Here is a 56,728-nt window from a genome sequence, read left to right as displayed (position 1 = left end):
CCTCGACGTCACCATCAACGGCGTCCAGGTGTGCCGGGCCGGGGGCGTGGGGGAGGACCGCTCCCTCGTCGACCTCGCCGCCAACCGGGAGGTCCACGTCGAGATCGCCCTCCACGCCGGGGACGCCCCGCCCGTCACCGTGTGGACCAACGACCTCACCCACGACTACGTCCACGAGAACAGCGCCTACTCGACATGACCGAGCTCCCCGACAGCCTGCGCCCGGACCAGAAGGCCGAGGTCCTCCTCCAGGCCCTGCCCTGGCTGCGCCGCTTCGCCGGCACCCGCGTCGTCATCAAGTACGGCGGCAACGCGATGGTCGACGAGAACCTCCAGCGCGCCTTCGCCGCGGACGTCCTCTTCCTCCACCAGGTCGGCATGCAGCCGGTCGTCGTCCACGGTGGCGGGCCGCAGATCTCCGCGATGCTCGACCGCCTCGAGATCGCCTCGGAGTTCCGCGGCGGCCTGCGCGTCACCACGCCCGAGGCGATGGCCGTCGTGCGGATGGTCCTCACCGGCCAGGTGCAGCGCGACCTCGTCTCCCTCCTCAACGTGGACACCGCCCACGCCGTCGGCATCTCCGGCGAGGACGGCGGCCTGCTGCGCGCCGAGCGCCGCACCGCCGTCGTCGACGGCGAGCCGGTCGACGTCGGGCTCGTCGGTGACGTCGTCGAGGTCCACCCCTCCGCCGTCGAGGACCTCCTCGCCGCCGGCCGCATCCCGGTGATCTCGACGATCGCCCCCGACGTCACCGACCCCTCCCAGGTCCTCAACGTCAACGCCGACACCGCCGCCGCGGCGCTCGCCGTCGCGCTCGGCGCCCGCAAGCTCGTCGTCCTCACCGACGTCGAGGGCCTGTACCGCTCGTGGCCCGACCGCGGCTCGATCGTGCGGCGCATCGCCGCCAGCGAGCTCGCGCTCATGCTCCCGGACCTCGAGTCCGGCATGGTCCCCAAGATGGAGGCCTGCCTGCGCGCCGTCCAGGGCGGCGTCCCGCAGGCGCACATCGTCGACGGCCGCCAGCCGCACTCGATGCTCCTGGAGATCTTCACCGACGAGGGCGTGGGCACCCTCGTCCTGCCCGACTGGGCCGTCCACTCCACCCACCCGGAGGCACCGTGAGCGAGATCGTCCCCGAGACCCAGCAGCCGGCCGCCGTGTGGGCCGAGCGCTACACCGGCGCGCTCATGAACACCTTCGGCCCCCCCCAGCGCGTCCTCGTGCGCGGGGAGGGCGCGTGGGTGTGGGACGCCGACGGCGGCCGCTACCTCGACCTCCTCGCCGGCATCGCGGTCAACTCCCTGGGCCACGCCCACCCCACCCTCGTCTCCGCCGTCTCCGCGCAGCTGGGGACCCTGGGCCACGTGTCGAACTTCTTCGCCACCCCCACCCAGGTGCACCTCGCCGAGCGGCTGCTGGAGGTCGTCTCGCCCGGCGGCGCCCCGGCCGGCTCGCGCGTATTCCTCGCCAACTCCGGCACCGAGGCGATGGAGGCCGCCTTCAAGCTGGCCCGCCGCCACGGCGAGGGCGCCCGCCCGCGCATCCTCGCCCTCGAGGGCGCCTTCCACGGCCGGACCATGGGCGCGCTCTCGCTCACCCACAAGGCCGCCTACCGCGAGCCGTTCATGCCGCTTCCCGGCGGCGTCGAGCACGTCCCCTTCGGTGACGTCGACGCCCTCGCCGCCGCCATGGACGACGACGTCGCCGCCCTCGTCCTCGAGCCGCTCCAGGGGGAGGCGGGCGTGCGTCCCCTGCCTCCCGGCTACCTCGCCGCGGCCCGCGAGCTCACCTCCCGGCACGGCGCGCTCCTCATCCTCGACGAGGTGCAGACCGGCATGGGCCGCACCGGGCGGTGGATGGCCCACCACCACGACCACGTCGGCGGCGGGGTCGTGCCCGACGTCGTCGTTCTCGCCAAGGGGCTCGCGGGCGGCCTGCCGATCGGCGCCGTCGTCGCCCTCGGGGAGCACGCCGCCACCCTGCTCGGCCCCGGCCAGCACGGCAGCACCTTCGGCGGCAACCCGGTCGCCTCGGCCGCCGCGCTCGCGACGATGCACGTCATCGAGCGCGACGGGCTGCTCACCGCGGTCACCGAGCGCGGCCGCCAGCTGAGCGAGGGCGTCGAGGCGCTCGGCCACCCGCTCGTCGCCGGCGTCCGCGGCGAGGGCCTGCTCCTCGCGGTCATGCTCACCGAGGCCGTCGCGCCGCAGGTGGCCCAGGCCGCGCTGGCGGCCGGCTACATCGTCAACCCGGTCGCCCCCGACGCGATCCGCCTCGCCCCGCCGTTCATCCTCAGCCACGAGCAGGCCGCCGGCTTCCTCGCCGACCTGCCCGCCGTCCTCGACGCCGCCGGAGGTGCCGCATGACCGCCCATTTCCTGCGTGACGACGACCTCTCGGTCGACGCCCAGCGCTCCGTCCTCCAGCTCGCGCTGGACCTCAAGGCCGGCACGGTGGCGCCGCGCCCGTTCGAGGGCCGCTCCGTCGCCGTCCTCTTCGACAAGGCCTCCACCCGCACCCGGGTCTCCTTCTCCGTCGGCATCACCGAGCTCGGCGGGTTCCCGCTCGTCCTCGACTCCGCGTCCACCCAGGTGGGCCGCGGGGAGTCGGTCGAGGACACCGTGCGCGTGCTCGACCGGCACGTCGCCGCCATCGTGTGGCGCACCTTCGGCCAGTCGGCGCTCGACCGCGCCGCCTCCGTCAGCGCCGTGCCCGTCGTCAACGCGCTGACCGACGAGTTCCACCCCTGCCAGATCCTCGCCGACCTCCAGACGGTCGCCGAGCACCGCGGCGGCCTCGCCACCGACGGCCCCGCCCTGGCCGGCCGCTCCCTCGCCTACCTCGGCGACGGCGCGAACAACATGGCCCACTCCTACCTCCTCGGCGGCGTCACCGCCGGCATGGACGTACGGGTCGCGGCACCGGCCGACTACGCGCCCGACCCCGCCGTCGTCGAGCGCGCACGCGCCATCGCGGCCGAGACCGGCGGCAGCGTGCTCGTCACCACCGACGCCGACGAGGCCGTCGACGGCGTCACCGCCGTCGCCACCGACACGTGGGTCTCCATGGGCCAGGAGGGCGAGGCGGGGGAGCGAGAGTCGCCCTTCGTCCCCTACCGGGTCGACGAGCGCCTCATGACACGCGGCGACGACGCGATCTTCCTCCACTGCCTGCCCGTCTACCGGGGCATGGAGGCGACGGCCGACGTCGTCGACGGGCCCCGCTCGGTCATCTGGGACGAGGCGGAGAACCGCCGGCACGCGCAGAAGGCCGTCCTCGTCCACCTCCTCGGGGCGACGCCGTGAGCATCCCCGTCACCCGCCCGGCACGCCACGCGCTCATCGCGCGGCTGCTCACCCACGAGCGCATCTCCTCCCAGAGCGAGCTCAGCGCCCAGCTCGCCTCCCACGGCGTGCAGGTGACCCAGGCGACGCTCTCGCGCGACCTCGTCGAGCTGCGCGCCGGGAAGATCACCCTGCCCGACGGCCGCCAGGTCTACGCCCTCCCGCAGGAGGGCGCGGCCGGGGCGATGGCCCCGCCGGTCGCCCCCGAGCAGGGGCACGGCGCCGCCCGGCTGGCCCGCTGGTGCAGCGAGCTCCTCGTCTCGGCGGACCGCTCCGGCGCCCTCGTTGTGCTGCGCACCCCAGCCGGCGCCGCACAGCTGCTCGCCTCCGCCGTCGACACCGCGGTCCTGCCCGGCGTCATTGGCACCATCGCCGGGGACGACACCGTCCTCGTCATCGCCCGCGACGAGGAGGTCGGCGCCGAGCTCGCCGACCGGCTCCTCGCCCTCGCGGCCTCGACCACCCCCGCACCGGCCCGCACGGCGGCCGACCGTACTCCCGCACCATCCATGGAAAGAGACCACGCATGAGTGACAGCACCACCTCCGCGCCCACCCCGACCTCCGGCAAGGAGCGGGTGGTACTCGCCTACTCCGGCGGGCTGGACACCTCGGTGGCCATCGGCTGGATCGGCGAGCAGACGGGCGCCGAGGTCATCGCCGTCGCCGTCGACGTCGGCCAGGGCGGGGAGGACCTCGACGTCATCCGTCAGCGAGCCCTCGACTGCGGCGCGGTGGAGGCCTACGTGGCCGACGCCCGCGACGAGTTCGCCGAGGAGTACTGCATGCCGGCGCTCAAGGCCAACGCGCTCTACCAGGACCGCTACCCGGTGGTCTCGGCGCTGTCCCGCCCGGTCATCGTCAAGCACCTCGCCCGCGCCGCCCGCCAGTTCGGCGCCACGACCGTGGCCCACGGCTGCACCGGCAAGGGCAACGACCAGGTCCGCTTCGAGGTCGGCATCACCTCCCTGGCCCCGGACCTCAAGTGCCTGGCTCCCGTCCGCGACCTCGCCCTCACCCGCGACGTCGCCATCGCGTACGCCGAGAACCACAACCTGCCGATCGAGACGACGAAGAACAACCCGTTCTCCATCGACCAGAACGTGTGGGGCCGGGCGATCGAGACCGGCTTCCTCGAGGACATCTGGAACGCGCCCACCAAGGACGTCTACAGCTACACCGACGACCCGGCCTTCCCGCCGGTGCCCGACGAGGTCGTCATCACCTTCAAGGAGGGCGTGCCCGTCGCCATCGACGGCGTCCCCGTCACCCCGCTCCAGGCGATCCAGGAGCTCAACCGCCGCGCCGGCGCCCAGGGCGTGGGCCGCATCGACATCGTCGAGGACCGCCTCGTCGGCATCAAGTCCCGCGAGGTCTACGAGGCGCCCGGCGCGATCGCGCTCATCACCGCTCACCAGGAGCTCGAGAACGTCACCGTCGAGCGCGAGCAGGCCCGCTTCAAGAAGGGCGTGGACCAGCGCTGGACCGAGCTCGTCTACGACGGCCAGTGGTTCTCCCCGCTCAAGCGCTCCCTCGACAGCTTCATCGACGACACGCAGCGCTACGTCACCGGTGAGATCCGCCTGCTCCTCCACGGGGGCCGCGCCGTCGTCACCGGCCGCCGCAGCGACACGAGCCTGTACGACTTCAACCTCGCCACCTACGACTCGGGCGACACCTTCGACCAGTCCAACGCCAAGGGCTTCATCGAGATCTACGGCCTCACCGCCAAGCTCGCCGCCGCCCGCGACGCCGCCTTCGGCAACGCCGTGGACCTCGGCACCGGATCTCTGGAGGCAGCCGATGACTGACGCACCGCTGAGCCTGTGGGGCGGGCGCTTCGCCGGCGGCCCCGCCGACGCGCTCACCGAGCTGTCCCGCTCAACCCAGTTCGACTGGCGCCTGGCCCGCCACGACATCGCCGGCTCCCGGGCCCACGCCCGGGCGCTGGCGACGGCGGGCCTGCTCGACGACGCCGAGCTCGCCGGGATGATCCAGGCACTGGACCAGCTCGAGGCCGACGTCGTCTCCGGGGCCTTCGCACCCCAGCCCGACGACGAGGACGTCCACACCGCCCTCGAGCGCGGTCTCATCGAGCGCGCCGGCCCCGCCCTGGGCGGCAAGCTGCGTGCCGGGCGCTCGCGCAACGACCAGATCGCCACGCTCGTGCGCTCCTACCTGCGCGAGCAGGCGCGGCTCCTGGCCGAGGGAGTGCTCGACGTCGTCGGCGCCCTCGTCGACCAGGCCGCCGCCCACCCCGGCGCCGTCATGCCCGGTCGCACCCACCTCCAGCACGCCCAGCCGGTGCTGCTGGCCCACCACCTCCTCGCCCACGCCTGGCCGCTGCTGCGCGACGTCCAGCGCTGGGTCGACTGGGACCGCCGGGCGGGCATCTCGCCCTACGGCTCGGGTGCGCTGGCCGGCTCGTCGCTCGGGCTGGACCCGCGCGCGGTCGCGGCCGACCTCGGCTTCACCGACTCGGTGGAGAACTCGATCGACGGCACCGCCTCGCGCGACGTCGTCGCGGAGTTCGCCTTCGTCGTCGCCATGGTGGGCGTGAACCTCTCGCGGATCAGCGAGGACGTCATCGTGTGGGCGACCAAGGAGTTCGGCTTCGTCCGTCTCGACGACGCCTTCTCCACCGGCTCCTCGATCATGCCGCAGAAGAAGAACCCCGACGTCGCCGAGCTCGCGCGCGGCAAGGCCGGGCGCCTCATCGGCGACCTCACCGGGCTGCTCGCCACCCTCAAGGGGCTGCCGCTCGCCTACAACCGGGACCTCCAGGAGGACAAGGAGCCGGTCTTCGACGGCGTCGACACCCTCTCGGTGCTCCTCCCGGCGGTCTCCGGCATGGTCGCCACGCTCACCTTCGACACCGCGCGGATGGCCGAGCTTGCCCCCCAGGGCTTCTCGCTGGCCACCGACATCGCCGAGTGGCTCGTGCGCCAGGGCGTCGCCTTCCGGGACGCCCACGAGATCGCCGGCGCCTGCGTGCAGGCCTGCGAGAGCGCGGGCACCGAGCTGTGGGACCTCACCGACGACGAGCTCGCCGCGATCTCCCCGCACCTCACCCCCGAGGTGCGCACGGTGCTCAGCGTCGAGGGCTCCGTCGCCTCGCGCAACGGGCGCGGCGGCACCGCCCCCGACCGGGTCGCCGAGCAGCTCGAGTCGGCACGGGCGGCGCTCGCCCAGCTGCGCGAGTGGACGGGCGGCACGAGCGCCTGATGCTCGACCTCGGTCTCCGGTCGCTGGAGCTGGCACCGCTCCTGCTCGGCGCGCACCTCACGGTGCGTGACGACGCGGGAGCGGTGACCGTCCGGCTCACCGAGGTCGAGGCCTACGACGGCGGCAACGACCCGGGCTCCCACGCCTACCGGGGGCTCACCCCGCGCACCGAGGTGATGTTCGGCCCGCCCGGGCGGCTGTACGTGTACTTCACCTACGGCATGCACTGGTGCGCCAACGTCGTGTGCGGCGAGGACGGCCGGGCGAGCGCCGTGCTCCTGCGCGCGGGGGAGGTGGTCGACGGCGTCGAGCTCGCCCGCTCGCGCCGCCCGGCGGCCAAGAAGGACGTCGACCTCGCCCGCGGCCCGGCCCGCATGGCCCAGGCCCTGGGCCTGGCCGGCGCGGACAACGGGGTGGTCATCGAGCCCGGCGGTCGCGCTGAGCTCACCCCCGCCGCGGTGACGGCGAGCGAGGTGGCGACCGGCCCCCGCGTCGGGGTCTCCGGCCCGGGCGGCGACGGCGAGGTGTTCCCGTGGCGCTTCTGGCTGCCCGGCGAACCGACCGTCTCCACCTACCGGCCCGGCGTGCGCCGTCGTCGTCGACCCGCCGCGGACGACGGCGCGGGCGGCTGAGCCGACGGGGCACACTAGTCCCCGGGACCGGAGCGGTCCCGACCGACCAGGAAGGTACGCAGACGTGAGTGACATCCTCGACGAGCTGGAGTGGCGCGGGCTCATCGCCCAGACCACCGACCGCGACGCCATCGGCGCCGCCCTCGCCGCGGGACCGGTCACCTACTACTGCGGCTTCGATCCGACGGCGCCGAGCCTCCACCACGGCCACCTCGTCCAGCTCATCCTCCTGCGCCACCTTCAGCGCGCCGGCCACCGGCCGATCGCGCTCGTCGGCGGGGCGACCGGCCTCATCGGTGACCCGCGGATGTCGGGGGAGCGCACGCTCAACGACCGGGAGGTCGTCGGCGAGTGGACCGAGCGGCTGCGCCGGCAGATCGAGCCCTTCCTCGACTTCGAGGGCGAGAACGCCGCCCGGATGGTCAACAACCTCGACTGGACGAGCGGGCTGAGCGCGATCGACTTCCTCCGGGAGATCGGCAAGCACTACCGGCTGGGCACGATGCTCGCCAAGGACACCGTCGCGCGGCGACTGGCCAGCGACGAGGGAATCTCCTTCACCGAGTTCAGCTACCAGATCCTCCAGGGCATGGACTTCCGCGAGCTGCACCGGCGCTACGGCTGCACGCTGCAGACCGGCGGCAACGACCAGTGGGGCAACCTGCTCTCCGGCGTCGAGCTCATCCGCAAGGCCGACGGCACCGGCGTCCAGGCGATGACGACACCGCTCATCACCAAGGCCGACGGCACGAAGTTCGGCAAGAGCGAGGGCGGGGCGGTGTGGCTGGCCCCGGACATGATGAGCCCGTACGCCTTCTACCAGTTCTGGCTCAACACCGACGACGGCGACGTCGAGCGCTTCCTCAAGATCTTCACCTTCCGCAGCCGCGAGGAGATCGCCGAGCTCGCCACCGCGGTCGCCGAGCGGCCGCAGGCCCGCGAGGGGCAGCGGGTGCTCGCGCAGGACGTGACCACACTGGTGCACGGTGCCGAGGCGACCGAACGGGTCGAGAAGGCCTCCCGCGCGCTGTTCGGCCGCGGTGAGCTGCAGGACCTCGACCCCGAGACCCTCGGGCACGCCGTGGCCGAGCTGCCGCGTGGTGAGGCGGTGGTGGGGGAGTCCAACCTCGTCGACCTGCTCGTCGCGACCGGGCTCGCCAACGGTCGGTCGGCGGCCCGTCGCACCATCGCCGAGGGCGGGGCCTACCTCAACAACGTCAAGCTCACCGACGAGGACCACGTCCTCGCGCCCGAGGACCTGCTCGCGGGGCGGTGGGTGCTCCTGCGCCGGGGGCGCCGCAACCTCGCTGTCGCCGAGGTGGCCGGGGCCTGACCCCGCCCCTCCCACACGACGCCCGTCGGCCACCTCGGCCGGCGGGCGTCCGGCGTCTCCGGTCGCGCGCCTTTAGCCGATGTCGGCGCACGCAGGGCGACGCCGCGCCGTGTGAACGACCGCACAGGCCGACTTTTCCGGCTCGAGGTCCCGCATCGAGGCGCTCTGCGACTCCATCGTCGCAGGTCAGAAGCCGTTTTCGACGGTCCGCTACGGCCCGGACGAAGCCGTTTGACGCTCGGGCGCGGGCGCCGTAGTGTTTCACCTCGTTGCCCCCCAGGGAGGCACGGACGCTAGGCCGGAAGGCTGGGCGGCCGGTCCCGGGGATGGCGAGTCCACACCGAAGCGAGTGACTGTGTCACGCCCACGGGTTGTGGAGGTCGAGCGGTTCGGATCACGTCGGCGGAAGTTGACGGGGTGGGATCGGTCGGGTAAGTTGAAGAGGTTGCCCCGGTCCGGGGTTCGGGTCTGATGGCTCGGGTTCTGGCGGTGTGTGTCTGTTTCTTGAGAACTCAACAGTGTGCCAAGTTTTTGATGCCAAATATGGTCCTGGCGTCGGCTGTGTCCCCTCCGTCTGGTGGGGGCTGGTTGGTGTCTGGGGTCGTTAGTTTGTTTGGTTGATGCCCGTCCCGTGGTTCCTCGTTTCTGCGGGTGGGTGTTTGCCTGGATCGCTCGCCACTGTTTGGTGGTGGGTGTTTCTTCGTATGGTTGTTACCCCTTTTGGGGTGGCGATAGACATTTACGGAGAGTTTGATCCTGGCTCAGGACGAACGCTGGCGGCGTGCTTAACACATGCAAGTCGAACGATGAAGCCCAGCTTGCTGGGTGGATTAGTGGCGAACGGGTGAGTAACACGTGAGTAACCTGCCCCTGACTTCGGGATAACCTCGAGAAATCGTGGCTAATACCGGATATGACACGCATTCGCATGGGTGTGTGTGGAAAGATTTATCGGTTGGGGATGGGCTCGCGGCCTATCAGCTTGTTGGTGGGGTGATGGCCTACCAAGGCGACGACGGGTAGCCGGCCTGAGAGGGTGACCGGCCACACTGGGACTGAGACACGGCCCAGACTCCTACGGGAGGCAGCAGTGGGGAATATTGCACAATGGGCGCAAGCCTGATGCAGCGACGCCGCGTGAGGGATGACGGCCTTCGGGTTGTAAACCTCTTTCAGTAGGGAAGAAGCTCCTCGGAGTGACGGTACCTGCAGAAGAAGCGCCGGCTAACTACGTGCCAGCAGCCGCGGTAATACGTAGGGCGCAAGCGTTGTCCGGAATTATTGGGCGTAAAGAGCTCGTAGGCGGTTTGTCGCGTCTGCTGTGAAAACGCAAGGCTTAACCTTGCGCCTGCAGTGGGTACGGGCAGACTAGAGTGCGGTAGGGGAGACTGGAATTCCTGGTGTAGCGGTGGAATGCGCAGATATCAGGAGGAACACCGATGGCGAAGGCAGGTCTCTGGGCCGTTACTGACGCTGAGGAGCGAAAGCATGGGGAGCGAACAGGATTAGATACCCTGGTAGTCCATGCCGTAAACGTTGGGCACTAGGTGTGGGATCCATTCCACGGGTTCCGTGCCGCAGCTAACGCATTAAGTGCCCCGCCTGGGGAGTACGGCCGCAAGGCTAAAACTCAAAGGAATTGACGGGGGCCCGCACAAGCGGCGGAGCATGCGGATTAATTCGATGCAACGCGAAGAACCTTACCAAGGCTTGACATACACCGGAAAAGTGCAGAGATGTGCTCCCCGTAAGGTCGGTGTACAGGTGGTGCATGGTTGTCGTCAGCTCGTGTCGTGAGATGTTGGGTTAAGTCCCGCAACGAGCGCAACCCTTGTCCTGTGTTGCCAGCACGTAATGGTGGGGACTCATAGGAGACTGCCGGGGTCAACTCGGAGGAAGGTGGGGATGACGTCAAATCATCATGCCCCTTATGTCTTGGGCTTCACGCATGCTACAATGGCCGGTACAAAGGGCTGCGATACCGCGAGGTGGAGCGAATCCCAAAAAGCCGGTCTCAGTTCGGATTGGGGTCTGCAACTCGACCCCATGAAGTCGGAGTCGCTAGTAATCGCAGATCAGCAACGCTGCGGTGAATACGTTCTCGGGCCTTGTACACACCGCCCGTCACGTCATGAAAGTCGGTAACACCCGAAGCCGGTGGCCCAACCCCTTGTGGGAGGGAGCTGTCGAAGGTGGGACTGGCGATTAGGACGAAGTCGTAACAAGGTAGCCGTACCGGAAGGTGCGGCTGGATCACCTCCTTTCTAAGGAGCTCACCACATCATCGCCCGCTTCGTCGGGGTTCATCGGTGGTGTCAGGTGGCCACGCAGGCGCCGCACGTGTGCCTGGTGGTTGCTCATGGGTGGAACATCGATGCTTGGCATGCTGTTGGGTCCTGAGGACACAGGCACCCGGCCACGGTTGTGGCTGGTGGGCGTGTTTCTTCTGGTGGCCGCCTTCTGCCGGCTCTCGCACTGTGTGTGCTGGGGAGACGGGGTTGGTCGGTGGGTTGCTTGAGAACTGTACAGTGGACGCGAGCATCTTTGATCTTTTGTGGTCAAGTTTTTAAGAGCATTCGGTGGATGCCTTGGCACTAGGAGCCGAAGAAGGACGTGGTGGCCTGCGATAAGCCTCGGGGAGTTGGCTAACGAACCGTGATCCGAGGATGTCCGAATGGGGAAACCCAGCTGGGGTCATGCCCAGTTACCCGCGCCTGAATATATAGGGCGTGTGGAGGGAACGTGGGGAAGTGAAACATCTCAGTACCCACAGGAAGAGATATTCCGTGAGTAGTGGCGAGCGAAAGCGGATGAGGCTAAACCGGGGGTGTGTGATAGACGGCAGTCGTTGCACCTCCGGGGTTGTGGGACCCGCCAGCCCGGTCTGCCGACCGGGTAGGGAGTGACAAAGTGCTGTCATAGTCGAACGGTCTGGGAAGGCCGGGCACAGAAGGTGAGACCCCTGTAGACGAAATGGCAGTGCCTCCCGGTGGGGATCCCGAGTAGCACGGGGCCCGTGAAATCCCGTGTGAATCTGGCAAGACCACTTGCTAAGCCTAAATACTACCTAGTGACCGATAGCGGACAAGTACCGTGAGGGAAAGGTGAAAAGTACCCCGGGAGGGGAGTGAAATAGTACCTGAAACCGGATGCTTACAACCCGTCGGAGCCTCCCTAGTTGGGGTGACGGCGTGCCTTTTGAAGAATGAGCCTGCGAGTTAGTGGTACGTGGCGAGGTTAACCCGTGTGGGGAAGCCGTAGCGAAAGCGAGTCCGAACAGGGCGACACAGTCGCGTGCTCTAGACCCGAAGCGAAGTGATCTACCCATGGGCAGGTTGAAGCGCGGGTAAGACCGCGTGGAGGACCGAACCCACTTAGGTTGAAAACTGAGGGGATGACCTGTGGGTAGGGGTGAAAGGCCAATCAAACTTCGTGATAGCTGGTTCTCCCCGAAATGCATTTAGGTGCAGCGTTGCGTGTTTCTTGCCGGAGGTAGAGCTACTGGATGGCCGATGGGCCCCAACAGGTTACTGACGTCAGCCAAACTCCGAATGCCGGTAAGTGTAAGCGCAGCAGTGAGACTGCGGGGGATAAGCTTCGTAGTCGAGAGGGAAACAGCCCAGACCACCGGCTAAGGCCCCTAAGCGTGTGCTAAGTGGGAAAGGATGTGGAGTTGCACAGACAACCAGGAGGTTGGCTTAGAAGCAGCCACCCTTGAAAGAGTGCGTAATAGCTCACTGGTCAAGTGATTCTGCGCCGACAATTCAGCGGGGCTCAAGCACACCGCCGAAGCCGTGGCATCAGCACATGTCCCCAGCACCCACCTTCGGGTTGGTGTTCAGGGGTGTTGATGGGTAGGGGAGCGTCGTGTGGGAGGTGAAGCTGCGGGGTGACCCAGTGGTGGATCCCACACGAGTGAGAATGCAGGCATGAGTAGCGAAAGACGGGTGAGAAACCCGTCCGCCGAATGACCAAGGGTTCCAGGGCCAGGTTAATCCGCCCTGGGTAAGTCGGGACCTAAGGCGAGGCCGACAGGCGTAGTCGATGGACAACGGGTTGATATTCCCGTACCGGCGAAACACCGCCCATACCGAGCCCGGTGATGCTAACCGCCCAACGCCCACATGACACCCTTCGGGGTGCGCGTGGGCCGCGCGCGGGACCCGAACCGGTAGTAGGTAAGCGTATTAACAGGGGTGACGCAGACAGGTAGCCTCCGCGTGCTTTATGGCTATGCACGTCTAAGGAAGCAGGGCGAGGTCCAGGCAAATCCGGGCCTCATACAAGCCTCAGAGCCGATAGTGACCGCATTCGCGGGAAGCAGGGTGATCCTATGCTGCCAAGAAAAGCCTCGACGCGAGGTGTTAGCCGCCCGTACCCTAAACCGACTCAGGTGGTCAGGTAGAGTATACCAAGGCGATCGAGATAATCACGGTTAAGGAACTCGGCAAAATGCCCCCGTAACTTCGGGAGAAGGGGGGCCTGAGGGGTGAAGCCACTTGCTGGCTAGCCTTTGAAGGCCGCAGAGACCAGGGAGAAGCGACTGTTTACTAAAAACACAGGTCCGTGCGAAGTCGCAAGACGATGTATACGGACTGACGCCTGCCCGGTGCTGGAAGGTTAAGAGGACGGGTCAGCTCAACTTCGGTTGGGCGAAGCTCAGAATTTAAGCCCCAGTAAACGGCGGTGGTAACTATAACCATCCTAAGGTAGCGAAATTCCTTGTCGGGTAAGTTCCGACCTGCACGAATGGCGTAACGACTTCTCCGCTGTCTCAACCGTGAACTCGGCGAAATTGCACTACGAGTAAAGATGCTCGTTACGCGCAGCAGGACGGAAAGACCCCGGGACCTTTACTATAGCTTGGTATTGGTGTTCGGGACGGCTTGTGTAGGATAGGTGGGAGACTGTGAAGCAGCCACGCCAGTGGTTGTGGAGTCATCGTTGAAATACCACTCTGGTCGTTCTGAACATCTAACTTCGGTCCGTAATCCGGACCAGGGACAGTGCCTGGTGGGTAGTTTAACTGGGGCGGTTGCCTCCCAAAATGTAACGGAGGCGCTCAAAGGTTCCCTCAGCCTGGTTGGCAATCAGGTGGCGAGTGTAAGTGCACAAGGGAGCTTGACTGTGAGACTGACAGGTCGAGCAGGGACGAAAGTCGGAACTAGTGATCCGGCGGTGGCTTGTGGAAGCGCCGTCGCTCAACGGATAAAAGGTACCCCGGGGATAACAGGCTGATCTTGCCCAAGAGTCCATATCGACGGCATGGTTTGGCACCTCGATGTCGGCTCGTCGCATCCTGGGGCTGGAGTAGGTCCCAAGGGTTGGGCTGTTCGCCCATTAAAGCGGTACGCGAGCTGGGTTTAGAACGTCGTGAGACAGTTCGGTCCCTATCCGCTGCGCGCGCAGGAAACTTGAGAAGGCCTGTCCCTAGTACGAGAGGACCGGGACGGACGAACCTCTGGTGTGCCAGTTGTTCCGCCAGGAGCACGGCTGGTTGGCTACGTTCGGAAGGGATAACCGCTGAAAGCATCTAAGCGGGAAGCCTGCTTCAAGATGAGGTTTCCACCACCCTCGAGGTGGGAAGGCCCCCAGCAGAACACTGGGTTGATAGGCCGGACGTGGAAGCGGGGACTAAAGACCCGTGGAGCTGACCGGTACTAATTGGCCAACAACTTCACCACACTCATGAAGATCAATGACTGACGCGTCCACTGTACGGTTCTGGAGCCACCCACCCCACACACACCCGTGTGTGAGGAAGCGGTCGGACAACTCCACAGAGTTACGGCGGTCATAGCGAGGGGGAAACGCCCGGTCCCATTCCGAACCCGGAAGCTAAGCCCCTCAGCGCCGATGGTACTGCGTGGGAGACTACGTGGGAGAGTAGGACACCGCCGAACACCCGTTCCGTAAGGGCCGCAACGATGCGTTGCGGCCCTTACGTGTTTCTGCACCCGGTGCAGCCCAGACGAGGAGAGAGACCGATGGACGACCACACGAACAGCTCATCACGTGGCGAGGGTCGCTCCGGGCGGCCCGAGCGCGGGTCGGCCGGCTCCGGCCGCGGCGCAGGTCAGGGAGGACCGCGCCGTGACGGCGGGAGCCAGCGCCCCTACCGCAAGAACGACGGCCCGCGGAGCTCGGCTCCCCGACGCGAGGGCGACAACCGCGGCGAGTGGAGCTCCCGCGACCGCCGTGACGGCGGCCGCGGTGGAGACCGCGAGCGTCCGTACCAGCCGCGACGCGAGGGCGACGGGCCCCGACGTGACGGTCGCACACCCGACAACCGCGAGGGTGGTCCTCGTCGCGAGGGGCGTCCGTCCTACAACCGTGAGGGTGGCCCCCGCCGCGACTTCGGTGACCGCCGTGACGGTCCGCGTGACGACCGCCGCCCCCGCGGCGAGTGGGGTTCGCGTTCCACCGGTGATCGTGGTCCGCGCCGTGAGGGCGACGACCGTCGTCCCCGCGGTGACTGGGGCTCCCGTCCTGGCGGTGACCGTGACGGCGCGCGCCGTACGGGGGACCGTGACTTCGCTCCGCGCCGTGATGGTGGCGGTCGTGACTTCGGCCCGCGTCGCGACTCCGACAACCGTGGTGGCCGTGACTTCGGTGGCCGTGGTGGGGACGAGCGCCGCGGTGGTCGTGACTTCGGTCCGCGCCGTGACGGTGACAGCCGTGGTGGTCGTGACTTCGGTCCGCGCCGTGACGGTGACAGCCGTGGTGGTCGTGACTTCGGTCCGCGCCGGGACTCCGACAACCGTGGTGGCCGTGACTTCGGTGGCCGCGGCGGGGACGAGCGTCGTGGGGGCCGTGACTTCGGCCCGCGTCGCGACTCCGACAACCGTCGCGACGGCGGCCGCAGCGGTGGTGAGCGCCGTGACTTCGGTCCGCGCCGTGACGGCGACGACCGCCGTCCGCGCGGTGGCTCCGACGACCGCCGGGATAACCGTCGGGACGGGTGGAGCTCTCGCCCGCCCCGTACGGGTGAGCAGTCGTCCGGTGGCCGGGAGGAGCGCAGCTTCCGGCCGCGCGGCGAGGACGACCGTCGTGGTGGCTCGCGCCGGGACGCGCGACGCGACGACCCCCGCGCCCCCCGGCGCTTCAGCCGGGATCAGGGCGACGGCCCGGTCACCGCGCGCAGCGGCCGCCCCAGCCGTCCGGGTGAGCTCGACCCGCGGCGTGTGGAGCGGACCCCCGACCCGCTCGTCGACGAGGACGTCACGCCCGACATGCTCGACCGCGCGGCACGCGCCCGCCTGCGGACGCTGAGCAAGTCCAACGCCGACCACGTCGCCTCCCACCTCGTCATGGCAGGCCGCCTCGTCGACGTCGACCCCGAGCGTGCCTACGAGCACGCCAGCACTGCCGTGCGCAGCGCCGGCCGTGTCGACGTCGTCCGGGAGGCGCTGGCGCTCACCGCCTACGCCACCGGTCGCTACGCCGAGGCGCTGCGCGAGGTGCGCACCGTGCGCCGGCTGAGCGGAATTGACGCCCACCCGGCGATCGAGGCCGACTGCGAGCGTGGCCTGGGCCGCCCCGAGCGGGCGCTCAGCGTCATCGCCGAGGCCAAGGGGCGCAAGCTCCCGGTCGCGGAGGCCGTCGAGCTCACGCTCGTCGAGAGCGGCGCCCGCGCCGATCTTGGCGAGCACGAGGCCGCCCTGCTTGTCGTGGAGCGTCTGCTGCCCGCCATCAAGGAGGCCGAGCCGAAGCGCCGTCTGCAGCTCGTGCGGGCCGACCGTCTCGAGACCCTCGGTCGTCACGAGGAGGCCGCCGCTGTCCGCGAGGCAGCCGGTGAGTTCCCGGTCGAGGACGAGGACCTCGTGGTCGTCGACCTGCTCGGTGACGAGGACGAGGACGCGGCACCGACTCACTCGCCGAGTGCTGTCGACACCGGCGCCGAGACGGAGGAGGAGGCTGAGCCCGCGCAGGCGCAGTCCGAGACCGTGCCCGACGTGGCCGACGAGCCGCAGATCGAGGCGGAGGCCGAGCCGCAGATCGAGGCGGAGCCCGAGCCCCAGCCGGAGCCTGAGGCCGAGGCGGAGCCCGAGCCCCAGCCGGAGCCTGAGGCCGAGGTGGAGCCGGAGCCTGAGGCCGAGGTGGAGCCGGAGCCTGAGGCTGAGGTGGAGCCGGAGCCTGAGGCTGAGGTGGAGCCGGAGCCTGAGGCCGAGGTGGAGCCGGAGCCTGAGGCCGAGGTGGAGCCGGAGCCCGAACCCGAGTCGGCGCCCGAGTCCCCGGCCGCGGCCGACGAGGAGGAGCCCGCGCAGGTCCAGCTCGACCTGTTCGCCGACACCGAGGAGGAGCGTCCGTGACCTCGACCCTCACCGGGTCCGCGGTGCCTGCCGAGACCTACGACGTCGCCCTCTACGACCTCGACGGTGTCGTGTACCTGGGTGACGAGCCCGTCGCCCACGCGCCGGCCGCCATCCAGGCAGCCGCCGAGCGCGGCCTGCGTCCGCTGTACGTCACGAACAACTCCTCGCGCGAGCCGGAGGACATCGCCGCGCAGATCGCCGGCTTCGGCATCCCGTGCGAGCCGCAGGAGATCGTCACCTCGGCGCAGTCGGTGGCCCTGCTCCTCCAGGAGGAGCTCGAGCCCGGCGCCCGAGTGCTCCCGGTCGGCGGCAAGGGGCTGCGGACGGCGCTGAGCGCGGCGGGCTTCGAGCTCGTCGGCAGCGCGGCGGACGCACCGGCGGCCGTCGTCCAGGGTTTCGCCCCGGACCTCGGCTGGCGCGACCTCGCCGAGGCCGCCTATGCCGTCGGGGCCGGCGCGCGTCACGTCGCCACCAACCTCGACGGCTCCATCCCCAAGGAGCGCGGGGTCGCACCGGGCAACGGTGCGCTCGTTCGCGCCGTCGTCGAGGCGACGGGCGTCGAGCCCCTCGCCTCGGGCAAGCCGCTGCCGGCGATCTACCACCAGGCCGCGGAGCGGCTCGGGGCCTCGTCCCCGATCGCCGTCGGCGACCGGCTCGACACCGACCTCGAGGGCGCCCGCGCCGCCGGCATGCCCGGCCTGCTCGTCCTCACCGGTGTGACGACGGCGCGCGACACCGTCCTCGCACCCGCGCACCAGCGCCCCTCGCTCCTCGCCCTCGACCTCCGTGGGCTCTTCGTCCAGCACCCCACGCCGCTCGCGGTCGAGGACGGCTGGTGGGGCTGCGGCGCCGCCGTCGCGCGCGTGCACGACGGCGCGCTCGAGCTCGTCGACGACCCCACCGGTCCGCTCGGTCCGTCGAACCCGCAGCGGCTCGACGGCGGCCGCGCGCGCGTCAGCCTCGACGGCTGGCGGGCGCTGTGCGTCGCAGCGTGGGACGCCGCCGACCGCGGCGCCCCGCTCGCCCCGGAGACCGTGCCCGCACTGCTCGTCGGCTGACCGGATCCCATGACCCGAAGCGCAACCCAGGAGAGGACCGGACGCCGCGCCGAGATCGGTGCCGGCGTCCGGGCCTCCCTGGCCGCCGGCCTCGGCCTGTTCCCGCTCGGGCTCGCCTTCGGCCTCCTCGTCATCCAGGCGGGGCTGCCGTGGTGGCTCGCCCCTGCCCTGTCCGTCGCGGCCTTCGCCGGGTCGCTCGAGCTCCTGCTCGTCGGCATGATCAGCGGGGGAGCGTCGCTCGCGGCGATCGCGATCACCACCCTCGTCGTCAACTTCCGGCACGTCTTCTACGCCTTCTCCTTCCCGCTGCGCGTCGTCCGCAACCCGCTGGCGCGCGCGTACTCGGTCTACGCGCTCATCGACGAGGCCTACGCGATGACGGCCGTGCGGCCCCAGGGCTGGACGTCGTGGCGGCTCATCTCGATGCAGGTGTGCTTCCAGGCCTACTGGGTCGGTGGCGGCCTCACGGGGGTCGCCGTCGCCTCCCTCCTGCCCGGGCCGATCGCCGGGCTGGAGTTCGCGTTGTGCGCCCTGTTCATCACCCTCACCCTCGACGCCGCACGTAGCCGCCGCGAGATCCCCTCCCTGCTCCTCGCCGGGCTGGCCTTCACCGTGGCCGTCGTCGTGGCGCCCGGCTCGGTGCTCCTCGTCGGGCTCGTCGTCCTCGTGGCGCTGCTGCTCCTGCGGTACGCCCTGACGAGGAGGGGCGCCCGTGCCTGAGCCCGGCTACGTCGTCGCCGTCCTCGTCGTCGTCTTCGCCATCAACCTCGCGCTGCGGGCGGTGCCCTTCGCGATCCTCGAACCGCTGCGCGAGTCGCGGCTCGTGGCGACGATGGCGGCCTGGATGCCCGCGGGGATCCTCGCGGTGCTCGCGGCCTCGACCTTCCGCTCCTCGGCCGCCGGGGGGCACCTGGTCCACGCCGCACTCGCCGCGGCCGTCACCGTCGCCGTCCACCTCACCGCGGGGCGCCGCACGCTGCTCAGCGTGGGCGCCGGCACCCTCACCTACGTCCTGCTCGTCAACCTCACCTGAGGAGCGTGCCGCCCCGGCGGTAAGTGTGCTGTCGGCGGTAAGTGTGCTGTCGGCGGCAACTGTGCTGTCGGCGGTAAGTGTGCTCTCGGCGCGGGGTGGGGGCGGTCCGCCGGGACGTCCCGGCGGTACATTGGCGGGAGTCGGAAACCGCGGACGTGAGAAGGAGACCCATGCCGGACGTGACGCCAGCGCCAGCCCCTCGGCCCGCGCCGCCGCGACCCGGTCCTCCCGCCGCCCCGCAACCGGTCCCCGAGCTCGCGGAGCTCGAGACCCTCGCCGAGCGTCCCCTCAGCGAGCACGTCACCGTCCTCGACGCCGTCCACCGCGCCCTGGCAGCCCAGCTGTCGGCGGCCGAGTCCTGACGTGGCGCGCCTCGTCCGGGTCGACGCCGAGCTGGTCCGCCGCGGGCTCGCCCGCTCGCGCCAGCACGCCGCCGAGCTCATCGCCGAGGGCCACGTCCTGCTCGACGGCGTCGCCGTCACCAAGCCCGCCCGTCAGGTCAACCCCGCACAGGCGCTGCGCGTCGTCGCCCCGCCCACCGACGAGTACGCCTCCCGCGGTGCCTACAAGCTCGCCGGCGCGCTCGACGCCCTCGGCGAGCAGGCCCCCACGGTCGCCGGCCGGCGCGCCCTGGACGCCGGTGCCTCCACCGGCGGTTTCACCGACGTGCTCCTGCGCCGCGGGGCCGAGCACGTCGTCGCCGTCGACGTCGGCTACGGGCAGCTCGTCTGGTCCCTCCAGCAGGACCCGCGCGTCACCGTGCTGGACCGCACGAACGTCCGCACCCTCGACCCCGCCACCGTCGCGCCCGCCCCCGGGCTCGTCGTCGGCGACATGTCCTTCATCTCCCTCACCCTCGTCCTGCCCGCCCTCGCGGCGGCCGCCGCGCCGGACGCCGACTTCCTCCTCATGGTCAAGCCGCAGTTCGAGGTCGGCAAGGAGCGCCTGGGCAAGGGCGGCGTCGTCCGCGACCCGGCCCTGCACGCCGAGTCGGTGCGGACCGTCGCCGACGCCGCCGCGGCGCTGGGCCTGGGGACCTTCGCCGTCGTACCCAGCCCGCTGCCGGGTCCCAGCGGGAACGTCGAGTACTTCATAGGCTTGCGCCGTGACCCGAGCCGCGTCTACCCGCCCGAGGAGCTCGACTCCGTGATCGCCGCCGCCATCGACCAGCGCCCGGCGGTGTCCTCGTGAGCCGCCGCGTGCTCCTCGTCAGCCACGACTGGCGCGAGCAGGCCGTCACCGCCGCCCAGCAGGCCGAGGCCGGGCTGCGCGAGCTCGGCATCGAACCGGTCCGCGAGCTCACCGACGACCCGGCCGAGGACCCCGAGCTCGTCCTCGTGCTCGGCGGGGACGGCACCCTGCTGCGCGCCGCCGAGCTCGTCCGCGGCCGCGACATCCCGCTCATCGGCGTCAACCTCGGCCACGTCGGCTTCCTCGCCGAGGCCGACCCGGACAGCCTCGGCAAGGTCGTGCGGCGCATCGCCGACCGCGACTACACCGTCGAGGAGCGGATGACGATCGACGTCGAGGTCCAGACACCCACCGGCGAGTCCCACTCCGGCTGGGCGATCAACGAGGCGACGATCGAGAAGGTGGACCGCTCCGGCGTCATCGAGCTGGCCCTGGGCGTCGACGGACGCGGCCTGTCCTCCTTCGGCTGCGACGGCATCGTCATCGCCACCCCCACCGGCTCCACCGCCTACGCCTTCTCCGGCGGCGGCCCGGTGGTGTGGCCCGACGTCGAGGCGCTGCTCGTCGTCCCGATCGCCGCGCACGCCCTCTTCGCCCGCCCGCTCGTCGCCGGGCCCTCCTCGGTGCTCGCCGTCGAGGTCCTCGACCGCAACCTCTCCGCCGGTGACGTGTGGTGCGACGGGCGCCGTCAGCTGCCCGCCCCCGTCGGCTCCCACATCGACGTGCGCCGCGGCCGCGAGCCCGTGCGCCTCGCGCGCATCGAGCCCACGCCCTTCTCCGGGCGCCTCGTGGCGAAGTTCAACCTGCCCGTCAGCGGCTGGCGCGGAGGGAGGAAGGACCCGTGATCGAGGAGATCCGCATCGAGAACCTCGGTGTCATCGCCTCCGCGACCCTCGGCCTGGGGCCGGGCTTCACCGTCATCACCGGTGAGACCGGTGCCGGCAAGACGATGGTGCTCACCGGCCTCGACCTCCTCCTCGGTGGGCGCGGCGACCCCGCCATGGTGCGCAGCGGTGCGGACCGCGCCGTCGTCGAGGGCACCTTCGTCGTGGACGACGACGTCGCCACCCGGGTCACCGACGCCGGCGGCTCGCTCGACGACGACGCGCTCCTCCTCGCCCGGTCCCTGCCCGCCCAGGGCCGCTCCCGCTCCTTCGCCGGCGGGCGCAGCGTGCCGCTGGCCTTCCTCGGCGAGCTCGCCGGTGAGCTCGTCACCGTCCACGGCCAGTCCGACCAGCTGCGGCTGCGCTCACCCGCCCGGCAGCGGGCCCTGCTCGACGCCTTCGCCGGCACCACCGAGCTCCTCGCCTCCTACCGCGCCACCTGGCAGCGGCTGACCGAGACCCAGGCGCGCCTGGAGGAGTGGCAGGCCCGCGCCGACGAGCGCGCCGGCGAGGCGGTGCGGCTGCGCACCAACCTCGAGCTGCTCGAGACGCTCGACCCCCAGCCGGGGGAGGACGACGCGCTGCGCGCCGAGGCCGAGCGGCTGGGCAACGTCGAGGAGCTGCGAGTGGCCGCCGCCCGCGCGCACGCCGCCCTGCTCGGGGCGGGGGAGGGCGCCGAGCAGGACGCCACCGTGCTCGTCGACGACGCCCGCCGCGCCCTGGACGTCTCCGACCCCGAGCTCGCCGGCCTGTCGACGCGGCTCGCCGAGGTCTCCTACCTCCTGTCCGACGTCGGTACCGAGCTGGCCGGCTTCCTCGCCTCCCTCGAGGCGGATCCCGACCGGCTGCAGACCGTCCACGAGCGCCGCGCGGCGCTGCGGGACGCCGCGCTGCGCCTCGGCCTGGAGAGCTCCGACGAGCTGGGGGAGTGGTCCCGGACCGCCGCGGCGCGCCTGGCCGAGATCGACGGCCCCCAGGACGGTGGCGCCGCGCTGCGCGAGGAGCTGAGCACCCTCGGCGCCGAGCTCACCACCCTCGCCGAGCAGCTGACCGCCGCCCGCACCGCGGCCGCCGCGCGGCTGTCGGAGGCGGTGGACGCCGAGCTCGCCGGCCTGGCCATGCCCGGGGCACACCTCGAGGTGGGCCTCGACCCGCTGCCCGAGCCCGGGCCCTGGGGCGCGGAGACGGTGAGCCTGCTCCTGCAGCCCCGGCCCGACTCCCCGCCCCGCCCGCTCAGCGAGGGCGCCTCCGGCGGTGAGCTCTCCCGGGTCATGCTCGCCCTCGAGGTCGCCGTCGCCGCGCCCGCCGCGGACAGCGCCGTGCGCCCCACCTTCGTCTTCGACGAGGTCGACGCCGGCGTGGGCGGCAAGGCCGCCATCGAGGTCGGGCGGCGGCTCGCCGGCCTGGCCCGGGTGGCGCAGGTCGTCGTCGTCACCCACCTGCCGCAGGTCGCGGCCTTCGCCGACACCCACCTCCTTGTGAGCAAGTCCACGGGTGAGACGACGATCACCGACGTCCGTGAGATCGTCGGACCCGAGCGGGAGCAGGAGCTGGCGCGGATGCTGTCGGGTCAGGAGGACTCCGACGTGGCGCGCCGTCACGCCGCAGAGCTCCTCGACCGGGCCGTCGTGGCACGATGACACGCGTGAGTCCCCTCTTCCGTCGCCGCACGCCGCCCGACACCGGCCCCGGTACCACCGGTCCCGTCCGCGTGGACGCGCGCACGAAGAACCTCACCAAGCGGCTGCAGCCCGGCGACGTCGCGGTCATCGACCACCTCGACCTCGACCGCGTCTCCGCGGAGGCGCTCGTCGCCTGCCGGCCCGCCGCGGTGCTCAACGCCGCCAAGTCGACGTCCGGGCGCTACCCCAACCTCGGGCCCGAGATCATCGTGGCCGAGGGCATCCCGCTCGTCGACGACCTCGGCGGGGCCGTCATGTCGCTGCGCGAGGGCCGCCCCGTGCGCGTCGACGGCGGCGCCGTCTACTCCGGGGACGTGCTCGTCGCCGAGGGCGCAGAGCAGACCGAGGAGACCGTCGCCGCGGCGATGGCCGAGGCCCGCGAGGGACTGTCCGTCCAGCTCGAGGCCTTCGCCGGCAACACGATGGACTTCCTCAACCGGGAGCGCGACCTCCTCCTCGACGGCGTGGGCGTGCCCGAGGTGCGCACCCCCATCGAGGGCCGTCACGTCCTCATCGTCGTGCGCGGCTACCACTACAAGGAGGACCTGGCGATGCTGCGGTCCTACGTCCGCGAGTACCGCCCCGTCCTCATCGGCGTCGACGGCGGTGCGGACGCGATCCTCGAGGCGGGCCTGCGCCCGGACATGATCGTCGGGGACATGGACTCCGTCTCGGACGCCACCCTGCGCAGCGGCGCGGAGATCGTCGTCCACGCCTACCGGGACGGCCGCGCACCCGGGATGGCCCGGGTCGAGCAGCTCGGCGTCGAGCACGTCGTCTTCCCCGCCACCGGCACCAGCGAGGACGTCGCGATGCTGCTGGCCGACGACAAGGGCGCCGAGCTCATCGTCGCCGTCGGCACCCACGCCACCCTCGTCGAGTTCCTCGACAAGGGCCGCGCCGGCATGGCCTCGACCTTCCTCACCCGCCTGCGGGTGGGCTCCAAGCTCGTCGACGCCAAGGGCGTCTCCCAGCTCTACCGCACCCGGATCTCCACGGGCCAGATCGTCCTGCTCGCCCTCGCCGGCCTCCTGGCCATCGGCGTGGCGCTCTTCTCCACAGAGCTGGGACAGGCCCTGTTCCAGATCGTCATGGCGCGGCTCGACGGCCTGTTCGCCGCCATCAAGGACCTGCTGGGCATCGCCCCGCCGCCCACCTCGTAGGAGCACGATGATCGACTTCCGCTACCACCTCGTCTCTCTCATCGCCGTCTTCCTGGCGCTGGCGCTGGGCATCCTCCTGGGTGCCGGGCCGCTCAACGCACCCCTCGGCGACCAGCTCACCGGCCAGGTCGAGGAGCTGCGCGAGGACCGGGACCGGCTCCGCACCGAGCTCGAGGTCAGCGAGGTCGAGCGCGAGAACCGCGACGAGTTCCTCGCCGAGGTGGCCCCCGCGACCCTCGGCTCGCGCCTCGAGGGCCGCGCCGTCGCCGTCGTCGTCCTGCCGGGCGCGAACGAGGACGACGTCGCCGACGTGCGCCTGCGCCTGGAGCAGGCCGGGGCGACCGTCACCGGCCAGGTCCAGGTCACCGAGGCGTGGACCGACCCGGACACCGCCACCTTCCGCTCGAGCTTCGCCGGGCAGATCCTCGGCTACCTCGACCCCGCGCCGGAGGAGAGCGCCGACACCGGCGTCATCCTCGGCAACGCGCTGGGCCAGGCGCTGACCCGCGGGGAGGTCGACGGCTCGCTCACCACCGACGCCGAGACCCTCCTCGAGCTGCTCGTCTCCGCCGAGGACCCGCTCGTCGAGCTGACCGAGGAGCCGGGCCAGGCCGCCAACGCGACCGTCGTCGTCGCCCCGCGCAGCGAGGCCAACGGTGCCGGGGACGGCGGGGAGTCCGTGGACGTCGAGACCCGCGAGGAGCGGCTGACCGAGGAGGTCGCCCTGGCCCGCGGGATCACCGCGACCGGCGAGGGCAGCGTCGTCGTCGGCTCCGCGGCGACCGAGCTCGACCTCGTCAGCGCGGTCCGCACCGGGGACGCCGCCGAGGTCGTGACGACGGTCGACTCCGTCGCCGAGCTCACCGGACGCCTCAGCGTCCCCATGGCACTCGCCGTCGCGATCTCCGGCGAGGTCGGCCACTACGGCGTGGGCGCCGAGGCCACCGCGGCCGTCCCGCCCACCGTCTACCTGCCCCCGCCCGCGGCCCCCGAGCCCGAGACCGAGCAGCCCGAGGGCGCCGGGGACGCCGAGACCGAGGACGCCGCCTGATGGCGCGGCTGCGGGCAGCCCTGCTGGGCGTCGCGGCCACCGGCGCGGTGACCGCGGCGGCCGAGAACGCGCCCCCCGGCGGGGCCGAGCGCTGGCAGCGCACCAACTACGCCGACCGCCAGGTCAGCCTGCTCGGCGGGCTGGCCCAGGCGGCCGGGACGAGCCTCGCGCTCCTCGGCTCGGGCCGGACCGGTGCCGCGGCCGCCCTCGCGGCCGGCACGGCCGGCGCGCTCGGGGCCGTCGACGACCTCACCGAGCGGGAGGCCGACCGCCACGTCAAGGGCCTGCGCGGCCACCTCTCCGCGCTGCGCGAGGGCAAGGTCACCACCGGCGCGCTGAAGATCGCCGGTATCGGCGGCGGCGCGCTGGTCGCCTCCCTCGTGCTGCCCGCGCGGGGGAGCGGCCCGGTGGGGCGCCTGGTCCACCGCGGCACCAGCGCCGCGCTCATCGCCGGGACCGCCAACCTCCTCAACCTCTTCGACCTGCGCCCCGGCCGGGCTCTCAAGGTCACCTGCGCCACGGCCGGCGCGGTCTCCCTGCTGGGCGGCCCCGGCGCGCCCGTCGCCGCCACCGCTCTCGGCTCGGCCGCCTCGGGCCTGCGCGACGACCTGTCCGAGCGCACGATGCTCGGGGACACCGGCGCCAACGCTCTCGGCGCCACGCTCGGCACCGCGCTGGCCGCCCACCCCTCCCGGGTGCTGCGCGGCGGGGCGCTGGCCGCCGTCGTCGGGCTCACGCTGCTCAGCGAGCGGGTGAGCTTCTCCCGCGTCATCGACCGCACCCCGGTGCTGCACACCCTGGACCAGTGGGGCCGGCGGTGACCGCGGTGGTCGTGAGGTGACCGAGCCGGTCACCGGCCGCCGCCGCATCCTCGCCGGGGTCGCCGGCGCCGCCGGCATGATGGCGGCCGTCACGGTGCTCTCGCGCGCCGTCGGCTTCGTCCGGTGGTTCGTCCAGTCGGCGACCCTCGGCGACTCCGCCACCGCCAACGCCTACTCCACCGCCAACACGCTGCCCAACGTCCTCTTCGAGGTCGCGGCCGGTGGCGCGCTCGCCGGTGCGGTCGTCCCGCTCCTCGCCGCCCCGCTCGCGCGCTCGCTGCGCGGGGAGGTCGACCGGATCGCCTCGGCGCTCCTCACGTGGACACTGGCCGTCCTTGTGCCGCTCGGTGTGCTCGTCGCGCTCCTCGCCGGCCCGATCGTCGGGCTGCTGCCGGACTCGGTCGGCTCCGACGTCGAGACGCAGCGCGAGCTGGCCACCTACTTCCTGCGGATCTTCGCGCTGCAGATCCCGCTGTACGGCGTGGGCGTCGTCCTCACCGGTGTCCTCCAGGCCCAGCGGCGCTTCCTCCTCCCGGCGGTCGCCCCGCTCCTGTCGAGCGTCGTCGTCATCGGCGCCTACCTCGCCTTCGGGATGCTGTCCGGCGGCCTGGCCGACGAGCCCGAGCGCCTGGCGCAGTCGGCGCTCGACTGGCTCGCCTGGGGCACCACCCTGGGCGTCGCGGCGATGAGCCTGCCGCTGATCGTGCCGGTGCTGCGCAGCGGCGTGCGCCTGCGCCCGGCGCTGAGCTTCCCGCCCGGCGTGGGTCGCCGCGCCGTCAACCTCGCCGCCGCCGGCATCGGCGCGCTGCTCGCCCAGCAGGTGAGCGTCGTCGTCTTCATCGTGCTGGCCCGCGCGGGCGGCGTCGAGGGCACGGTGACGATCTGGGAGTACTCCCGGGCCGTGTACTTCCTGCCCTACGCCGTCCTCGCCGTGCCCGTCGCCACCGCCGTCTTCCCCCGGCTCGCCGAGCTGGCCGGCGGTCCCGACCGCAAGGCCTTCGCGGCCATGGCCGTCGGCTCCACCCGCTCCGTCCTCGCCGCCTCGCTCGTCGGTGCCGGCATCCTCGTGGCCGTCGCACCCGGCGTCACCACCGTCTTCTCCCTCACCGGGACCATGGAGGGCATGACGGCGGCGGTCACCTGGCTCGCCCCCGCCGTCGCCGGCTACGGGCTCGTCTTCCACGTCTCCCGCTGCCTGTACACCCTTGACCGTGGCCGGGCCGCGGTGACGGCGACGGCGGCCGGCTGGCTCGTCGTCAGCGTCGCCGCCGCCGTCCTCGTCCGGGTCACCGCGCCCGACGGCGGGGACGGGCCGGCCACGCTGCTCTCGCTAGCCCTGGGCACCTCGATCGGGATGACCGTCGCCGGTCTGCTGCTGCTGTGGGCGCTGCGCCGCGCGCTCGGCGCCGACGCCCCGCTCGGCGGGCTCGTCCGGACCGTGGCGGTGGGGACGGCCGGTGCCCTCGCCGGGGGACTGGTGGGCCGGCTCGCCACCGACGCCGTGCTCGGCGCCGTGGGACCGCAGCTGCTGTCCGGCCTGCTCGGGGCCGCGGCCGGCGGGCTGTGCGCCGCCGCGCTCGGGGGCCTCGCCGTCGTCCTCGCCGACCGCGGCGCGGTGCGCCCCGCGCGCTGGTCGTGAGGCCGTGACATGGTGAGGGTCATGCGGATCGTCCAGCTGACCTCGACGAGCGCCGGAGGGGTCGCCCGGCACGCCCGTCAGGTCGCCGGGCTCCTCGCGAGGGCGGGGGAGCAGGTGCTCCTCGCCGGCCCGGCCGACGTCGTCGCCGACTCACCCGTGCCCACCGCCGTCGTCGACATCGCCGACCGGCCCCGGCCCAGCGACGTCGCCGCCATCCGCAGGCTGCGGGGCGTGCTCGCCGGCACGGACCTCGTCCACGCCCACGGTCTGCGCGCGGGGGCGGCGGCGGTGCTGGCCACGCGCGGGATGCGGGGGCGGCCCGCCGTCGTCGTCACCCTCCACAACCTGCCCGTGGGCGGGGCCAAGGTGCAGGCGGTCGCGGCCGTCCTCGAGCGTGTCGTGGCGCGCGGCGCCGACCTCGTCCTCGGGGTGAGCGGCGACCTCGTCGCCCGTGCCACCCGGCTCGGTGCCTCCGCGCAGCGGGCGCTCGTCCCCGCCCCGGCGCGTGCGGAGACCGGCCCGCTCGACGACGCCGCCCGGCAGCGGCTGCGGGAGTCGCTCGGCGTTGACGCGGGGGAGCGGCTCCTCCTCACGGTCGGGCGCCTGGCCCCGCAGAAGGGCCTGGACCTGCTCGCCGACACCGCCGCCGCCCTCGTGCGCGGAGGAGCGCCGGCCTTCCGGTGGGCGGTCGTCGGGGACGGCCCGCTCGCCGGCGAGCTCGCCGAGCGGGTGCGTGCTGGGTCGCTGCCCGTCGTCGTCGCCGGCCGCCGCGACGACGTCCCCGCGCTCAACGCCGTCGCCGACGTCGTCGTGTCGACGAGCACGTGGGAGGGCCAGCCCCTCGCGGTGCAGGAGGCGCTGCAGGCCGGGGCTGCCGTCGTCGCCACCGACGTGGGCGGCACGCGCGAGGTGACGGCCGACGCCGCCGTCCTCGTCCCGCCGCGGGCGGAGGAGCTCGCCACCGCCGTCGCGCGCCTGCTGACCGACGACGACGAACGGGCGCGCCTGGGCGCCGCCGCACGCGTGCAGGCGGGCCGCCTGCCCACTCCCGAGGACGTCGTCGCCCAGCTGCGCGACGTCTACGCTCGAGCCGGGGTGCCGCAGCGCACTCGCGGCACGGACCGCACCTGACCGACCGACTGCTAAGGTGGAATTCCGTGGCCAACCTTCACCGCACTGGCGGCGACACAGTCCCTCGGCACATCTTCGTCACCGGTGGTGTGGCGTCCTCACTCGGTAAGGGGCTGACGGCCTCGAGCCTCGGTCAGCTCCTCCGCGCGCGCGGTCTGCGCGTGACGATGCAGAAGCTCGACCCCTACATCAACGTCGATCCCGGCACGATGAACCCCTTCCAGCACGGTGAGGTCTTCGTCACCGAGGACGGGGCCGAGACCGACCTCGACATCGGCCACTACGAGCGCTTCCTCGACGTCAACCTCTCCCGCGCCGCGAACACGACCACGGGCCAGGTGTACTCGACCGTGCTCGCCAAGGAGCGCCGCGGGGAGTACCTCGGTGACACCGTCCAGGTCATCCCGCACATCACCGACGAGATCAAGGCGCGGATGCGCGCGCAGGCGCAGCCGGTCGACGGCGCTCAGGCGCCCGACGTCATCATCACCGAGATCGGCGGCACGGTCGGCGACATCGAGTCCCTGCCCTTCCTCGAGGCGGCCCGCCAGGTGCGCCACGACCTCGGCCGCGACAACGTCTTCTTCGTCCACGTCTCCCTCGTGCCGTACCTCAGCGCGAGCGGCGAGCTCAAGACCAAGCCGACCCAGCACTCGGTGAGCGAGCTGCGCAGCATCGGCATCCAGCCCGACGCCATCGTCTGCCGCACCGACCGCGAGCTGCCCGAGGGCGTCAAGGGCAAGATCGCGCTCATGTGCGACGTCGACCGCGAGGCCGTCGTCGAGTGCCGCGACGCGTCCTCGATCTACGAGATCCCCGCGGTCCTCCACCGCGAGGGCCTGGACGCCTACGTCGTGCGCCGCCTCAACGTCCCCTTCCGGGACGTCGACTGGAGCGACTGGGACGACCTGCTCCAGCGGGTGCGCCACCCCCGCGACACCGTCGAGGTCGCGCTCGTCGGCAAGTACGTCGACCTGCCCGACGCCTACCTCTCGGTGACCGAGGCGCTGCGCGCCGGCGGTTTCCACCACCACGCCCAGGTCGTCATCCGCTGGGTGCCGGCCGACGACTGCGCCACCCCCGAGGGCGCCCGCCGCGCCCTGCAGGACGTCGACGCGATCCTCGTACCCGGCGGCTTCGGCGTGCGCGGCATCGAGGGCAAGCTCGGCGCGCTGCGCTGGGCCCGCGAGAACCAGGTCCCCACGCTCGGCATCTGCCTGGGCCTGCAGTGCATGGTCATCGAGTACGCCCGCAACGTCCTGGGCCTCGAGAACGCCTCCTCCACCGAGTTCGACCCCGGCACGCCCGACCCGCTCGTCGCGACGATGGCCGAGCAGGTCGACTTCGTCGAGGGCGGCGGCGGCGACATGGGCGGCACCATGCGCCTGGGCAGCTACGAGGCCGTCCTCACCGAGGGCTCCGTCGTCGCCGAGGCCTACGGCACCACCCGCGTGACCGAGCGCCACCGCCACCGCTACGAGGTCAACAACAACTACCGCGACGCGCTCGCCGAGGCCGGCCTGCAGATCTCGGGCCGCTCCCCGGACTCCTCGCTCGTCGAGTTCGTCGAGCTCGACCGGGAGAAGCACCCGTACTACGTCGCCACCCAGGCGCACCCGGAGTTCAAGTCGCGGCCCACCAAGGCGCACCCGCTCTTCCACGGGCTCGTCGGTGCGGCGCTCGAGCGCCAGCGCGCCACCCGCCTGCTCGAGGTCGAGTCCGACGGCGTCCCCGCCGCCCCCAGCGGCACGGACGTGGACGAGCCGGGCAACCCGCGCACGACTGACCTCGTCGACGAGACGCCCGCGCCGGGCGCCGCCGAGCGTTCCCCGGCCTCCCGCAAGGCCGGCGCGTGAGTCTCGCCGACCGGCGCGACGACGGCCGCGAGGTCGTCGCGCGCCGGATGCTCCACGAGGGCAAGGTCTTCGACCTCGTCGGCGAGAACGTGCGGCTGGACGCCGCCGACGCCGAGCCGGTGGTCCGGGAGTTCCTCGACCACCCGGGTGCTGTCGCCGTCGTCGTCCTCCGCGAGGGGGAGCACGGCGAGGAGGTCGCGCTGGTCGACCAGTACCGTCACCCCGTGCGCGCGGTCCTGTGGGAGATCCCGGCCGGGCTGCTCGACGTCGACGGCGAGGACTACGTCGTGGCGGCGCAGCGGGAGCTCGCCGAGGAGACCGACCTGCAGGCTGCTCGGTGGGACGTCCTCGTCGACTACTTCACCTCGCCCGGCGGCTCGAACGAGTCGCTGCGCATCTACCTTGCGCGCGACGTCACCGAGGTGCCCGAGGGCGAGCGGCACGAGCGCGCCGACGAGGAGCGCGACATGACGCTGCGCTGGGTCCCCCTGGACGAGGCCGTGGCCGCCGTCCACGAGGGCCGGCTGCACAACCCGAGCGCCGTCGTCGGCATCCTCGCCGCCGCCAGCGCCCGCGCCGCCGGCTGGGCCACCCTGCGCCCCGCCGACGCCCCCTGGTTCCGCTAGGCCCAGCGAACCCCCTCGCGCGCCGACAGTACACTTATCGCCGACAGCACACTTATCGCCGACAGCACACTTATCGCCGACAGTCGGATTCTCCGGGCCCCAGCCCCCTGCCTCCCCACGGCACGTGAACGCCGAGGCCAGCCTGCGCCCCGGCGGAACCCTCTGGTTCGCTACGGGACGTCGACGCTGCGTGCCTTCCTGGGAGCGACGACGCCACCCACGGTGATGCACGCCAGCACGACGACGTAGGCCCGATGATGACGGTCAAAGTGCGGCGACGCTGATGCTCCCGGCGAAGACGGCAAGTGCCAGCGCGAGGACGAGCGCCAGCGCGGCGCCCGTGTAGCCGACCCGGTACGCCCGAGTCAGCCAGGGCAACGCGGCCAGGTGGGCGGCGTGCCAGGCCTCGTCGCTCGCCTGCGTGGAGCGGGTGCGGATGCCGAACGCATCGTTGCGCGACAGCTGGCCCGCCCGAGTGGTCCACGCGACGGCGTGTGTCGCCAGCGAGACCAGGAGCAGTCCACACGCGAGCACCGTTGCAGCGAGCTCAGCCTCCGACACACCGCCCCCTCACCGCAGATGAGGCGGACGCTAGCTGCGGCCGCGAGACACCGTCAACGGTTCGACGAGGTCAGCTGTGTGCGGCGGGCGTGCTCTCGGCCGCGAGCAGCTCGGGGGCGCGGGTGAACAGGGACGTCACGGCGTAGACGATGGCGACGACGGTGAGCGCCGAGCCGAGCATGTGGACGCCGACGAGCAGCTCCGGCAGGCCCGTGAAGTACTGGACGTAGCCGACCAGCCCCTGCGCCAGGGTGACCCCGAGGAGCACGCCCCAGGTCCGCTGCGCCGCGGCGTTGCCCTCCCGGCGCGCCAGCACGATCCCCACGACGACGAGCACGACGAAGGCCCACACCGACAGCGCGTGCAGCCGGGAGATGAACGCCGGGTCGAGCGCCCAGCGGTAGGGCTCGTCCGCGTCCCCGGCGTGCGGGCCGGCGCCCGTGGTGATGACGCCGAGCACGAGCAGGACGGTCCCGACGACGGCGACTAGGCGCCCCACGAGCCGGGCGGCGGGGGACGAGACCGGCCGGGCCGGGGCGTCCGGGGAGGCCAGGCGCACGAGCAGGTAGGTCGAGACGGTGACGAGGAACAGCGAGATGAGCATGTGCGAGCCGACGACGGCGGGGTGCAGGTCGACCCACACCGTCATGCCACCGACCACGGCCTGCACGGCGATCCCGAGCAGCGGCAGCAGCGAGAGCCGCTTGAGCGCGGCGGGTCGCGAGGCGGTCGGCTGCCGGCGGTACACCGCCCAGACGAGCGCGAGGGCGATGACGCCGAGCACGCCGGTGAGCGTCCTGTTCCCGAACTCGATGATCGGGTGGAAGGTCATCTCCGCGTGGAACTCGGGCGTGAAGGAGCCGGGCTCGCACATCGGCCACTGCGAGCAGCCCAGCCCGGAGCCGGTGAGCCGCACGGCACCGCCGGTGACGATGATGCCGATCTGCGCGACGAGGTTGGCGATGGCCAGGCCCCAGGTCAGCCGGTCGACGAGGCCGTCGCGGGAGCGCGGGGGGTGCGGGGAGACGGCGGCCGGGGGTGTGGCCGACGCGGGCTGGGTCGAGGTCACCTCACCAGGGTACGTCGCCGCTGCTCGACGCCGGCTGCGAGCGGCGTCACTCCACGCAACCCTCCCGGGCCCTGACCGCAGCGGGAGACGCGCCTACCGCCCGTCGGTGGTCCGGCCTACCCTGGCAGCATGACGGACACGCCTGTGCTCGAGCCCGCTCACCTCGTCGCCGACCCCGGTCCCACGGTGCCGGTGACCGTGGACGTCCGTGCCGCCGTCGAGGCGACCGCCCGTGCGGCGAAGACCGCCTCGCGGGTGCTGGCCACCGCCAACCGGGCCACCAAGGACGCCGCCCTCCACGCCATGGCGGACGCGCTCGTCGCCTCCTCCTGGCGGATCGTCGCCGCGAACGCCGAGGACCTCGACCGCGGTCGGTCGAACGGGATGAAGGAGTCCCTCCTCGACCGCCTCGCCCTCACCGACGAGCGCATCGCCGCCATCGCCGAGGCGCTGCGTGATCTGGCAGCCCTGCCGGACCCGGTCGGTGAGGTCGTGCGCGGCTCGACCCTGCCCAACGGCCTCACCCTGCGCCAGGTCCGGGTGCCCATGGGCGTCGTCGGGATGATCTACGAGGCTCGGCCCAACGTCACGGTCGACGCCGCCGGCCTGGCCCTGAAGTCCGGGAACGCCGTCATCCTGCGGGGTGGCTCGGCCGCTGCGTCCTCCAACGCCGTCATCGTCGAGGTGCTCGGCGAGGCGCTCGAGGCGCAGGGGCTGCCCGCAGACCTCGTCCAGTCGATCGACGCACACGGCCGCGCGGGCGCCGTCGAGCTCATGCGCGCCCGCGGGCTCGTCGACGTCCTCGTCCCGCGGGGCGGCGCCGAGCTCATCCAGACGGTCGTGCGGGAGTCCCTCGTACCGGTCATCGAGACCGGCGTCGGCAACTGCCACGTCTACGTCGACGCCGAGGTGGACGTCGCCCAGGCGGTCGCGATCGTCCTCAACTCCAAGACCCAGCGCACCGGGGTGTGCAACGCGGCCGAGACGCTCCTCGTCCACCGCGCCGCCGCCGCGGAGTTCCTGCCCGTGGCGCTCGCCGCGCTCGGGGAGGCAGGCGTCCTGATCCACGCCGATGACGACGCCGCCTCCCTGGCACCGCAGGGCGTGGACGTCGTGCCCGCCACCGACGAGGACTGGGCCACCGAGTACCTCAGCCTCGACCTCGCCGTCCGCGTCGTCGACGACCTCGACGCCGCGCTCGAGCACATCGGGCGCTGGTCCAGCGGCCACACCGAGGCGATCTGCACGACGAGCCTGCGGGCCTCGGAGCGCTTCACCCGCGAGGTGGACTCCGCCGCCGTCATCGTCAATGCCTCCACCCGTTTCACCGACGGCGGACAGTTCGGGCTGGGCGCCGAGATCGGCATCTCCACCCAGAAGCTGCACGCGCGCGGGCCGATGGGGCTGGGTGAGCTCACGACCACCCAGTGGGTCGTGGTGGGGGACGGCCACGTACGCGAGTAAGGTCCCTACGGTCCTACCCCGCCGATCGTGGGAGACTGGACCGCACGTCTCGACGGAAGGAATCCGACCACTATGACGAGCTCGCTCGTGAACCTCGCCCAGCAGACCGAGGAGCACGCGAACCACCTCCCGATGCCGGCGATCATGTACGGGATCATCGCTTTCGCGATCCTCATGCTCCTGCTGCTGGTGACGCTGGCCTACCGCAACGTGCACACGCGCCGCCGCTGAGCATGACCGAGCACCAGGCGCGGCGGATCGGCGTCATGGGCGGCACCTTCGACCCGATCCACCACGGGCACCTGGTGGCGGCGAGCGAGGTCGCCGACGTGTTCTCGCTCGACGAGGTCCTGTTCGTCCCCACCGGTGAGCCGGTGTTCAAGCAGGAGCGCGAGGTCACCCCGGCCGAGCACCGCTACCTCATGACGGTGGTCGCGACGGCGTCCAACCCGCGGTTCACCGTCTCGCGGGTGGACATCGACCGGCCCGGCCTCACCTTCACCATCGACACGCTGCGCGACCTCAAGGCCGCCTACCCCGACGCCGAGCTGTTCTTCATCACCGGCGCGGACGTGCTCCCGCAGATCCTGTCGTGGAAGGACGTCGACGAGCTGTGGAGCCTGGCCCACTTCATCGGCGTCAACCGCCCCGGCCACCACCTCGACGACACCGGGCTGCCGAGCAGCGGCGTCTCGCTCATGGAGGTGCCCGCCATGGCGATCTCCTCGACCGACTGCCGCCGTCGTGTCCGGGAGGGCATGCCGGTCTGGTACCTCGTGCCCGACGGCGTGGTCCAGTACATCCACAAGCACGGCCTGTACCGGTCGCCGGCCCTGTCCGCGCCCGGTGCGACGCCGCCGATCCGTGAAGGAGGACGAGCCGATGACTGAGGGGACGGACCGTCCAGCGGGGGAGCGCCGTCGCCGGAGGGAGGCGGAGCGGGCCGCTGCGCTCGCCGCCGAGCAGGCCAGCGCCGCCCGGCCGCTGACCCGGCGTGAGCTGCGCCGGCTGCAGGAGGAGGAGGCCGCGCGCCTCGAGGCAGCCGCCACCGGTGAGCTCCCGCTCGGCCAGCCGTCGACGACGGCGGAGCCCGCGGCGACCCCGCCGCGCCCCGACCCTGCCGCGACGACCCCGGAACCCGCGCCGCGGCCGGAGCCGACGCCGGAGCCCGAGGTGCGGCCCGACCCGACGCCGCAGCCCGCGGCAACAGCGCCGCGACCGGACCCGGGCCCCAGCTCCCGCTCGGCGGCCGTGACCGCCCCGACGCCGGTGTCCGCGCCGAGCGCGCCGTCCGCACCCGCGACGGCACCGACTCCCGTCTCCGCCCCGAGCGCCGCGTCCGCGTCGTCGAGCGCGCACGAGGAGCGGACGACGAGCCCAGCCGCGCCGTCGGCGTCCCCGAGGCCCGAGGCGCCGAGGATCCCCAGCCGCCGCTCCCTGCGCGAGCGCGACCCGCAGCCGCTCCCGGAGGAGCGCCCCCAGGAGCGCACCGCCACCGGCCGGCGGCCGGTCGTGCGCACCCCGAGCGTCGCCCAGGGCATCCGGGCTCTCGACTCCACCGGTCAGCTCACCGGCATCCAGCCCGTGGTGCGCCCCGACGCGCCCAGCCAGCAGCCCGCCACGCCCGCCGGTGATGCCACCACCGCCCCCGCGGTGTGGTCCGAGCGCTCCACCTTCCCCCTCGACGCCCCGGCCCGCGCCGCGCGCGAGGCTCTGCCGGCGCCCGAGACCGCGGACAGCCCGGAGGAGCCCGAGGAGGCGGCGCCCCTGCGGCCGCGGTGGGTCGCGATCGACACCGTCTCCGGGGCCAGCCCCGAGTCCGCGGCGTCCGTCCCGGCCAGCCGCCGCGCCCTGCGCGCCGAGGACACCGAGAAGGCCCCCGTGGACGAGCGCAACCCCGCGGTCGCCGCCATCAAGGCCGCCGTCCTCGTCGTCGTCGCCCTCATCCTCGGCGCCCTCATCTGGCTGCTCGCCACCGAGGCCTTCGACGGCTCGGCCGCCGCGGCGCCCCTGCCCACGACCATCACCACCACACACCTCGAGGAGTCCAGTGCCAGCTGACGAGAGAGCCCGCCACCTTGCCGTCGTCGCCGCCCGTGCGGCCGCGGAGAAGAAGGCCGAGGAGATCGTCGCGCTCGACGTGAGCGAGCGCCTCGTGCTCACCGACGCCTTCGTCGTCGCGTCCGGGGGCACTGACCGCCAGGTCCGCGCCATCGTCGACGCCGTCGAGGAGGCGCTCCACGGCGAGGGCGTCAAGGCGATGCGCAAGGAGGGCGTGACCGAGGCCCACTGGGTGCTGCTCGACTACGGCGACATCATCGTCCACGTCCAGCAGACCGAGGACCGTGAGTTCTACGCCCTCGAGCGACTGTGGAAGGACTGCCCGGTCATCGAGCTGCCCGCCGACCTGCACGGTCCGGCGGAGGGGGACGACGCCGGCGCGACGGCATGACCGCCGGCACCATCGTCCTGTGGCGGCACGGGCAGACCGACCACAACGCCTCCGGACGGCTCCAGGGCCAGTCCGACATCGCCCTCAACGAGGTCGGCATCGCCCAGGCCGAGGCGGCCGCCGAGCGGATCGCCGAGCTCGGGCCCACCCGGATCATCAGCTCCGACCTCCAGCGCGCGCTGCGCACCGCGGCGCCGCTGGGGGAGCGCACCGGTGTGCCGGTCGAGCCGGACCCGCGACTGCGCGAGCGCTCCTTCGGCCTCTGGGAGGGGCTGACGCACCCCGAGATCGAGGCCCGCTGGCCCGACGCCTACCGCGCGTGGCGGCAGGGGGAGGAGCCGGAGGGCATCGAGGCGGACACGCGCGTCGACGTCGGGCGCCGGGTGGCGGCCGCCCTCCTCGAAACGGCCGGTGAGGTCGCCGACGGCGGGGTGCTCGTCGTCGTCGCCCACGGGGCGGCGATCACGCTCGGGCTCACCCACCTCCTCGACCTCGACGCCGGGTCCTGGTTCGGGCTCAGCGGCCTGGACAACTGCGCCTGGGCGCTCGTCGCCCCCAACCCCGGGCGCCGGCCCGGGTGGCGGCTGACGGCGCACAACCTCACCGCCTGAGCAGTGTGGTGCGCACCACGGCCCAGCGATTGGTCAGCGGGGTCCGCGGTCGTCTAGACTCAATGACGCAGCAAGGGGCTATGGCGCAGTTGGTAGCGCGCTTCCATGGCATGGAAGAGGTCGGGGGTTCGAATCCCCCTAGCTCCACAGCAGGACCAGAGGCGCGGCACGCGGGTGCCGCGCCTCTCGTGTTTCCAGGGTGCGTATGCGTGCCACAAAAGGGGATGCACCGCCGGCCCGGCGCCGTGAAGCCGCAGGTCGAGGGGGCCGAGAAGCTCCTAAGTAGGCCCGTTGTGGCACGCTCGCCGGCCCGAACCGGCCTGCACCGACGTCGACGGCGGCACACTGGTGCCCCACCGTGCCCGTCGGGAAAGGGACCGCGATGACCGCGCAGACCGAGCTCGCCGACCGGGTCCGTGCGCTGCTGGCGGGGGAGGAGCCTGTCCGCGAGGTGGCCATGTTCGGCACGCGCTCCTTCATGGTGAGGGAGAAGCTCCTCGTCGGCGTGCTCAAGGACGGTGGCCTGCTCGTCCGCGTCGACGCCGGCCGGCACGAGGAGCTCATCACCCGCCCGGGTGCGGCGCAGGCGGTCATGGAACCGGCCCGCCGCGACATGGGACCGGGATGGGTGGAGGTCGCCGCCGACGCCGTCGCGGGCGCCGGTCTGGCGTCCTGGCTCGAGGTGGCGCTCGAGCACAACCGGGCGGTCACCGCGGCGCCCTGAGGTCCGGGACGGCGATACTGGCCCCATGCGCGTCGTCGTCCTCACCGGTGCCGGGATCTCCGCGGAGTCGGGGGTGCTCACGTTCCGTGACTCCGGAGGGCTCTGGGAGGGGCATGACGTCGAGGACGTCGCCACCCCCGAGGGCTTCGCCCGGGACCCCGAGCTCGTCCAGCGCTTCTACGACGCCCGCCGCCGCGCCGTCGCCGGCGTGGAGCCCAACCCCGCCCACCGGGCGCTCGTCACCCTCGAGGAGGCGCTCGGCGAGGACCTGCTCGTCGTCACGCAGAACGTCGACGACCTCCACGAGCGGGCGGGCTCGCGCCGGGTGGTCCACATGCACGGCGAGCTGCGCCGGGCGCTGTGCCAGGCCTGCGGCAGCCGGCCGGAGTGGGAGGCGGACCTCGTCGACCTCCCGCCCTGCCCGGTCTGCGGGCGGCGGGCGCTGCGCCCCGACGTCGTGTGGTTCGGCGAGGTGCCCTACGAGCTCGAGCGGATCGACCGCGCCGTCAGGGCCTGCGAGCTCTTCGTCGCCGTCGGCACGTCCGGGGCGGTGTACCCGGCGGCGGGCTACGTCGCGCTCGCGGCGAGCAGTGGGGCGCGGACTCTCGAGCTCAACCTCGAGCCGAGCGAGGTCTCGCGCTACTTCGACGAGGTGCGCACCGGGCCGGCGGCGCAGTTGGTGCCGCAGTGGGTCGCGGAGCTCGTCGGCTGACGAGCCGACGTGGCGGTAACTGTGCTGTCGGCGGTAACTGTACTGTCGGCGGTAAGTCAGCTGTCGGCGGTAAGTCAGCTGTCGGTGGTAGGTGGGCTGTCGGTGGGCGGGGGACCGGGCTCAGCTGAGGAGGGCGAGGACGGCGGGCATGGTGACGATGCCGACGATGATCGACACCGAGGTCATGAAGGTCGACAGCTCGACGTCGCCGCGCACCTCGGCGGTGTAGCCGGGGATCATCGCCGCGATCGGCGCGAAGTAGACCATGCACAGGACGACCTTGACCTCCGTCGGCACCGGCAGCAGCAGCCACGTGCCGAGCGCGAAGAGGACGGCGTAGCCGTAGCGCACCGTGAGGTACAGCAGCGCCTGGCGGTACTTGGCACGCGGCAGGCGCAGCTCCAGGCCGATGCCGATCATGAACATCGCGAGGAAGGTGTTGGCCGCGCCGATCGTGCCGGTGAGCTCGATGACGGGCGCCGGCAGGCTGATGTCGAGCAGGCGCAGCGGCAGCAGCACGAGGTAGGTGACGAAGATCGTCGAGCGCAGCATCGTGCGCACGAAGCCGCCCAGGCCCATCCGGGCCTCGCCCGGGGCGAGGGCCACCGCCCACGCGTAGCCCACGCCCGCGGCGGCGATCGCGTTGCCGACGTCGAAGAGCGAGGCGAGCACGAGGGCCTGCGGGCCCATGAAGCCGGCGAGGTACGGCATGGCGAAGGCGCCCATGTTGTAGCTGCCGACGTTGAGCACGCCGAAGGCCTGCGCCTCCCGCCCCCGCCGGCGACCCATGAGCATCCCGGTGCCCTGCTGGACGAGGTTGACGACCAGTCCCACGACGGCGAGCGACAGCAGCCCCCAGGTGAGGTCGAAGTCGTTGAAGCTCGTGATGATGGCGGCCGGCAGGGTGATGCGCAGGACGATCGTCGCGAGCACCGGGAAGTGGGCGACCGACAGCCAGCCGAGCCGTTTGACACCGAGGCCCAGCGCGATGATCGCCACCAGCGACAACGCCTGGACGAGGACCCCGCCCACAGATTCTCCCGTCCGGGCGGTCGCGCGCCGCCCGCGCCACCCTACGCCGGGCAGCCTCGGCTCGGACCGTGCCCCGCCAGCAAGCCGCCCAGTCCGTCGAGACCGCGCAGCGACGGTTCGCCGTCCTCGGGCGCCAGCTGCCCTTCTTCGTCGTCTTCGGCGTCATGACGATCGCCCTGGTCGTGTGGGAGGAGTACGGGCCGGGTCTGCCGGACGCCGCCCTCGTGGGCGCCGCGATCAACCTCGTCGTGACGGCGCTCGCGGCCACCGTCCCCTGGCCGGCCCTGCCCCGTTGGGCCGAAGCGGTCATCCCGCTGCTCGACATGGTCGCCGTCGTCTGCATGCTGGCCGTGGGCGCCCGCGCCTCGGTGCTGCTCATCCTGCCCGTCGTCTGGCTGGCGCAGATGGGCCGGACCGCGACGGTGATCGCCGTCGTCGCCGGAGTGCTCTCCTCCACGGGGGTGGACATCGTCGAGGCCGTGCGGGTGGGCGAGCTCTCCGTCACCCCGGACAACGCGGCGCGGATGTTCACCGTCCCTGCCGCGATCATCGCCGTCGCGGTCTCCCTGCACCTGTCCGAGCGTCGGTCGACGGCCCGGCGCCAGCTGCTCGCCGGGCAGAGCGCCCTCGTCGAGGAGCTGCTCGCCGAGACCTCGCTGGACCGCGCCCGCCTCGAGGGCGTGCTCAACACCATCGACGCGGGCGTCGCCGTGCTTGACCCGCGGGGCACCCTCGTCGTCGTCAACCGGGCGCTGCGGGATGCCAGTCGGGGAGCGCTCACCGTCGGTGCGCGCCTCGCCGACTCCGCGCCGACCCTCTTCACCCCCGAGGGCACGCCCGTGCCCGCCGCCCGCCTCGCCGCCGTCGCCACGGGCGAGCCGGTCGAGCGGCGCGTCGTGTGGTGGGAGCACGCCTCCGGCGAGCGCACCGCCCTCCGTGTCAGCACCGCGCCCCTCCTGGACGACGACGGCGAGAGCGAGGGGTCCGTCATCGCCCTGCACGACATCACCGACGAGCTGCTCGCGCTGTCCGAGCGTGACGACTTCGTCTCCTCCGTCTCCCACGAGCTGCGCACCCCGCTCACGTCGGTGACCGGCTACCTCGACCTCGCCGTCGACGACCCCGACCTGCCGCCGCACCTGCGGAGCTACCTCGAGGTCGCGGAGCGCAACGCCGGGCGGCTGCGCATCCTCATCGACAACCTCCTCCTCGCCGCCCGGACCGCGTCCGACGCCGGCTCCCGGGAGGACGTCGACCTGCGTGCCGTCGTCGAGGACGTCGTCGAGTCCCAGGCCCCGCGGGCGGCGGACCGCGACATCACCATCGACGTCTCCGCGAGCGGCGGCAGCGTCGTCAGCGCGGACGTCGGGCGGCTGACCCAGGTCGTCGACAACGTCGTGTCCAACGCGGTGAAGTACACCCACCGCGGTGGGCACGTGGGCATCGCGCTGGAGCGCGACGGCGGGAAGGTGCGTCTCGTCGTCGAGGACGACGGGCCGGGCATCGCCACGGACCACCAGGCCCGGCTCTTCACCCGCTTCTACCGGGCACCCGAGGTTCGCCACACCTCCGTCCAGGGCACCGGCCTCGGCCTGCACATCAGTCGGCAGATCGTCGAGGCCCTCGGCGGCTCGATCGCCCTCTCGTCGGAACCCGGCCGGGGGACCTGTGTCGAGGTGCTGCTTCCCGCGGCCGAGGGGGCCTGATGCTCGACCCGACCACCCTGTACTCCGTCTCGATCCTCGTCGTCTCGATCATCGCGACGATCTTCGTCGTCGAGGTCGCCAGCCGTGGCCGCTCGCCGGTCGACCTGCTGTGGACGCTGGCGCTCAGCAGCGCGGTGTGCACCGCGCTGTTCTACCTCGCGGCCTACTCCAGCGAGGCGCTGTGGTGGTTCGTCGCACTGGGCAACGCCTTCTCCGTCGTCACCACGATGGCCATGTGGAATGGTCTGCGGGCCGACGACGGACGCCGCTCGCTCCTGTGGGTCACGCTCGTCGCCGCCGCCGTGGCCGCGCTGACAACGCTCCTGGCGGGACCGGACGCGGGGGAGTGGGGCGGCGGCTGGGCGGTCCTTCTCGGCACGGCGGCTGGTGGCGTGCTCGGCGGCGTCGCCGCGCTGCGCGGCCGCCAGCGCCGGCACCGGCTCGGTGTGGTGCTGGGAGTCGTGCTCCTGCTGGTCGGCGCGTACTACCTCGTGCGCCTGGTCGTCTACCTGACCGCGGGGCCGGAGTCCCGGTCCTTCGCGGGCGCGCTCGGGACCTCGCCCACCCTGCTCGTCCTGCTCCTGCTCATCACCACCGCCGGGTACTCCATGGTCGTCATCCGCACCGACGACGTGCACGCGGCCCGAGCCAGCGTCAGCGCCTTCGACGCGCGCACCGGCCTGCGCAGCCCCACGAGCTTCCTCGCCCGCGCCCAGGACGCAGTCCGGGAGGCGCACCGGGCAGGTGACCCGCTCGCCGTCGTCGTCGTGGTCGTCGAGGGCAGGGACGACCTCACCATCGCGTTCGACCGCGACGTCGCCGAGGCGGCGCTCGCCGCCGCCGTCGACAGCGCCCGTCTGCTCGCGCCGCCGTCCGCCTCGCTCGCCGGCCGGGTGGACGAGTCCGCGGACTCCTTCGAGGTCCTCCTGCGCGGCTTCACCGGGGACGAGGCGCACGCGTGGGCGGAGAACCTGCGCCGGCACGTCATCGGCAAGCCGCTGCCGCTCGAGGGCGTGCGCCTGCGACTGCGGGTGAGCCTGGGCGTGGCCAGCGACGCGGAAGCCGGCTACGACCTCGAGGCACTGCGCGGGCTGGCCGGGCAGCGCGCGCAGCGGGCCCTGGCGGAGGGCGGCAACCGGGTGCTGGGCTGGTTCTGAGGAATCTTGAGACAGTCCTGAGGTGGGACTGAGGTGAGCGCGCGGGGTCGCTGAGGTCCGCCGTCGAAAGTGGGGTTCAGCGCCGGACAGACCGGCTCCCCGAACCCGAGAGGCACGACCATGGCCCGCTCCACCACCTCCCGCTCCGTCAGCACCACCTGGAAGGCCGCCGCGGCCGCCGGTGTCGGTGTCGTCCTCCTCGGCGCCGGCGGCGCGACCTTCGCCGAGTGGTCCGACGCCGAGGCCGCTGCGACCGACACCGAGATCACCGCCGGTGTCCTCGACCTCGCCGCCGGCGAGGGCACGTGGACCAACGTCGCCGGCGCGGACGTGACCGCCGCCGTCGCGGACGGCTCCTACCTCATCGTCCCCGGCGACGCCCTCACCTACCGCGAGACCATGACGATCGACGCGCGCGGTGACCTGCTCCGCGCGACCGTAGCCCACAACCTCACCGGCCTCAGCGGCGACGCCGAGCTCCTCGCTCACCTCGAGGCGGGCGCGACGATGTCGCTCAACGGCACGCCCGTCACCGGCACCTCCGCCCCCGTCGTCGCCGAGGACGAGACGCAGACCCTCGACGTCACCGTCACCGTCGCCTTCGACGCCGCCACCGCCGAGCTCGCCGGCCAGGGCCAGGAGGTCACCCTCGGCGGCCTCGACGTGACCCTGACGCAGGACACCGTCCCCGCCCGCTGAGCCACCCCACCACCGGAGAGGAGCACCCCGTGCCCAAGCGCCTGACCCGCGCCGCGCTCGCCGCCGCCGTGGCCGTTGTGCTCCTCTCCGGCAGCGGCACCACCCTCGCCGGGTGGAACGACGCCGAGCTCCGCGAGGGGCAGGTCGTCGGCGCGGGCGAGCTCACCGTCGACGCCGTCAGCTCGGACATCGTCGTCGTGCGGCCGGGGGTGGCCCAGCCGCTCCCCGCGAGCACCCCGCTCGTCCCCGGCGACGTCGTGCAACTCACCTCGACCGTGCGGGTCGGCGCCGCAGGCAACCTCCTCGCCGGCAGCCTCGGTCTGGAGGTCACCGGCCTGCAGGGCCTGACCCGGTCGAGCCCGCGCGTGACGACGACGCTCCCGGCCGCCAGCGACGGCCGCTGGGCCGTCGGACCCGCCGACGACGGCGCCACCGTCACCGCCGTCGTCGACCTCACCGTGCCGGCCACGGTCTCTCAGCGCACCGCCCTCGACCCCGGTGCGATCCGCTGGACCCTCACCCAGGAGATGCCATGACCACGCGGCTCACCGCCTGCCTGCTCGCGATCGCCGTCGTGCTCGGCGGCGTGCTGCTCCTGCGCCCGAGCGAGTCCACCCTCGCGGCGTGGAGCGACGAGGCCACCGTCGCGGTGCCGCAGCTGCGCACGGGCGGCGTCCAGGTGGACGTCGCCGCCGCCACCGCGACGAGCGCCACCGTCGGCATGTCGGGGGACGCGAGCGGCACCTGGCGGCCGGGCAGCGTCACCGTCACCTCGGCCGGCCGCGCCCACACCGGCGCCGAGCTCGCCGGCTCCCGCATCGAGTACCGCCTAGCGCAGGGCGGCGTCTGCGTGCCCACCGAGCCGGTCGCGTACACCGCGAGCCCCGGCGGGGCAGGCACCTCCTTCGCCGTCGCCGGTGGGCAGCCGCTCAGCGGCGCCCACACCCTGTGCCTCACCTTCGTCCCCTCCGAGCAGGCCCGTGTCCAGCTGGCAGGCCGGACCCTCTCGCTCGTCACGACAGTCGACGGCGCCGCGGCGGGCGCGTGGACCGCGACGAGCACGTGGACCGCCACGCACACGCTGCCCGCACTCCCGACCGTCTCCGCGCTGCGCTGCACGCCCGGCTGGCTCAACCAGTGGGTCACCCTCGGCTGGGACTGGGACGGCGACGCCTACTCCCAGCAGCTCGTCCGCTGGAGCCTGCAGCTCGACGACCGCGGTACCTGGCGCGACGTCGGCACCATCCCCGCCCGGGCGCGGACGACGACGATCAACCCCTACCAGTTCAGCTTCGTCAACTTCGAGAGCTACACCCTGCGCGTGGTCGCAGTCCTCAACGACGGGACGACCGTCGCGTCCGGCTCCACCGCCAAGGTCCGCGTCGAACGCATCGGCGTCGGCGCGGCGTACTGCGGCTGAGGGCGCGACCGTGACGGGGGGACTGCTGGACCGGGCCCGGCTGACCGAGCTGGTGGAGCAGGTCGGGCCGGAGGCCGCGGCCGGGACGGTCGACCACGTGCTCGCCATGATGGCGAGCCGGGTGAGCCGGCTGCGTCAGGCGGTGGCGACGGGGGAGGACCGGCGCGACGTGGCCCTCAGCCTCGCCTGCTCGGCGACGATGGTCGGCGCGCACGCGCTGGCCGAGGCGGCCACGCGCTGCCGCACGGAGAGCGGCGCGGCCGCCGAGAGGGCACTGGCCGAGGTCGAGGCCCTGGCGGGTCCGACGTGCCACGCCCTGCGCGGGGCCCGAGCCGCATTCGTCGTTGCCTCGGACAGTGGCCCCGCCGTCCCTGGGCCGGCCTGAGCCCGGCACGTCGTGGCGCGAAGCAGGCGTGTCGGGAGGCGGTGAGGCGCGAGCCGCACGGGATGATCCTCGCTGTGACCACCGAGGACCGCGCTCGCGTCCGTGAGTACTACGACCGCCTGGCCGGCGGTGAGCACGACCGCCTCGTGGCCGACATCGCCGGACGGGTCAGCCTGGAGGTGCACCGTCACTTCCTGGCCCGGTTCGTCTCCCGCGGACAGCGGGTGCTCGAGATCGGCGCCGGGCCGGGCCGGTTCACCACCGAGCTCGCCGGCCTCGGCTGCTCGGCCGTCGTCACCGACGTCTCGCCCGTGCAGCTCGAGCTCAACCGCGAGCACCTCGCCGGGACACCCGCCGAGACGGCGGTCGAACGCCGCGAGCTTCTCGACGTCTGCGACACCAGCAGGTACGCCGACGGTGAGTTCGGCGCCGTCCTCGCGTTCGGTGGCCCGCTCTCGTACGCGTTCGAGGACACGGAGGTGGCGCTGCGCGGGCTGCTCCGCATCACCCGCCCGGGCGGCACGGTCGTCGCCTCCGTCATGTCGATGCTGGGCACCTGGCGCCACCGGCTGGACGGCGTCATGCAGCTGGCCGCCGCAGTCGGGGAGGACGTCAACGACGCGGTCCTGCGCACGGGCGACCTCAGGCACGTGCCCGGTGCCGACCACGTGTGCCAGATGTTCCGTGCCCGGGAGATCGAGCGGCTCGCTGCCGCAGCAGGGGGCCGGCTCCTCGCCACGAGCGCCAGCAACTGGGCCTCGCTGGGCAACGATGACGTGCTGCGCCCCGTGGAGGCCGACCCGGGCCGCTGGTCGCGCTTCCTGCAGCACGAGATCGACGCCTGCGCCGAGCTCGGCGCCGCGGACGGCGGTACGCACATCCTCTTCGCCCTCACACGCGCCCGCTGATCCAAGCCGCAGTCCGACGTTCCCTGCCGACGCCCGAGTACCAACCGTTGGTACCATGCACCATGGCCCGAAACACGTCGATCAGCCTGGACGACCACTTCCTGGACTTCCTGTCCCGAGAGGTCTCCTCCGGCCGCTACAGGTCGGCCAGCGAGGTCGTCCGCGCCGGCCTCCGGCTGCTGGAGGACCAGGAGACGCGGCTGGCCGCACTGCGCAGCGCCCTCGTCGAGGGTGAGGACAGCGGTGTACCCGAACCCTTCGACTTCGACGACTTCATCGCGGCGAAGAAGGGGTGAACCGGTACCGGCTCGCCCCGGCTGCGCAGCGTGATCTCTCGTCGATCTGGGACTTCACCCAGGAGCGGTGGGACGTCCGTCAGGCCGAGGTGTACATCGCGGAGATCAGGGCCGCGATCGAACGCGTCGCCGACAACCCTCAGCGCGGGCGCGCCTGCGACGAGATCCGCCAGGGGTACCGCCGCTACGGCATCGGCAGCCACCTGCTCTTCTACGTCGAGAGTGCCGAAGGTGTGGACGTGATCCGGATCCTGCACCAGCGGATGGACCCGAGCGGGCACCTCTGATCGGCGCTGGCCTGGCCCTTCACGCCGCGAAGCCGGCCAAAGCCCTGCGGATGACCTCGGACTGCGAGATGTGCTCGCGCTCGGCGATGGCGTCGACGGCCGCAAGCTCCTCGGTAGTGAGGCGCACGGCAACGACCTGCATGGGCTCAGCGCCACGCCCAGGACGACCCCGACCGCGACGTCTCATCTCCTCGACGTCGTACCCGGCCTCAGCCTCCTGAGCCCACTGCTGGATCTCCTCCTCGCTCACCATGGCCAAAAACGTATGACGATAAGGAGCTCGCGGGAAGGACTCCGACCGGGGCGATGCGCCGTGGGCGCGCCACATGGTGAGGCGGCCGGAACGCCGCTTCGTCGGCTCAGCGGGCGCTGAGCGCCAGCCGGTAACCCACCCCGCGCACCGTCTCGACGTAGCGCGGGCTCGTGGCATCGTCGCCGAGCTTGCGCCGCAGGTTCGCCACGTGGACCTCCACCGAGCGGCGGTCCGCGTCGGTGACCTCCGCGCCGGTGTCGTAGCCCTCGGACCACAGCACCCCGGCCAGCTGCGACTTGGTCAGTACGCGCCGCGGGTTGGAGAGCAGAGCGGTGAGGATGTCGAACTCGCTGCGGGTCAGCTCCAGCGGCTCCCCGGCCCGCTCGACGACGCGCGCGTCCCGGTCCAGGCGCAGATCGCCGTGGGCAAGCAGGGCGCCATTCTCGGCAGCGGGCGCGGCGGGCGCCTCCGCCGCGGGCTCCGTCGCCGCCACGCTGCGCGGACGTCGCAGCAGCGCCTCGATGCGGGCCCGGATCTCGCGCGGCCGGAAGGGTTTGGTCACGTAGTCGTCCGCGCCCGCCTCGAGCCCGAGCAGGGTGTCGATCTCGTCGGCGCGGCCGGTGAGCATGAGGATGTAGGTGTCGGAGAAGGCGCGGATGCGCCGCGCGACCTCGAAGCCGTCGAAGTCGGGCAGCGAGATGTCGAGGGTCGTGATGACGGGCCGCAGCTCGCGGACCGCGTCGACGCCGGCCTGCCCGGTGGGCGCCGTCGTCACCTCGAAGCCGGCCTGCCCCAGGGTGACCTCGAGGAGGAACCTGATGTCGGCGTCGTCCTCGATCACCACTGCCGTACCGCGGCCGCCCGTGTCCGTCACGGGCACGACTGTAGCGAAGTGCCCTCGGCCTCGCCGGGCGTAGCGTGCCTTGCCACGATGGCCCCATGAGCACCTTCCACAAGACCGACGAGCCGGTGACGCTCCGCTTCGAGGCGGCGGGCCTGCGGTGGCTGGCCGGGGCCACCGACGACGGCGGGGCACCCGTCGTCGACATCCTCGCGGAGGGGGAGGGCTGGCTCGACCTCGTCCACCTGCCCTCCGCCGAGCCGACGGCGCAGGCCGCCGCGGCCTTCGGGCGCGGACTGGCCCGCACCCACGCCGCCGGGGCGCCGTCCCTGGGCTGCACCCCGCCCGGCTGGCAGGGGCCGGTGCCGCGCAGCTCGGGGACGATGCCGCTCCATCCCCACGACGCCGAGCCGCCCTTCACCCGCTGGGGCGAGTTCTACGCGGAGTACCAGATCCGCCCCTACGTGCCGCGGGCGCTGGCCAACGGCTCCATCGACGACGACGGCGCCCGCGTCCTCGAGCGCGTCGCCGACCGGCTTGCCTCGGGCGACCTCGACCACGCCCAGCCGGCCCTCGTCGGTGACGGGCCGGCCCGCCTCCACGGCGACCTGTGGGGCGGCAACGTCGTGTGGACCGACCGGGGCAGGGGAGTCGAGGGTGTGCTCATCGACCCCGCCGCCCACGGCGGGCACGCCGAGACGGACCTCGCGGCGCTCGCGCTCTTCGGCGTCGACCGCCTGGCCGACATCCTCGCCGGCTACCAGGAGGTCTCCCCGCTCGCCGACGGGTGGCAGGAGCGGGTGGGGCTGCACCAGCTGACCATGCTCGTCATGCACGCCGTCATCTTCGGCGGCCACTACGGGCCGCGGACCGTCGAGGTGGCCCGCCGCTACGCGAGGTCTTGACGGACCGGTTGCACGTCACTAACGTACAACCATATGGTTGTACATGACGTGCTGGACGACGCGGCGACCGACCGGGTGTTCCGGGCGCTCGCTGACGCCACCCGGCGCGACATCGTCCGGCGCACCCTCGTCGAGGGGGCGACCGTGACGGAGCTGGCCGCCGACTACGACATGTCGTTCGCGGCCGTGCAGAAGCACGTCGCCGTCCTGGAGGGAGCCGGTCTGGTGACCAAGCACCCCCAGGGCCGCGAGCGCCTCGTGCGCGGCAATCCCGACACGATCAGGCGGGCCCAGCTCCTGCTCGACCAGTACGAGCAGCTCTGGCGCGGACGGGTCACCCGGCTCGACGCGCTCCTCACCGAAGACGAGTGAACGCCAGAAAGGCAGTGCCATGCCTGTCACCACCGTCGAGAAGGACCTCGACGCCCTCACGATGACCGTCGTCGCCGACTTCCCCGTGCCGGTCCACCGGCTGTGGGACGCGTACGTCGACCCCCGCCAGATCGAGAAGTTCTGGGGGCCGCCCGGCTGGCCGGCCACCTTCGCCCGCCACGACGTCGCCGTCGGTGGCCGATCTGACTACTGGATGACCGGCCCCGACGGGGAGCGCTCGTACGGGTACTGGGAGTTCCTCGCCGTCGACCCCGGGCGCTCCTTCGAGGTCCGCGACGGCTTCGCCGAGCCCGACGGCACGCCCACGGCGGGGCTCCCGGCCACCCGCATGGTCTTCACCTTCGAGGAGGCCGGGGCCGGCTCGCGCCTGACGACCCAGACCTCCTTCGCCTCCCTCGACGAGCTCGAGAAGCTGCTCTCCATGGGCATGGAGGAGGGCATGACCGCGGCGATGAGCCAGGTGGACGCCGTCGTCGCCGACCTCGCCTCCTTCGCCGCGGACCTGCCCGCCGCCGCCCAGCTCCTCGACGACACCCGGGTGCGCGTCAGCCGCCTCATCCGCGGCCCGGTCCAGACCGTGTGGGACGCCCACCACGACCCCGCGCTGCTGCGCCGCTGGATGCTCGGCCCCGACGGCTGGACCATGCCGGTGTGCGAGGTGCCGAGCGCCGTCGGCGACACCTTCCGCAACGAGTGGGAGGAGGAGGGTGGCGGGGGCCGCTTCGGCTTCACCGGCGAGCTCCTCGAGTCCGCGCCCCCGTACCGCGAGGTGACGACCGAGCGGATGATCGGCACCGAGGGCCCGAGCACGGTCAACGAGCTCACCCTCACGCCCGTCGACGGCGGCACTCTCCTCACCCTCGTCATCACCTACCCCGACGCCGCGACCCGCGACGAGATCCTCGGCACCGGGATGGTCGACGGCATGGAGACGAGCTACGCCCGCCTCGAGTCCGAGGTGCTCACCCCGGCCTGAGGGCCGGCCTGGTCCGTGCGCCCGCCATGAGCGGGCGCACGGATTTCCGTGGCGCGAGGGCCAGGAGTTCGGCTACCCTCTCTCCATGAGTTCGGGCACCCGAAACCTTGTGGCGGTCGCGTCGGGCCTCATGCTGCTCGCGGCCTGCGCAGGCCCCGCGGACGGCACCGACGACGGCCGCGTGTCCGTCACCGTGACGACGACGCACGCGGCAGATCTTCTGCGCACCGTCGGGGGACCGCACGTCGAGGTCACCGCCCTCATGGGCCCGGGCGTCGACCCGCACCTCTACCGCGCCAGCCAGGGGGACGTACATGCCCTAGTCGAGGCGGACCTCGTCGTCTACCACGGGCTGTTCCTCGAGGGCCGGATGGAGGAGGTGCTCGAGGCTGGTGCCCTGGAGCGGGTGCTCGCGCTCACCGACGCGCTGCCCGAGGACGCGCTCCTCGCCTCCTCCGACTACGCGGACCAGTACGACCCTCACGTGTGGTTCGACCCCGAGCTGTGGGTCCACGTCGTCGACCCCGTGGTCGAGGAGCTGAGCGAGATCGCCCCCGAGCACGCCGCGGACTTCGCCGCTGGCGGGCGCGAGTACGTCGAGGACGTGCTCGCCGCCCACGCCGAGGCGAGCGCGCTGCTCGCCACCGTGCCCCCGCGCAGCCGCGTCCTCGTCACCTCCCACGACGCCTTCGGCTACCTCGGCCGCGCCTACGGCCTCGAGGTCCGCGGTGTCCAGGGCCTGTCCACCGAGGACGAGGCGGGCGTCGCCGACGTCCGCGACCTCGTCGACCTCCTCGTCGAGCGGCAGGTGCCCGCCCTGTTCACCGAGTCCAGCGTCTCCCCGGCGAGCATCGAGGCCGTCCGGGAGGCCGCCGCCGACCGCGGCTGGGAGGTCCACGTCCCCGAGGAGGGCCTGTACTCCGACGCCCTCGGCGAGCCCGGCAGCCCCACCGGCACCTACGCCGGGATGCTCCGCGCCAACGCCGCGACCATCGCGACCGCCCTGGGAGGGTCATGACCGCGCCGCTGTCCGTCCACGGTCTCACCGCCGCGTACCGCGAGGAGCCGGTGCTGTGGGACGTGTCCTTCTCCGTGCCCGAGGGCCGGCTCGTCGGCGTCGTAGGCCCCAACGGCGCGGGCAAGACGACGCTCCTCAAGATCGCCATGGGGCTCGTGCGGCCCGTTGCCGGCGCCGTCGAGATCTTCGGCCAGCCCCTCGATCGCGTCCGCCGGAAGGTCGGTTACGTCCCCCAGCGGGGGAGCGTGGACTGGGACTTCCCGACGAACGCGCGCGACGTCGTCGAGATGGGCACCTACGGACGCCTGGGCTGGCTGCGCCGCCCCGGCCGGGCGGAGCGCGAGACGGCCGAGCGCTGCCTCGAGCGGGTCGGCATGCTCGAGCTCGCCGACCGGCAGATCGCGGAGCTGTCCGGCGGACAGCAGCAACGCGTCTTCCTCGCCCGCGCGCTTGCCCAGGACGCCCGGCTCTACCTCGCCGACGAGCCCTTCGTCGGCGTCGACTACCTCACCGAGCGCGTCGTCGTCGACCTCCTGCGCGAGCTGCGCGACGAGGGCCGCACCGTCGTCGTCGTCCACCACGATCTCGCGACCGTCGCCGACTACTTCGACACCGTCGTCCTCCTCAACCGCGAGCTCGTCGCCGCCGGCCCGACGGCGGAGGTCTTCACCGCCGAGAACATCGCCCGCACCTACGGCGGCGCGGCCCGCCGGGCGGAGGAGATGGGCAGCCGTGGCTGAGCTCGTCGACCTCCTGGGCGACTACACGCTGCGCACCGTCGCGCTCGGCGCCGCCGTCCTCGGGCTGCTCGGCGGCACGCTCGGCACCTTCGCGGTCCTGCGCCGCCAGAGCCTGCTCAGCGACGCTCTCGCCCACGCCACCCTGCCCGGCGTTGTCATCGGCTTCCTCCTCACCGGCACGACCTCCGGCTCCGGGCTCCTCCTCGGTGCGGCGGCGACGGCGGCGCTCGCGGCCGGGCTCGTCCTCGTCGTCGTCCAGCGCACCCGTGTCAAGCAGGACGCCGCGCTCGCCCTCGTCCTGTCGGTGTTCTTCGGGGCGGGCACGGTGCTCCTCACCTACGTCGCGGGCACCGGCGCGTCCGGGCAGTCGGGGCTCGACCGCTTCGTCCTCGGGCAGGCGGCCAGCCTCGTCGCCGCGGACGTGCGCCTCATGGCGGCGGCGACGGCGGTGTGCCTGGCCGTCGTCGCCCTCACCTACAAGGAGCTCAAGCTCGTCGCCTTCGACCCCGCCTTCGCCCGGGCGGTGGGCCTGCCGGTGCGCCGGGTGGAGGCGCTGCTCACCGGCCTGCTCGTCGTCGCGATCGTCCTCGGCATCCAGACCGTCGGGGTCGTGCTCGTCGCCGCGCTCCTCATCACCCCCGCCGCGGCGGCCCGGCAGTGGACCGACCGGCTCGCCGTCATGGTCGTCCTCGCGGCGCTCGTCGGGGCGGCGAGCGGCGCGTCCGGGGCCGTGCTCAGCGCGACGACGACGGACCTGCCCACCGGCCCGCTCGTCGTCCTCGTCGCGACGGCGGTCTTCCTCCTCTCGCTGCCGGCCCGGCACCTGCGCTCGCGCCGGGCCGCCCACCGAGCCACCGTGGGGGAGCCGGCATGAACGTCGACCTCGTCATCATCGTCACCGGGCTCCTCGTCGTCGTGCCGTGCGCGCTGCTCGGCTGCTTCCTCCTGCTGCGCCGCAGCGTCATGGTCGGCGACGCGATCTCCCACGCGGCGCTGCCGGGCATCGTCCTCGCCTTCGTCCTCACCGGCTCGCTCGGCCCGCTCGCGGCGGTCGCCGGGGCTGCCGTGCTCGGGCTCGTCACCGTCGTCCTCGTCGACGCCCTCGAGCGAGGCGGCCGGGTCCGCGGCGACGCGGCCATCGGCATCGTCTTCACCGGCCTCTTCGCCCTCGGGGTGCTGCTCGTCGCCCGCTTCGGCAGCGACGTCCACCTCGACGTCGAGCACGTCCTGTACGGCGAGATCGCCTTCGCCCCGCTCCACGTCCTCGAGATCGGTGGCCTCGACCTCGGCCCACGCTCGTGGTGGACCACCGGGATCGTCGCCGTCGTCGTCGTCACCGTCGTCGCGCTGCTCCACAAGGAGCTCAAGGTGACGACCTTCGACCCCGCGCTCGCCGCCTCCGTCGGCCTGTCCCCGCGGCTGGTCCACCACGTCCTCATGACGCTCGTGTCCGTCACGGTCGTCGCCGCCTTCGACTCCGTCGGCGCGATCCTCGTCGTCGCCCTCCTCGCCGGCCCGGCCGCGACCGCCTACCTCGTCACCGACCGGCTCGGGGCCATGCTGACGACGGCGCTCGCGGTCGGCGCCGTCGCCGTCCTCGGCGGGTACGGGCTGGCGGTGGTCGGGGACCTGTCCATCGCGGGGATGGTCGCCTGCGTCATCGGCGCCCTCTTCCTTTTCGCGCTGCTCGCCGCACCGCGCCACGGCCTCGTCGGGGCGACCCTCCTGCGGCGGCGCCGGCGCCAGGACCTGCGCCGGCGGCTCGTCGCCCACGCCCGCAGCACGCTCGGCGAGGGAGCGACGACGGCGCAGCTCGCCGCCCGGCTGCAGTGGCCCGTCTCGCAGGTCGAAGGCGCCGCCGCTCGGATAGACTGAGGCGATACAGGGTCTGCAGCGCTTCCGGGGTGGGAGGAGCGCAGTACGAACCTCCGTGGAGACCGATTGTCCGCCCTGTCCTCCTACCGCAGCCTCTTCGCGCTGACCGGTCCGCTCTACGTCGTCGTCGCCCTCCTCGCGCGCCTCCCGCTCGCGATGGCGCAGATGGGCACCCTCCTCCTCGTCGCCGAGGTGAGCGGCACCTACGGCGGCGGCGGCGCCGCGGCCGGTGCCTTCGCCGTCGTCAACGCCGTCGCCTCACCGCTGGCGGGCGGCCTGACCGACCGCATCGGGCAGCGCCCCGTGCTCCTCGTCCAGTCGGTCGGCGGCGCGGTCGCGCTCGTCGCCCTCGTCGTCCTCGCCGGGCAGGAGGTGCCTTGGCAGGTGCTCGCCGTCGTCAGCGGCGTCGCCGGCGCCTTCGTCCCCCAGGTCGGCACCATGGCCCGGGTGCGCTGGCGCGAGCTCGCCCGCACCCGCGGCAAGGAGCGCTTCACGCTCCTGTCCACAGCCTTCTCCTACGAGGGCGCGGCCGACGAGGCCGGCTTCGTCCTCGGCCCGGCGATCGTCGGCACCATGGCGGCGCTCGTCTCGCCCTCGGGTGCGCTGCTCGTCGCCGCCGGCGGCCTGGCCGTCTTCGCCACGTGGTTCGCGGTGCACCCGACCGTCGCGCTCGTGCGCGGGCACCGCGACACCGGCGGCGCGAGCGGCCCGCGCGTCAGCGCCCTCCTCGTGGGGCTCGGCGCCGGGCAGCTCATCGTCGGCACGATCTTCGGGTCCGTCCAGGCCGGGACGACGGCGATGGCGACCGAGGCGGGGGAGCCCGGTCTGGCCGGGCTGCTCCACGCCGTCCTCGGCATCGGCAGCGTCGTCGCCGGGCTCGCGATCGTCGTCCTGCCCGCCCGCTTCCGCCTCGCCGACCGGCTGCCCGTCTTCGCCGGCGGTCTCGCGGTGCTCACCGTCCCGCTGCTGGTCGTCGGCTCCCTGGGGGCCCTCGCCCCGGTGCTCGTCGTCCTCGGCCTGGCGGTGGCGCCCTACATGATCACGCTGTACTCCGCGTGCGAGCGGGTCGTGGCCCCCTCCCGCCTCGGCGCGGCGATGATGGTCCTCGCGGCCGCCACGTCCCTGGGCTACGCCCTCGGCTCGAGCACCGCCGGGCGCCTGGCGGACGTGTCCGGCTACACCGGCGCCTACACGGTCACCGTGGCGGCCGGCACGGTCGCGCTGCTCCTGTCGCTCGTCCTGCGCGCCGCCCTGCACCGCAAGCGCCGCGAGCTCGAGACGGCCGAGCCCACGCTCACCACCCACGCCTGAGGCGCCACGCCCTCCTCAGTGCACGGGTGCGGGCGTGACGACCTCGCGCCACTGCTCGGGCACGAGCGCCTGGCGCTGCTGCTCCTCGCGGCCCGCGAGGTGCTCGCAGAGCGTGATCGCGTCGGTGAGGAGCTGACGCAGCATCCCGGAGGGGTCGGCCACGCACGCGGTGGCCAGCCCCACGGCCGCGATCTCGACGACGGCCGAGCCCGGGTGGTGCGCACCCACCCCGCCCACCTGCTCGACGAAGGCCCGCGCCCACCCCTCGGCGAGCGGCGCGGACTCCAGGGCCCGGCGGCTCGCGGGGTGCAGCCCCACCTCGTGCCCGGCGCGCTCGGCCCGCCGGCGCTCGCAGCTGAGGATCCCCACCGCCAGGGCGCGCTGGTGGTGCTCGCTCACCACCGGCAGCGCGCGGGAGGCGGCGAGCAGGGTGAGCTCGTCGTCCCACGTGGGGTCCTCGCTGCGCAGCCCGATGACCGCGGGGATGAGCGTCGCCAGCTGGGGCCGCTCGGAGTCCTCGGTGAGGTCGTTGACGAGCCGCGCCAGGTGCGCGAGCAGCGGATGGGTGCAGGCGGGCTTGTCGCTCCACCGTTCACCGGCCAGGTAGGAGGCCAGCTCCATGAAGCAGGCACCCCTGCGGGGGCTGCGGTGCTTCCCACGCGACAGCATGGGCAGGATCTCGATGTCGGCGTCCACGACGTCACCTCACACTCTCGGCACTCCCCAAGTGTGGCCCCAGTCACACGGCCCCCGCAATCGCTGACGGCACCGCACCGAGGAGTCCCAGCGCGTGGACGGTCTGGGCGCGCAGGTCGGCGCGTGCCTCCGCGGTGAGCGTGTCCGGGCGTCGCGGGCCGTCGAGGTGGCGCAGCACCCGCTCGAGCATCCGGACGGTCGTGCCCTCGCGGCCGACCTCGAGGTGCACCTGCGCCTGGTGGAGCGCCGTCGTGAGCTGGTGGGCCAGCGGTCCGGCGACGTCACCGGAGGCGACGTACTCGTCGACGCTCGTGACGAGGAGCGCCAGCGCCTCCGCCGGGTCGGTCGGCGCCGCGCGCTCGAGGACGACGTCGGTCGCCTCGCCGGCCGTGACGCGTGCCTGGGCCGGCTCGGCGCCGTCGGCGGAGACGGTGTAGGTGCCCGGGGCGAGGTCGACGACGGCGAACCAGCCGCTGCCGTCGGTGCGCGCCGTCGTCGTCCCCTCGGGTCCGGTGACGGTGACGGTGGCGCCGTCGGCGCCGCTCACGAGGGTGCCGGTGAGCAGCCCGGTCGTCGGGCTGGTCCGCCACTCCATCTCGGGCACGGCGGCCTCCTCGGTGAAGACCTCCGTGCGCAGCGCGGCGGCCAGCGCCTCCCGCTCGGCGTCCTTGACCGCGCGGTCGGGAGTGCTGTTCGCGGTGAGGGAGGGGTTGGCGTAGGAGTAGCCCGACCAGCCGTCGGCGCCGGACTCGCGGGTGAGGCGTGCCTGGGCCACGGAGTCGGCCACCTCGTTGAGGTAGAGCGCCGGGCCGTTGACCACGTGCCGGTCCCCGCGGTACTCGACGAGCGCCTCGGTCCACTCGGCGAACATCCGCGCCTGGTCCGGGTTCCAGTTGCGCTTGTAGTTCATCGCGGTGACGGTGTCGACGATGCCCTCGTCGAGCCAGCTCCTCCAGTCCTGGCCGACGTTCGCGTAGGTGCGGGTGCCCTCCCAGCCGCCCGGCGTGCTCTGCGGGCCGAAGCCGTAGGTGATGCCGTCGACGCTCAGCCGCGCCTGCGGGTCGAGCTCGAACATCCGGGCGTAGACCTTGCGCACGAGGCCCGAGACCTGGTCGCGGCGCCAGTCGGAGAACTGCTCGTCGTCCGGGGCCGGCACGTCGGTGCGGCCGGTCTGCGCGGCGAAGCGGGCGAGGGAGGTCTCCGAGTAGCCCCACTCGTTGCGCGTCTCGACCGTGCTGTGGTCGGGGTAGCGGAT

Annotated in this window: 56 protein-coding genes, 1 tRNA gene and 3 rRNA genes (2 of these 60 only partly in view); 53 read left to right on the top strand and 7 right to left on the bottom strand. The window is 72.6% G+C overall.

The window, feature by feature from the left end:
- The 27 genes from argJ to AA0005_RS12195 form a co-directional block, all read left to right on the top strand.
- Positions 1-199, top strand: partial view of a bifunctional glutamate N-acetyltransferase/amino-acid acetyltransferase ArgJ gene (gene argJ / locus AA0005_RS12325; protein WP_413450467.1) — the 3' portion only. Its footprint begins 968 nt before the window's first position; the window shows 199 of its 1,167 coding nt (coding positions 969-1,167); the start codon falls outside the window, past its left edge; the stop codon is at positions 197-199.
- Complete coding sequence (gene argB, locus AA0005_RS12320) at positions 196-1,122, top strand: acetylglutamate kinase (protein WP_413450466.1); 927 nt, start codon at positions 196-198, stop codon at positions 1,120-1,122. The genes argJ and argB overlap by 4 nt, the downstream gene beginning before the upstream one ends.
- Complete coding sequence (locus AA0005_RS12315) at positions 1,119-2,366, top strand: acetylornithine transaminase (protein WP_413450465.1); 1,248 nt, start codon at positions 1,119-1,121, stop codon at positions 2,364-2,366. The genes argB and AA0005_RS12315 overlap by 4 nt, the downstream gene beginning before the upstream one ends.
- Positions 2,363-3,304, top strand: coding sequence for an ornithine carbamoyltransferase (gene argF / locus AA0005_RS12310; RefSeq protein WP_413450464.1), 942 nt, complete (start codon positions 2,363-2,365; stop codon positions 3,302-3,304). The genes AA0005_RS12315 and argF overlap by 4 nt, the downstream gene beginning before the upstream one ends.
- Complete coding sequence (gene argR, locus AA0005_RS12305; RefSeq protein ID WP_413450463.1) at positions 3,301-3,873, top strand: arginine repressor; 573 nt, start codon at positions 3,301-3,303, stop codon at positions 3,871-3,873. The genes argF and argR overlap by 4 nt, the downstream gene beginning before the upstream one ends.
- Positions 3,870-5,153, top strand: coding sequence for an argininosuccinate synthase (locus AA0005_RS12300; RefSeq protein WP_413450462.1), 1,284 nt, complete (start codon positions 3,870-3,872; stop codon positions 5,151-5,153). The genes argR and AA0005_RS12300 overlap by 4 nt, the downstream gene beginning before the upstream one ends.
- Entirely contained in the window at positions 5,146-6,567 is a 1,422-nt protein-coding gene (argH, locus tag AA0005_RS12295) for an argininosuccinate lyase (protein WP_413450461.1), read from the top strand. The genes AA0005_RS12300 and argH overlap by 8 nt, the downstream gene beginning before the upstream one ends.
- The gene (locus AA0005_RS12290; RefSeq protein ID WP_413450460.1) at positions 6,567-7,199 is read left to right on the top strand and encodes a DNA-3-methyladenine glycosylase; all 633 of its coding nucleotides are present in this window, start codon (positions 6,567-6,569) and stop codon (positions 7,197-7,199) included. The genes argH and AA0005_RS12290 overlap by 1 nt, the downstream gene beginning before the upstream one ends.
- 64 nt (positions 7,200-7,263) lie before the next feature.
- Positions 7,264-8,532, top strand: coding sequence for a tyrosine--tRNA ligase (gene tyrS, locus AA0005_RS12285; RefSeq protein WP_413450459.1), 1,269 nt, complete (start codon positions 7,264-7,266; stop codon positions 8,530-8,532).
- A 738-nt stretch (positions 8,533-9,270) separates the two neighbouring features.
- Positions 9,271-10,796 (top strand): 16S ribosomal RNA (locus tag AA0005_RS12280).
- A 292-nt stretch (positions 10,797-11,088) separates the two neighbouring features.
- A 23S ribosomal RNA gene (locus tag AA0005_RS12275) occupies positions 11,089-14,216 on the top strand.
- Between the two features lie 102 nt (positions 14,217-14,318).
- Positions 14,319-14,435 (top strand): 5S ribosomal RNA (rrf, locus tag AA0005_RS12270).
- The 16S, 23S and 5S rRNA genes sit together here, the layout of an rRNA operon.
- A 1,281-nt stretch (positions 14,436-15,716) precedes the next feature.
- Complete coding sequence (locus AA0005_RS12265; RefSeq protein WP_413450458.1) at positions 15,717-16,844, top strand: hypothetical protein; 1,128 nt, start codon at positions 15,717-15,719, stop codon at positions 16,842-16,844.
- Positions 16,841-17,905 (top strand): HAD-IIA family hydrolase, encoded by a 1,065-nt coding sequence (locus AA0005_RS12260; protein ID WP_413450457.1) that lies wholly within the window; start codon positions 16,841-16,843, stop codon positions 17,903-17,905. Before AA0005_RS12265 ends, AA0005_RS12260 begins: the two co-directional genes overlap by 4 nt.
- A gap of 9 nt (positions 17,906-17,914) precedes the next feature.
- Positions 17,915-18,625, top strand: a complete 711-nt coding sequence (locus tag AA0005_RS12255; RefSeq protein ID WP_413450456.1) for an AzlC family ABC transporter permease — start codon at positions 17,915-17,917, stop codon at positions 18,623-18,625.
- A complete protein-coding gene (locus tag AA0005_RS12250; RefSeq protein WP_413450455.1) occupies positions 18,618-18,938 on the top strand; it encodes an AzlD domain-containing protein in 321 nt (106 codons plus the stop codon). Before AA0005_RS12255 ends, AA0005_RS12250 begins: the two co-directional genes overlap by 8 nt.
- A 179-nt stretch (positions 18,939-19,117) precedes the next feature.
- The gene (locus AA0005_RS12245) at positions 19,118-19,300 is read left to right on the top strand and encodes a hypothetical protein (protein ID WP_413450454.1); all 183 of its coding nucleotides are present in this window, start codon (positions 19,118-19,120) and stop codon (positions 19,298-19,300) included.
- A 1-nt stretch (position 19,301) separates the two neighbouring features.
- Entirely contained in the window at positions 19,302-20,129 is an 828-nt protein-coding gene (locus AA0005_RS12240; RefSeq protein WP_413450453.1) for a TlyA family RNA methyltransferase, read from the top strand.
- Positions 20,126-20,974: an NAD kinase gene (locus AA0005_RS12235; protein WP_413450452.1), complete on the top strand. Its 849-nt coding sequence runs from the start codon at positions 20,126-20,128 to the stop codon at positions 20,972-20,974. The genes AA0005_RS12240 and AA0005_RS12235 overlap by 4 nt, the downstream gene beginning before the upstream one ends.
- The gene (gene recN, locus AA0005_RS12230; RefSeq protein WP_413450451.1) at positions 20,971-22,653 is read left to right on the top strand and encodes a DNA repair protein RecN; all 1,683 of its coding nucleotides are present in this window, start codon (positions 20,971-20,973) and stop codon (positions 22,651-22,653) included. The genes AA0005_RS12235 and recN overlap by 4 nt, the downstream gene beginning before the upstream one ends.
- Positions 22,650-23,858 (top strand): putative cytokinetic ring protein SteA, encoded by a 1,209-nt coding sequence (gene steA, locus AA0005_RS12225; protein WP_413450450.1) that lies wholly within the window; start codon positions 22,650-22,652, stop codon positions 23,856-23,858. The genes recN and steA overlap by 4 nt, the downstream gene beginning before the upstream one ends.
- Positions 23,859-23,865: 7 nt before the next feature.
- Entirely contained in the window at positions 23,866-24,909 is a 1,044-nt protein-coding gene (locus AA0005_RS12220; RefSeq protein ID WP_413450449.1) for a copper transporter, read from the top strand.
- Positions 24,909-25,730 (top strand): hypothetical protein, encoded by an 822-nt coding sequence (locus AA0005_RS12215; RefSeq protein ID WP_413450448.1) that lies wholly within the window; start codon positions 24,909-24,911, stop codon positions 25,728-25,730. Before AA0005_RS12220 ends, AA0005_RS12215 begins: the two co-directional genes overlap by 1 nt.
- 16 nt (positions 25,731-25,746) lie before the next feature.
- Positions 25,747-27,369, top strand: a complete 1,623-nt coding sequence (gene murJ, locus AA0005_RS12210) for a murein biosynthesis integral membrane protein MurJ (RefSeq protein ID WP_413450447.1) — start codon at positions 25,747-25,749, stop codon at positions 27,367-27,369.
- Between the two features lie 21 nt (positions 27,370-27,390).
- Complete coding sequence (locus tag AA0005_RS12205; protein WP_413450446.1) at positions 27,391-28,500, top strand: glycosyltransferase family 4 protein; 1,110 nt, start codon at positions 27,391-27,393, stop codon at positions 28,498-28,500.
- A gap of 26 nt (positions 28,501-28,526) precedes the next feature.
- On the top strand, positions 28,527-30,356 hold the full coding sequence (locus tag AA0005_RS12200) for a CTP synthase (RefSeq protein ID WP_413450445.1): 1,830 nt from the start codon (positions 28,527-28,529) through the stop codon (positions 30,354-30,356).
- On the top strand, positions 30,353-30,982 hold the full coding sequence (locus AA0005_RS12195) for an NUDIX domain-containing protein (RefSeq protein ID WP_413450444.1): 630 nt from the start codon (positions 30,353-30,355) through the stop codon (positions 30,980-30,982). The genes AA0005_RS12200 and AA0005_RS12195 overlap by 4 nt, the downstream gene beginning before the upstream one ends.
- Positions 30,983-31,246: 264 nt before the next feature.
- Here AA0005_RS12195 and AA0005_RS12190 read toward each other — a convergent pair whose 3' ends face one another.
- Both AA0005_RS12190 and AA0005_RS12185 read right to left on the bottom strand, forming a co-directional pair.
- Positions 31,247-31,543 carry an SdpI family protein gene (locus AA0005_RS12190; protein WP_413450443.1) on the bottom strand — a complete coding sequence of 99 codons (297 nt, stop codon included), beginning with the start codon at positions 31,541-31,543 and terminating at the stop codon, positions 31,247-31,249.
- Between the two features lie 70 nt (positions 31,544-31,613).
- Positions 31,614-32,612 (bottom strand): COX15/CtaA family protein, encoded by a 999-nt coding sequence (locus tag AA0005_RS12185; RefSeq protein ID WP_413450442.1) that lies wholly within the window; start codon positions 32,610-32,612, stop codon positions 31,614-31,616.
- Positions 32,613-32,741: 129 nt separating this feature from the next.
- Here AA0005_RS12185 and AA0005_RS12180 point away from each other — a divergent pair, with 129 nt between their 5' ends.
- From AA0005_RS12180 to AA0005_RS12140, 9 genes are all read left to right on the top strand, one after another.
- Positions 32,742-34,076 carry a glutamate-5-semialdehyde dehydrogenase gene (locus AA0005_RS12180; RefSeq protein WP_413450441.1) on the top strand — a complete coding sequence of 445 codons (1,335 nt, stop codon included), beginning with the start codon at positions 32,742-32,744 and terminating at the stop codon, positions 34,074-34,076.
- Between the two features lie 72 nt (positions 34,077-34,148).
- The gene (locus AA0005_RS12175; RefSeq protein ID WP_181424617.1) at positions 34,149-34,307 is read left to right on the top strand and encodes a hypothetical protein; all 159 of its coding nucleotides are present in this window, start codon (positions 34,149-34,151) and stop codon (positions 34,305-34,307) included.
- A 2-nt stretch (positions 34,308-34,309) separates the two neighbouring features.
- Complete coding sequence (gene nadD, locus AA0005_RS12170; protein WP_413450440.1) at positions 34,310-34,966, top strand: nicotinate-nucleotide adenylyltransferase; 657 nt, start codon at positions 34,310-34,312, stop codon at positions 34,964-34,966.
- Entirely contained in the window at positions 34,959-36,137 is a 1,179-nt protein-coding gene (locus tag AA0005_RS12165; protein WP_413450439.1) for a hypothetical protein, read from the top strand. The genes nadD and AA0005_RS12165 overlap by 8 nt, the downstream gene beginning before the upstream one ends.
- On the top strand, positions 36,127-36,528 hold the full coding sequence (gene rsfS, locus AA0005_RS12160) for a ribosome silencing factor (protein WP_413450438.1): 402 nt from the start codon (positions 36,127-36,129) through the stop codon (positions 36,526-36,528). The genes AA0005_RS12165 and rsfS overlap by 11 nt, the downstream gene beginning before the upstream one ends.
- A complete protein-coding gene (locus tag AA0005_RS12155) occupies positions 36,525-37,139 on the top strand; it encodes a histidine phosphatase family protein (protein WP_413450437.1) in 615 nt (204 codons plus the stop codon). The genes rsfS and AA0005_RS12155 overlap by 4 nt, the downstream gene beginning before the upstream one ends.
- Positions 37,140-37,213: 74 nt before the next feature.
- A tRNA-Ala gene (locus AA0005_RS12150) sits at positions 37,214-37,286 on the top strand.
- A gap of 235 nt (positions 37,287-37,521) precedes the next feature.
- Entirely contained in the window at positions 37,522-37,863 is a 342-nt protein-coding gene (locus tag AA0005_RS12145) for a TfoX/Sxy family protein (protein WP_413450436.1), read from the top strand.
- A gap of 25 nt (positions 37,864-37,888) precedes the next feature.
- Positions 37,889-38,575: an NAD-dependent deacylase gene (locus AA0005_RS12140; RefSeq protein WP_413450435.1), complete on the top strand. Its 687-nt coding sequence runs from the start codon at positions 37,889-37,891 to the stop codon at positions 38,573-38,575.
- 120 nt (positions 38,576-38,695) lie between these two features.
- Here AA0005_RS12140 and AA0005_RS12135 read toward each other — a convergent pair whose 3' ends face one another.
- Complete coding sequence (locus tag AA0005_RS12135; RefSeq protein WP_413450434.1) at positions 38,696-39,607, bottom strand: AEC family transporter; 912 nt, start codon at positions 39,605-39,607, stop codon at positions 38,696-38,698.
- Between the two features lie 68 nt (positions 39,608-39,675).
- Here AA0005_RS12135 and AA0005_RS12130 point away from each other — a divergent pair, with 68 nt between their 5' ends.
- The 9 genes from AA0005_RS12130 to AA0005_RS12090 all read left to right on the top strand — a co-directional run bounded on the left by AA0005_RS12130 (position 39,676) and on the right by AA0005_RS12090 (position 46,465).
- Positions 39,676-41,313: a sensor histidine kinase gene (locus AA0005_RS12130; protein ID WP_413450433.1), complete on the top strand. Its 1,638-nt coding sequence runs from the start codon at positions 39,676-39,678 to the stop codon at positions 41,311-41,313.
- Entirely contained in the window at positions 41,313-42,470 is a 1,158-nt protein-coding gene (locus AA0005_RS12125) for a hypothetical protein (protein ID WP_413450432.1), read from the top strand. Before AA0005_RS12130 ends, AA0005_RS12125 begins: the two co-directional genes overlap by 1 nt.
- Positions 42,471-42,590: 120 nt before the next feature.
- Positions 42,591-43,169, top strand: coding sequence for an alternate-type signal peptide domain-containing protein (locus AA0005_RS12120; protein WP_413450431.1), 579 nt, complete (start codon positions 42,591-42,593; stop codon positions 43,167-43,169).
- A gap of 29 nt (positions 43,170-43,198) precedes the next feature.
- The gene (locus AA0005_RS12115; protein ID WP_413450430.1) at positions 43,199-43,705 is read left to right on the top strand and encodes an alternate-type signal peptide domain-containing protein; all 507 of its coding nucleotides are present in this window, start codon (positions 43,199-43,201) and stop codon (positions 43,703-43,705) included.
- Entirely contained in the window at positions 43,702-44,589 is an 888-nt protein-coding gene (locus AA0005_RS12110) for a hypothetical protein (RefSeq protein ID WP_413450429.1), read from the top strand. Before AA0005_RS12115 ends, AA0005_RS12110 begins: the two co-directional genes overlap by 4 nt.
- A gap of 10 nt (positions 44,590-44,599) precedes the next feature.
- The gene (locus tag AA0005_RS12105; protein ID WP_413450428.1) at positions 44,600-44,974 is read left to right on the top strand and encodes a hypothetical protein; all 375 of its coding nucleotides are present in this window, start codon (positions 44,600-44,602) and stop codon (positions 44,972-44,974) included.
- A 74-nt stretch (positions 44,975-45,048) separates the two neighbouring features.
- On the top strand, positions 45,049-45,882 hold the full coding sequence (locus AA0005_RS12100; protein ID WP_413450427.1) for a class I SAM-dependent methyltransferase: 834 nt from the start codon (positions 45,049-45,051) through the stop codon (positions 45,880-45,882).
- 62 nt (positions 45,883-45,944) lie between these two features.
- Positions 45,945-46,178 carry a type II toxin-antitoxin system ParD family antitoxin gene (locus AA0005_RS12095; protein WP_413450426.1) on the top strand — a complete coding sequence of 78 codons (234 nt, stop codon included), beginning with the start codon at positions 45,945-45,947 and terminating at the stop codon, positions 46,176-46,178.
- Positions 46,175-46,465, top strand: a complete 291-nt coding sequence (locus AA0005_RS12090; protein ID WP_413450425.1) for a type II toxin-antitoxin system RelE/ParE family toxin — start codon at positions 46,175-46,177, stop codon at positions 46,463-46,465. The genes AA0005_RS12095 and AA0005_RS12090 overlap by 4 nt, the downstream gene beginning before the upstream one ends.
- Positions 46,466-46,484: 19 nt before the next feature.
- Here the strand turns inward: AA0005_RS12090 and AA0005_RS12085 are convergent, their stop codons facing one another.
- Together AA0005_RS12085 and AA0005_RS12080 are read right to left on the bottom strand one after the other, a co-directional pair.
- Positions 46,485-46,718, bottom strand: a complete 234-nt coding sequence (locus tag AA0005_RS12085; RefSeq protein WP_413450424.1) for a ribbon-helix-helix protein, CopG family — start codon at positions 46,716-46,718, stop codon at positions 46,485-46,487.
- Positions 46,719-46,824: 106 nt separating this feature from the next.
- The gene (locus tag AA0005_RS12080; RefSeq protein WP_413450423.1) at positions 46,825-47,592 is read right to left on the bottom strand and encodes a response regulator transcription factor; all 768 of its coding nucleotides are present in this window, start codon (positions 47,590-47,592) and stop codon (positions 46,825-46,827) included.
- A 65-nt stretch (positions 47,593-47,657) separates the two neighbouring features.
- On the opposite strand from AA0005_RS12080, the gene AA0005_RS12075 reads away from it, so the two are divergent.
- The 8 genes from AA0005_RS12075 to AA0005_RS12040 all read left to right on the top strand — a co-directional run bounded on the left by AA0005_RS12075 (position 47,658) and on the right by AA0005_RS12040 (position 54,777).
- Positions 47,658-48,464 (top strand): fructosamine kinase family protein, encoded by an 807-nt coding sequence (locus tag AA0005_RS12075; protein ID WP_413450422.1) that lies wholly within the window; start codon positions 47,658-47,660, stop codon positions 48,462-48,464.
- A gap of 33 nt (positions 48,465-48,497) precedes the next feature.
- Entirely contained in the window at positions 48,498-48,836 is a 339-nt protein-coding gene (locus AA0005_RS12070) for an ArsR/SmtB family transcription factor (protein WP_413450421.1), read from the top strand.
- Positions 48,837-48,855: 19 nt separating this feature from the next.
- Complete coding sequence (locus AA0005_RS12065) at positions 48,856-49,833, top strand: SRPBCC family protein (RefSeq protein WP_413450420.1); 978 nt, start codon at positions 48,856-48,858, stop codon at positions 49,831-49,833.
- An 85-nt stretch (positions 49,834-49,918) separates the two neighbouring features.
- The gene (locus tag AA0005_RS12060; protein ID WP_413450419.1) at positions 49,919-50,851 is read left to right on the top strand and encodes a metal ABC transporter solute-binding protein, Zn/Mn family; all 933 of its coding nucleotides are present in this window, start codon (positions 49,919-49,921) and stop codon (positions 50,849-50,851) included.
- Positions 50,848-51,591: a metal ABC transporter ATP-binding protein gene (locus AA0005_RS12055; protein ID WP_413450418.1), complete on the top strand. Its 744-nt coding sequence runs from the start codon at positions 50,848-50,850 to the stop codon at positions 51,589-51,591. Before AA0005_RS12060 ends, AA0005_RS12055 begins: the two co-directional genes overlap by 4 nt.
- A complete protein-coding gene (locus AA0005_RS12050) occupies positions 51,584-52,465 on the top strand; it encodes a metal ABC transporter permease (protein WP_413450417.1) in 882 nt (293 codons plus the stop codon). Before AA0005_RS12055 ends, AA0005_RS12050 begins: the two co-directional genes overlap by 8 nt.
- The gene (locus AA0005_RS12045; protein WP_413450416.1) at positions 52,462-53,466 is read left to right on the top strand and encodes a metal ABC transporter permease; all 1,005 of its coding nucleotides are present in this window, start codon (positions 52,462-52,464) and stop codon (positions 53,464-53,466) included. The genes AA0005_RS12050 and AA0005_RS12045 overlap by 4 nt, the downstream gene beginning before the upstream one ends.
- A 66-nt stretch (positions 53,467-53,532) precedes the next feature.
- Positions 53,533-54,777, top strand: a complete 1,245-nt coding sequence (locus AA0005_RS12040; RefSeq protein ID WP_413450415.1) for an MFS transporter — start codon at positions 53,533-53,535, stop codon at positions 54,775-54,777.
- Positions 54,778-54,792: 15 nt separating this feature from the next.
- On the opposite strand, the gene AA0005_RS12035 is transcribed toward AA0005_RS12040, so the two are convergent.
- Positions 54,793-55,473: a hypothetical protein gene (locus tag AA0005_RS12035; RefSeq protein WP_413450414.1), complete on the bottom strand. Its 681-nt coding sequence runs from the start codon at positions 55,471-55,473 to the stop codon at positions 54,793-54,795.
- Between the two features lie 43 nt (positions 55,474-55,516).
- Positions 55,517-56,728, bottom strand: partial view of a serine hydrolase gene (locus AA0005_RS12030; RefSeq protein ID WP_413450413.1) — the 3' portion only. 2,220 nt of this gene lie beyond the right edge of the window; the window shows 1,212 of its 3,432 coding nt (coding positions 2,221-3,432); the start codon falls outside the window, past its right edge — the gene reads right to left on this strand; the stop codon is at positions 55,517-55,519.

The sequence above is a fragment of the Georgenia phoenicis genome (assembly GCF_047302425.1).
Taxonomy (GTDB): Bacteria; Actinomycetota; Actinomycetes; order Actinomycetales; family Actinomycetaceae; genus Oceanitalea.
This window is presented reverse-complemented; position numbering and strand designations above follow the sequence as displayed.

Coding starts and splice junctions, on each gene's coding strand:
- argB (WP_413450466.1), top strand. CDS start 196: ATGACCGAGCTCCCCGACAGCCTGCGCCCGGACCAGAAGGCCGAGGTC.
- argF (WP_413450464.1), top strand. CDS start 2,363: ATGACCGCCCATTTCCTGCGTGACGACGACCTCTCGGTCGACGCCCAG.
- AA0005_RS12300 (WP_413450462.1), top strand. CDS start 3,870: ATGAGTGACAGCACCACCTCCGCGCCCACCCCGACCTCCGGCAAGGAG.
- argH (WP_413450461.1), top strand. CDS start 5,146: ATGACTGACGCACCGCTGAGCCTGTGGGGCGGGCGCTTCGCCGGCGGC.
- AA0005_RS12290 (WP_413450460.1), top strand. CDS start 6,567: ATGCTCGACCTCGGTCTCCGGTCGCTGGAGCTGGCACCGCTCCTGCTC.
- AA0005_RS12255 (WP_413450456.1), top strand. CDS start 17,915: ATGACCCGAAGCGCAACCCAGGAGAGGACCGGACGCCGCGCCGAGATC.
- steA (WP_413450450.1), top strand. CDS start 22,650: ATGACACGCGTGAGTCCCCTCTTCCGTCGCCGCACGCCGCCCGACACC.
- AA0005_RS12220 (WP_413450449.1), top strand. CDS start 23,866: ATGATCGACTTCCGCTACCACCTCGTCTCTCTCATCGCCGTCTTCCTG.
- AA0005_RS12215 (WP_413450448.1), top strand. CDS start 24,909: ATGGCGCGGCTGCGGGCAGCCCTGCTGGGCGTCGCGGCCACCGGCGCG.
- AA0005_RS12205 (WP_413450446.1), top strand. CDS start 27,391: ATGCGGATCGTCCAGCTGACCTCGACGAGCGCCGGAGGGGTCGCCCGG.
- AA0005_RS12180 (WP_413450441.1), top strand. CDS start 32,742: ATGACGGACACGCCTGTGCTCGAGCCCGCTCACCTCGTCGCCGACCCC.
- AA0005_RS12175 (WP_181424617.1), top strand. CDS start 34,149: ATGACGAGCTCGCTCGTGAACCTCGCCCAGCAGACCGAGGAGCACGCG.
- nadD (WP_413450440.1), top strand. CDS start 34,310: ATGACCGAGCACCAGGCGCGGCGGATCGGCGTCATGGGCGGCACCTTC.
- AA0005_RS12165 (WP_413450439.1), top strand. CDS start 34,959: ATGACTGAGGGGACGGACCGTCCAGCGGGGGAGCGCCGTCGCCGGAGG.
- AA0005_RS12155 (WP_413450437.1), top strand. CDS start 36,525: ATGACCGCCGGCACCATCGTCCTGTGGCGGCACGGGCAGACCGACCAC.
- AA0005_RS12145 (WP_413450436.1), top strand. CDS start 37,522: ATGACCGCGCAGACCGAGCTCGCCGACCGGGTCCGTGCGCTGCTGGCG.
- AA0005_RS12140 (WP_413450435.1), top strand. CDS start 37,889: ATGCGCGTCGTCGTCCTCACCGGTGCCGGGATCTCCGCGGAGTCGGGG.
- AA0005_RS12125 (WP_413450432.1), top strand. CDS start 41,313: ATGCTCGACCCGACCACCCTGTACTCCGTCTCGATCCTCGTCGTCTCG.
- AA0005_RS12120 (WP_413450431.1), top strand. CDS start 42,591: ATGGCCCGCTCCACCACCTCCCGCTCCGTCAGCACCACCTGGAAGGCC.
- AA0005_RS12110 (WP_413450429.1), top strand. CDS start 43,702: ATGACCACGCGGCTCACCGCCTGCCTGCTCGCGATCGCCGTCGTGCTC.
- AA0005_RS12095 (WP_413450426.1), top strand. CDS start 45,945: ATGGCCCGAAACACGTCGATCAGCCTGGACGACCACTTCCTGGACTTC.
- AA0005_RS12085 (WP_413450424.1), bottom strand. CDS start 46,718: ATGGTGAGCGAGGAGGAGATCCAGCAGTGGGCTCAGGAGGCTGAGGCC.
- AA0005_RS12075 (WP_413450422.1), top strand. CDS start 47,658: ATGAGCACCTTCCACAAGACCGACGAGCCGGTGACGCTCCGCTTCGAG.
- AA0005_RS12070 (WP_413450421.1), top strand. CDS start 48,498: ATGGTTGTACATGACGTGCTGGACGACGCGGCGACCGACCGGGTGTTC.
- AA0005_RS12065 (WP_413450420.1), top strand. CDS start 48,856: ATGCCTGTCACCACCGTCGAGAAGGACCTCGACGCCCTCACGATGACC.
- AA0005_RS12060 (WP_413450419.1), top strand. CDS start 49,919: ATGAGTTCGGGCACCCGAAACCTTGTGGCGGTCGCGTCGGGCCTCATG.
- AA0005_RS12055 (WP_413450418.1), top strand. CDS start 50,848: ATGACCGCGCCGCTGTCCGTCCACGGTCTCACCGCCGCGTACCGCGAG.
- AA0005_RS12045 (WP_413450416.1), top strand. CDS start 52,462: ATGAACGTCGACCTCGTCATCATCGTCACCGGGCTCCTCGTCGTCGTG.